The 56,365-nt window shown below is 66.0% G+C and carries 52 protein-coding genes and 1 pseudogene (1 of these 53 cut by a window edge); 35 read left to right on the top strand and 18 right to left on the bottom strand.

The features are described from left to right. Positions 1-2,691, top strand: the 3' portion of a protein-coding gene (locus JI664_RS18635; protein WP_207015285.1) for an efflux RND transporter permease subunit. The gene continues 369 nt to the left of window position 1, outside the view; only the last 2,691 of its 3,060 coding nucleotides appear in the window; its start codon lies beyond the left edge, outside the window; the stop codon is at positions 2,689-2,691. Here the strand turns inward: JI664_RS18635 and JI664_RS18630 are convergent. After that, positions 2,668-3,603, bottom strand: a complete 936-nt coding sequence (locus JI664_RS18630; protein ID WP_207015284.1) for a LysR family transcriptional regulator — start codon at positions 3,601-3,603, stop codon at positions 2,668-2,670. The two genes, JI664_RS18635 and JI664_RS18630, sit on opposite strands and share 24 nt — an antisense overlap. Before the next feature lie 91 nt (positions 3,604-3,694). On the opposite strand from JI664_RS18630, the gene JI664_RS18625 reads away from it, so the two are divergent. The 4 genes from JI664_RS18625 (at position 3,695) to JI664_RS18610 (ending at position 8,681) form a co-directional block, all read left to right on the top strand. Continuing rightward, positions 3,695-5,125, top strand: a complete 1,431-nt coding sequence (locus tag JI664_RS18625) for a form I ribulose bisphosphate carboxylase large subunit (RefSeq protein WP_207015283.1) — start codon at positions 3,695-3,697, stop codon at positions 5,123-5,125. A 73-nt stretch (positions 5,126-5,198) separates the two neighbouring features. Beyond that, the gene (locus tag JI664_RS18620) at positions 5,199-5,552 is read left to right on the top strand and encodes a ribulose bisphosphate carboxylase small subunit (protein ID WP_207015282.1); all 354 of its coding nucleotides are present in this window, start codon (positions 5,199-5,201) and stop codon (positions 5,550-5,552) included. Positions 5,553-5,632: 80 nt separating this feature from the next. Next, on the top strand, positions 5,633-6,448 hold the full coding sequence (locus tag JI664_RS18615) for a CbbQ/NirQ/NorQ/GpvN family protein (protein WP_207015281.1): 816 nt from the start codon (positions 5,633-5,635) through the stop codon (positions 6,446-6,448). Further along, the gene (locus JI664_RS18610) at positions 6,423-8,681 is read left to right on the top strand and encodes a nitric oxide reductase activation protein NorD (protein ID WP_207015280.1); all 2,259 of its coding nucleotides are present in this window, start codon (positions 6,423-6,425) and stop codon (positions 8,679-8,681) included. Before JI664_RS18615 ends, JI664_RS18610 begins: the two co-directional genes overlap by 26 nt. On the opposite strand, the gene JI664_RS18605 is transcribed toward JI664_RS18610, so the two are convergent. Next, positions 8,671-9,606: a LysR substrate-binding domain-containing protein gene (locus JI664_RS18605; protein WP_207015279.1), complete on the bottom strand. Its 936-nt coding sequence runs from the start codon at positions 9,604-9,606 to the stop codon at positions 8,671-8,673. The two genes, JI664_RS18610 and JI664_RS18605, sit on opposite strands and share 11 nt — an antisense overlap. Positions 9,607-9,732: 126 nt before the next feature. Here JI664_RS18605 and JI664_RS18600 point away from each other — a divergent pair, with 126 nt between their 5' ends. From JI664_RS18600 to JI664_RS18560, 9 genes are read left to right on the top strand one after another with little or no spacing between them, the layout of a single operon-like run. Continuing rightward, positions 9,733-10,743, top strand: a complete 1,011-nt coding sequence (locus JI664_RS18600; protein WP_207015278.1) for a class 1 fructose-bisphosphatase — start codon at positions 9,733-9,735, stop codon at positions 10,741-10,743. Next, complete coding sequence (locus JI664_RS18595) at positions 10,740-11,615, top strand: phosphoribulokinase (RefSeq protein ID WP_207015277.1); 876 nt, start codon at positions 10,740-10,742, stop codon at positions 11,613-11,615. The genes JI664_RS18600 and JI664_RS18595 overlap by 4 nt, the downstream gene beginning before the upstream one ends. Positions 11,616-11,627: 12 nt before the next feature. After that, positions 11,628-13,598, top strand: coding sequence for a transketolase (gene tkt / locus JI664_RS18590; RefSeq protein ID WP_207015276.1), 1,971 nt, complete (start codon positions 11,628-11,630; stop codon positions 13,596-13,598). A 10-nt stretch (positions 13,599-13,608) separates the two neighbouring features. Continuing rightward, on the top strand, positions 13,609-14,610 hold the full coding sequence (gene gap / locus JI664_RS18585; protein ID WP_207015275.1) for a type I glyceraldehyde-3-phosphate dehydrogenase: 1,002 nt from the start codon (positions 13,609-13,611) through the stop codon (positions 14,608-14,610). Beyond that, positions 14,607-15,791 (top strand): phosphoglycerate kinase, encoded by a 1,185-nt coding sequence (locus JI664_RS18580; RefSeq protein ID WP_207015274.1) that lies wholly within the window; start codon positions 14,607-14,609, stop codon positions 15,789-15,791. The genes gap and JI664_RS18580 overlap by 4 nt, the downstream gene beginning before the upstream one ends. 3 nt (positions 15,792-15,794) lie before the next feature. Continuing rightward, complete coding sequence (fba, locus tag JI664_RS18575; RefSeq protein ID WP_207015273.1) at positions 15,795-16,844, top strand: class II fructose-bisphosphate aldolase; 1,050 nt, start codon at positions 15,795-15,797, stop codon at positions 16,842-16,844. After that, positions 16,844-17,527, top strand: a complete 684-nt coding sequence (gene rpe, locus JI664_RS18570; protein ID WP_207015272.1) for a ribulose-phosphate 3-epimerase — start codon at positions 16,844-16,846, stop codon at positions 17,525-17,527. The genes fba and rpe overlap by 1 nt, the downstream gene beginning before the upstream one ends. Continuing rightward, entirely contained in the window at positions 17,524-18,165 is a 642-nt protein-coding gene (gene gph, locus JI664_RS18565) for a phosphoglycolate phosphatase (RefSeq protein WP_207015271.1), read from the top strand. Before rpe ends, gph begins: the two co-directional genes overlap by 4 nt. Continuing rightward, positions 18,162-18,902, top strand: coding sequence for an HAD-IA family hydrolase (locus JI664_RS18560; RefSeq protein ID WP_207015270.1), 741 nt, complete (start codon positions 18,162-18,164; stop codon positions 18,900-18,902). Before gph ends, JI664_RS18560 begins: the two co-directional genes overlap by 4 nt. Here the strand turns inward: JI664_RS18560 and JI664_RS18555 are convergent. After that, positions 18,833-19,990: a DUF1501 domain-containing protein gene (locus JI664_RS18555; protein WP_207015269.1), complete on the bottom strand. Its 1,158-nt coding sequence runs from the start codon at positions 19,988-19,990 to the stop codon at positions 18,833-18,835. The two genes, JI664_RS18560 and JI664_RS18555, sit on opposite strands and share 70 nt — an antisense overlap. Positions 19,991-19,992: 2 nt before the next feature. Then, a complete protein-coding gene (locus JI664_RS18550; RefSeq protein ID WP_207015268.1) occupies positions 19,993-21,357 on the bottom strand; it encodes a DUF1800 domain-containing protein in 1,365 nt (454 codons plus the stop codon). Positions 21,358-21,550: 193 nt separating this feature from the next. Between JI664_RS18550 and aroQ the strand changes: the two genes are divergently transcribed. From aroQ to JI664_RS18510, 8 genes are all read left to right on the top strand, one after another. After that, positions 21,551-21,988 carry a type II 3-dehydroquinate dehydratase gene (gene aroQ, locus JI664_RS18545; RefSeq protein ID WP_207015267.1) on the top strand — a complete coding sequence of 146 codons (438 nt, stop codon included), beginning with the start codon at positions 21,551-21,553 and terminating at the stop codon, positions 21,986-21,988. Positions 21,989-22,213: 225 nt separating this feature from the next. Beyond that, on the top strand, positions 22,214-23,473 hold the full coding sequence (locus tag JI664_RS18540; RefSeq protein WP_207015266.1) for an imelysin family protein: 1,260 nt from the start codon (positions 22,214-22,216) through the stop codon (positions 23,471-23,473). 12 nt (positions 23,474-23,485) lie between these two features. Continuing rightward, positions 23,486-23,740 (top strand): (2Fe-2S)-binding protein, encoded by a 255-nt coding sequence (locus JI664_RS18535; protein WP_207015265.1) that lies wholly within the window; start codon positions 23,486-23,488, stop codon positions 23,738-23,740. Further along, positions 23,727-24,212, top strand: coding sequence for a bacterioferritin (bfr, locus tag JI664_RS18530; protein WP_207015264.1), 486 nt, complete (start codon positions 23,727-23,729; stop codon positions 24,210-24,212). The genes JI664_RS18535 and bfr overlap by 14 nt, the downstream gene beginning before the upstream one ends. Continuing rightward, positions 24,172-25,746, top strand: a complete 1,575-nt coding sequence (locus JI664_RS18525; protein WP_207015263.1) for a di-heme oxidoredictase family protein — start codon at positions 24,172-24,174, stop codon at positions 25,744-25,746. Before bfr ends, JI664_RS18525 begins: the two co-directional genes overlap by 41 nt. Continuing rightward, positions 25,746-26,744, top strand: a complete 999-nt coding sequence (locus JI664_RS18520) for an imelysin family protein (protein WP_207015262.1) — start codon at positions 25,746-25,748, stop codon at positions 26,742-26,744. The genes JI664_RS18525 and JI664_RS18520 overlap by 1 nt, the downstream gene beginning before the upstream one ends. A gap of 3 nt (positions 26,745-26,747) precedes the next feature. Beyond that, positions 26,748-27,806, top strand: coding sequence for a DUF1513 domain-containing protein (locus JI664_RS18515; protein ID WP_207015261.1), 1,059 nt, complete (start codon positions 26,748-26,750; stop codon positions 27,804-27,806). Further along, positions 27,803-28,543, top strand: coding sequence for a hydroxypyruvate isomerase family protein (locus JI664_RS18510; RefSeq protein WP_207015260.1), 741 nt, complete (start codon positions 27,803-27,805; stop codon positions 28,541-28,543). The genes JI664_RS18515 and JI664_RS18510 overlap by 4 nt, the downstream gene beginning before the upstream one ends. An 88-nt stretch (positions 28,544-28,631) precedes the next feature. Here the strand turns inward: JI664_RS18510 and JI664_RS18505 are convergent, their stop codons facing one another. From JI664_RS18505 to JI664_RS18450, 12 genes and pseudogenes are all read right to left on the bottom strand, one after another. Then, entirely contained in the window at positions 28,632-29,525 is an 894-nt protein-coding gene (locus JI664_RS18505) for a methylenetetrahydrofolate reductase (protein WP_207015259.1), read from the bottom strand. Positions 29,526-29,538: 13 nt separating this feature from the next. Next, positions 29,539-29,853 (bottom strand): YciI family protein, encoded by a 315-nt coding sequence (locus JI664_RS18500; RefSeq protein ID WP_207015258.1) that lies wholly within the window; start codon positions 29,851-29,853, stop codon positions 29,539-29,541. Beyond that, the gene (locus JI664_RS18495) at positions 29,853-30,716 is read right to left on the bottom strand and encodes a class III extradiol dioxygenase family protein (protein ID WP_207015257.1); all 864 of its coding nucleotides are present in this window, start codon (positions 30,714-30,716) and stop codon (positions 29,853-29,855) included. The genes JI664_RS18500 and JI664_RS18495 overlap by 1 nt, the downstream gene beginning before the upstream one ends. Then, the gene (locus tag JI664_RS18490) at positions 30,709-31,095 is read right to left on the bottom strand and encodes an extradiol ring-cleavage dioxygenase (RefSeq protein ID WP_207015256.1); all 387 of its coding nucleotides are present in this window, start codon (positions 31,093-31,095) and stop codon (positions 30,709-30,711) included. The genes JI664_RS18495 and JI664_RS18490 overlap by 8 nt, the downstream gene beginning before the upstream one ends. 5 nt (positions 31,096-31,100) lie before the next feature. Next, positions 31,101-31,781: an alpha/beta fold hydrolase gene (locus JI664_RS18485; RefSeq protein WP_207015255.1), complete on the bottom strand. Its 681-nt coding sequence runs from the start codon at positions 31,779-31,781 to the stop codon at positions 31,101-31,103. Further along, positions 31,781-33,085, bottom strand: a complete 1,305-nt coding sequence (locus JI664_RS18480; RefSeq protein WP_207015254.1) for a TRAP transporter large permease — start codon at positions 33,083-33,085, stop codon at positions 31,781-31,783. Before JI664_RS18480 ends, JI664_RS18485 begins: the two co-directional genes overlap by 1 nt. Continuing rightward, positions 33,082-33,591 carry a TRAP transporter small permease gene (locus JI664_RS18475; protein WP_349768743.1) on the bottom strand — a complete coding sequence of 170 codons (510 nt, stop codon included), beginning with the start codon at positions 33,589-33,591 and terminating at the stop codon, positions 33,082-33,084. The genes JI664_RS18480 and JI664_RS18475 overlap by 4 nt, the downstream gene beginning before the upstream one ends. 1 nt (position 33,592) lies before the next feature. After that, positions 33,593-34,582 carry a TRAP transporter substrate-binding protein gene (locus JI664_RS18470; RefSeq protein WP_207015252.1) on the bottom strand — a complete coding sequence of 330 codons (990 nt, stop codon included), beginning with the start codon at positions 34,580-34,582 and terminating at the stop codon, positions 33,593-33,595. A gap of 206 nt (positions 34,583-34,788) precedes the next feature. Next, a complete protein-coding gene (gene ligM, locus JI664_RS18465) occupies positions 34,789-36,201 on the bottom strand; it encodes a vanillate/3-O-methylgallate O-demethylase (protein WP_207015251.1) in 1,413 nt (470 codons plus the stop codon). A gap of 127 nt (positions 36,202-36,328) precedes the next feature. Further along, complete coding sequence (locus JI664_RS18460) at positions 36,329-37,075, bottom strand: GntR family transcriptional regulator (protein ID WP_207015250.1); 747 nt, start codon at positions 37,073-37,075, stop codon at positions 36,329-36,331. A 155-nt stretch (positions 37,076-37,230) separates the two neighbouring features. Next, positions 37,231-37,977: pseudogene (locus JI664_RS18455) on the bottom strand (SDR family NAD(P)-dependent oxidoreductase); the annotation flags it as partial. Between the two features lie 3 nt (positions 37,978-37,980). Further along, a complete protein-coding gene (locus JI664_RS18450) occupies positions 37,981-39,813 on the bottom strand; it encodes a feruloyl-CoA synthase (protein ID WP_207015248.1) in 1,833 nt (610 codons plus the stop codon). Between the two features lie 144 nt (positions 39,814-39,957). Between JI664_RS18450 and JI664_RS18445 the strand changes: the two genes are divergently transcribed. The 8 genes from JI664_RS18445 (at position 39,958) to JI664_RS18410 (ending at position 47,690) form a co-directional block, all read left to right on the top strand. Beyond that, positions 39,958-40,731 (top strand): crotonase/enoyl-CoA hydratase family protein, encoded by a 774-nt coding sequence (locus JI664_RS18445; protein WP_207015247.1) that lies wholly within the window; start codon positions 39,958-39,960, stop codon positions 40,729-40,731. An 11-nt stretch (positions 40,732-40,742) separates the two neighbouring features. Further along, on the top strand, positions 40,743-41,225 hold the full coding sequence (locus JI664_RS18440) for a MarR family winged helix-turn-helix transcriptional regulator (RefSeq protein WP_207015246.1): 483 nt from the start codon (positions 40,743-40,745) through the stop codon (positions 41,223-41,225). Beyond that, positions 41,216-42,097, top strand: a complete 882-nt coding sequence (locus JI664_RS18435; RefSeq protein ID WP_211201742.1) for an amidohydrolase family protein — start codon at positions 41,216-41,218, stop codon at positions 42,095-42,097. The genes JI664_RS18440 and JI664_RS18435 overlap by 10 nt, the downstream gene beginning before the upstream one ends. A gap of 263 nt (positions 42,098-42,360) precedes the next feature. After that, positions 42,361-43,485 carry a TRAP transporter substrate-binding protein DctP gene (gene dctP / locus JI664_RS18430; RefSeq protein WP_207015245.1) on the top strand — a complete coding sequence of 375 codons (1,125 nt, stop codon included), beginning with the start codon at positions 42,361-42,363 and terminating at the stop codon, positions 43,483-43,485. 93 nt (positions 43,486-43,578) lie between these two features. Beyond that, complete coding sequence (locus tag JI664_RS18425; protein WP_207015244.1) at positions 43,579-44,088, top strand: TRAP transporter small permease; 510 nt, start codon at positions 43,579-43,581, stop codon at positions 44,086-44,088. Then, the gene (locus JI664_RS18420) at positions 44,085-45,386 is read left to right on the top strand and encodes a TRAP transporter large permease (protein WP_207015243.1); all 1,302 of its coding nucleotides are present in this window, start codon (positions 44,085-44,087) and stop codon (positions 45,384-45,386) included. The genes JI664_RS18425 and JI664_RS18420 overlap by 4 nt, the downstream gene beginning before the upstream one ends. Beyond that, positions 45,383-46,957: an acyl-CoA dehydrogenase family protein gene (locus tag JI664_RS18415; RefSeq protein ID WP_207015242.1), complete on the top strand. Its 1,575-nt coding sequence runs from the start codon at positions 45,383-45,385 to the stop codon at positions 46,955-46,957. The genes JI664_RS18420 and JI664_RS18415 overlap by 4 nt, the downstream gene beginning before the upstream one ends. Positions 46,958-47,186: 229 nt before the next feature. Further along, positions 47,187-47,690, top strand: a complete 504-nt coding sequence (locus JI664_RS18410) for an acyloxyacyl hydrolase (RefSeq protein WP_207015241.1) — start codon at positions 47,187-47,189, stop codon at positions 47,688-47,690. A 15-nt stretch (positions 47,691-47,705) separates the two neighbouring features. On the opposite strand, the gene JI664_RS18405 is transcribed toward JI664_RS18410, so the two are convergent. Further along, positions 47,706-48,881, bottom strand: a complete 1,176-nt coding sequence (locus JI664_RS18405) for a LysR family transcriptional regulator (RefSeq protein ID WP_207015240.1) — start codon at positions 48,879-48,881, stop codon at positions 47,706-47,708. Next, the gene (locus JI664_RS18400; RefSeq protein WP_207015239.1) at positions 48,878-49,747 is read right to left on the bottom strand and encodes a DUF1932 domain-containing protein; all 870 of its coding nucleotides are present in this window, start codon (positions 49,745-49,747) and stop codon (positions 48,878-48,880) included. Before JI664_RS18400 ends, JI664_RS18405 begins: the two co-directional genes overlap by 4 nt. Positions 49,748-49,867: 120 nt before the next feature. Here JI664_RS18400 and JI664_RS18395 point away from each other — a divergent pair, with 120 nt between their 5' ends. The 5 genes from JI664_RS18395 (at position 49,868) to JI664_RS18375 (ending at position 56,285) form a co-directional block, all read left to right on the top strand. Beyond that, on the top strand, positions 49,868-50,599 hold the full coding sequence (locus JI664_RS18395) for a PIG-L deacetylase family protein (protein WP_207015238.1): 732 nt from the start codon (positions 49,868-49,870) through the stop codon (positions 50,597-50,599). Between the two features lie 77 nt (positions 50,600-50,676). Then, complete coding sequence (locus JI664_RS18390) at positions 50,677-51,348, top strand: 4-carboxy-4-hydroxy-2-oxoadipate aldolase/oxaloacetate decarboxylase (RefSeq protein ID WP_207015237.1); 672 nt, start codon at positions 50,677-50,679, stop codon at positions 51,346-51,348. Positions 51,349-51,472: 124 nt separating this feature from the next. Then, the gene (locus tag JI664_RS18385; protein WP_207015236.1) at positions 51,473-52,540 is read left to right on the top strand and encodes a 4-oxalomesaconate tautomerase; all 1,068 of its coding nucleotides are present in this window, start codon (positions 51,473-51,475) and stop codon (positions 52,538-52,540) included. A 252-nt stretch (positions 52,541-52,792) separates the two neighbouring features. After that, entirely contained in the window at positions 52,793-54,472 is a 1,680-nt protein-coding gene (locus JI664_RS18380; protein ID WP_207015235.1) for a bifunctional protein tyrosine phosphatase family protein/NAD(P)/FAD-dependent oxidoreductase, read from the top strand. 64 nt (positions 54,473-54,536) lie between these two features. Continuing rightward, entirely contained in the window at positions 54,537-56,285 is a 1,749-nt protein-coding gene (locus tag JI664_RS18375; RefSeq protein ID WP_207015234.1) for a SulP family inorganic anion transporter, read from the top strand. Positions 56,286-56,365 lie beyond the last annotated feature (80 nt).

Below are 56,365 nucleotides of genomic sequence, written 5' to 3'. Positions count from 1 at the left end.
TCGGACCCGATCGTGCAGCGGCTCGATTTCACCGGCCGCCCGATCCTGACCTATGCCGTCGCCGACACGACCCGCTCGATCGAAGAGCTGTCGACCTTCGTCGATGATGTCGTCGCGCGCGAATTGCAGGGCGCCGAGGGCGTGGGCAGCGTCACCCGGCTGGGCGGCGCCGAGCGCGAGATCCGCGTCGAGCTGGATCCCGACCGTCTGCTCGCCCTGAGTCTCAGCGCCACCAGCGTCAGCCAGCAGCTGGCACAGACCAATCTGGATCAGGGCGGCGGCGAGGGCGATCTGTTCGGTTCGGAATACGTGATCCGGGCCCTTGGATCGGCGCAGACGCTCGAACAGCTCGCGCAGACCCCGATCCGCCTGCCCACGGGCCAGACGGTGCCGCTGAACCAACTGGGCACGGTGACCGATGGCGCGGCCGACGGCGATACCTTCGCGCTGTTCAATGGCCGTCCGGTCGTGGCCTTCGGCGTGTTCCGCGCCACCGGGGCCTCGGATCTGGTGGCTGCGGAAGGCGCGCGCGAACGGCTGGACGCGCTGCGCGAGATGTATCCCGATACCGAGTTCGACCTGATCGACGACGCGACGATCTATACCGAGGCCACGTTCCATTCAGCCATGGACACGCTCTACGAGGGCGCGCTTCTGGCGATCATCGTGGTGTTTCTGTTCCTGCGCAACTGGCGCGCGACGGTGGTCGCTTTCGTGGCGCTGCCCCTTTCGGCCATCCCGACCTTTATCGTCATGGATCTTCTGGGCTTTTCGCTCAACACGATCAGCCTTCTGGGGATCACGCTGGTGGTCGGCATCCTTGTCGATGACGCCATCGTCGAGATCGAGAATATCGACCGGCATATCGACATGGGCAGACCCGCGTTTCAGGCCGCTATGGAGGCCGCGACCGAGATCGGCACCACGGTGATCGCCATTTCGCTGACCATCGTCGCGGTCTTCGCGCCGGTCAGTTTCATGGGCGGCATCGCGGGCGAGTTCTTCAAGCAGTTCGGCCTGACGGTCGCGGTGGCGGTGTTGTTCTCGCTCGCCGTCGCGCGGTTGATCACGCCGATGTTCGCGGCCTATTTCATGCGCTCGAAACCGCATGGCCACACGAAAAAGGCCGAGGACGGCGCGATCATGCGCGGCTATCTGACGATGCTGCGCTGGACCCTGCGCAACCGGACGATCACGCTGCTGGTGGGTCTGGTGATCTTCGCAAGCTCGATCTATTCCGCGACGCTGCTGCCGCAGGAATTCGTGCCGCCCTCGGATGCCGGTCGTTCGGTCGTGATGGTCGATCTGCCGCCGGGCACCACCCTGCCCGAGGCGCGCCGTTCGGCCCAAGCGATCACCGAGCGGATCCTGCAAGTCCCGGAGGTGCAGCGCGCCTTCGTTGACGGGCAATCCGCGACCTCGCTGAGTATTCAGGTCAATTACGGCGACAAATCCGACCGCGAGCGGTCCTGGACCGAGATCAACGCCGAGATCGAAGCCCGGCTTGCCGATCTTCCCGACATGCGCGTCTTCGTGCTGGGGGCTGAGGGGCAGCGCGACGTGACGATCAACGTGCTCGCCGATACCCAGACCGGCGCCGCTGAAGCGGCGACCGCGCTTTTGCACCAGATGCGCGGCCTGCCAGAGCTGCGCGGTGTGGCTTCGGAAGCGGCGCTGCTGCGTCCCGAAATCCAGATCATCCCCAATCCCGAACGCGCAGCCGAGCTGGGCGTGACGGCGGGGGCGCTGGCCTCGGCCGTGCGGGTCGCGACGATCGGCGACACCGACGCCAATCTGGCGCAGTTCGACGCGGGCGAGGAACGCATCCCGATCCGCGTGCGGCTGAACGAGGAAGCGCGCAACGACATCACCCGGCTGGCGGGCTTCCGCGTGCAATCATCCTCGGGCGAGATGGTGCCGCTTTCGGCGGTGGCCGATGTGCGCATCGCCTCGGGCGTGTCGGTGATCGAACGCTATGACCGCCGCTATCTGGTCTCGATCGAGGCCGATCTGGCGCCCGGCGTCTATCTGGGCCCTGCGACCGAGGCGATCTATGCCCTGCCCGCCGCCACCGACATGCCCGAAGGGGCCGAGATCCAGCCCTCGGGCGATGTCGAGACGATGGGCGAGATCTTCAGCTCGTTCGCGCTGGCAATGGGCGCGGGGCTGATGCTGGTTTATGTGGTGCTGGTGCTGCTGTTCAACAGCTTCGTCACGCCGCTGACGATCATGCTGTCGCTGCCTCTGGCCATCGGCGGTGCGATTTTTGCGCTCTATCTCTACGGGTCGGGGATCGGCCTGTCGGTGGTGATCGGCTTCCTGATGCTGATGGGGATCGTGACGAAGAACGCGATCATGCTGGTCGAATTCGCACTCGAAGGCGTGAAGGGCGGCATGGACCGCGCCAGCGCGATGATCGATGCGGGCCACAAGCGCGCGCGTCCGATCATCATGACCACGCTGGCCATGTCGGCGGGCATGGTGCCCTCGACGCTGGCGCATTCGACGGGCGGCGAGTTCCGCGCGCCGATGGCAATCGCGGTGATCGGCGGGCTGCTTCTGTCGACGGTGCTGTCGCTGTTGTTCGTGCCGTCGGTCTTCAGCGTCATGGAAGGGCTGAAGGACCGGCTGCGCTGGCTCTTGTCGAAGGTCTTCGGCGGCGATCAGCTAGCCAGCCACCGCCGCCACTGACGCCACCACTGCCCCCGGCACTGACCCCGCCCCCGAGCGCAGGCGGTCGAGGAACGCCTCGGCCGCCAGCGACTTGCGTCGCGCACGCGGCCAGGCCACGTACCAATGGCGCATCAGCGGGAACCCCGCGACCGGCAGCTCCTGCAGATAGCCGTGGCGCAATTCCAGCGCCACGGTCCCCCGGCTGAGCACGCTCAGCCCCAGCCCCGCGATCACCCCCTGCTTCACCGCCTCGTTCGCACCCAGCTGCATCCGCACCTTGGGCGCGACCCCGCCTTGGGCAAAACAGGCTTCGACCGCGCGCCGTGTGCCGGACCCCTCTTCGCGCGTCAGGAAGGGATAGGCGGCCAGATCCTGCACCGTCAGCGCCCGCCCCCCCTGGCCCAGCGGATGTCCCTTGGGCGCGACCACCACCAGCGGGTTTTCGGCATAGATCTCGGCTTCGGCGTCGATCCCCTCGGGCGGCTGACCCAGAACATAGAGATCGTCGGCATTCTGCGCGAAGCGTGCCAGCAATTCGCGCCGGTTGCCCACCGTGAGCGCGACCTCGATCCCGGGATGCGCGGCGCTGAAGGCTCCGATCACCGCCGGCAGGTCGTATTTCGCCGTCGAGACCACCGCCAGGCTGAGCCGCCCGCGCGCCAGTCCGCGCAGCTCGGCCAGCCGCATTTCCATCGCGTCGACCTCGCCCAGAATGGTGCGCGCCGATTGCAGCACCGCCTGCCCCGCCTCGGTCAGGAACAGCCGCTTGCCCAACCGTTCGATCAGCGGCTGGCCGACCTGCTCTTCAAGCTGGCGCACCTGCGCGAAGACGGCGGGCTGCGTCAGGTTCAGCGCCTCGGCCGCGCGGGTATAGGACAGGCTGTCGGCAACCTGCTGAAAGATCTGCATTTGTCGAAGCGAATAGCGCATGAATATGGATTACTCTATTCTTAGGCTAAAAACTATTCATTTTCTTTTATTCACGGGCTCGGGCTAACTCCCCTCAGGAAGGAGCCCCCTTATGAACATTCAGACCTCGAAGACCTATGATGCGGGCGTGAAGGATTACCGCTCGACCTATTGGGAGCCGCATTACACGCCCAAGGACACCGATGTGCTGGCCGTGTTCAAGGTGATCCCGCAGGCCGGGGTCCCGCGCGAAGAAGCCGCCGCCGCCGTCGCCGCAGAAAGCTCGACCGGGACATGGACGACGGTCTGGACCGACCTTCTGACCGATCTCGATTTCTACAAGGGCCGCGCCTACCGCGTCGAAGACGTGCCGGGCCATGACGAGGCCTTCTACGCCTTCGTGGCCTATCCCGCCGACCTGTTCGAGGAAGGCTCGGTCGTCAACGTCTTCACCTCGCTGGTGGGCAATGTCTTTGGCTTCAAGGCCGTGCGGTCGCTGCGGCTCGAAGACGTGCGCTTTCCGATCTGGTTCGTGAAAACCTGTTTCGGCCCGCCCCACGGCATCCATGTCGAACGCGACAAGATGGACAAGTATGGCCGCCCGCTTCTGGGCTGCACGATCAAGCCGAAACTGGGCCTGAGCGCCAAGAATTACGGCCGCGCGGTCTATGAATGCCTGCGCGGCGGGCTCGATTTCACCAAGGACGATGAGAACGTCAATTCGCAACCCTTCATGCGCTGGCGCGACCGGTTTCTGTTCTGTCAGGAAGCGATCGACAAATCCGAGGCCGAGACCGGCGAGCGCAAGGGTCACTATATGAACGTGACCGCCCCCACGATCGAGGACATGTTCCAGCGCGCCGAATTCGCCAAGGAACTGGGCACGCCGATCATCATGTCGGATTACCTGACGCTGGGCTGGGCCGCGCATAACTCGCTGTCGAAATGGTGCCGCGACAACGGGATGCTGCTGCATGTCCACCGCGCCATGCACGCGGTGCTCGACCGCAACCCGAACCACGGCATCAATTTCCGCGTGCTGGCCAAGCTGTTGCGGTTGCTCGGCGGCGATCACCTGCATTCGGGCACCGTGGTCGGCAAGCTGGAAGGCGACCGCGAGGCGACGCTGGGCTGGATCGACCTTCTGCGCGACCGCCACGTCAAGGAAGACCGCGCGCGCGGCATCTTCTTCGATCAGGACTGGGGCGCGATGCCCGGCGTGTTCCCGGTCGCCTCGGGCGGGATCCATGTCTGGCACATGCCGGCGCTGGTGGCGATCTTCGGCAATGACAGCGTCCTGCAATTCGGCGGGGGCACGCTGGGCCACCCGTGGGGCAATGCCGCCGGCGCGGCTGCCAACCGCGTCGCGCTGGAGGCCTGCGTGCAGGCCCGCAACGAGGGGCGCGAGCTTGAACGCGAAGGCAAGGACATCCTGATGAAGGCCGCCCAGCACTCGCCCGAGCTGAAGATCGCGATGGAGACCTGGAAGGAAATCAAGTTCGAGTTCGACACTGTCGACAAGCTCGACGTGCAGCACCGCTGATCCCCCATCCTCACCTGCCCCAAATGAAGGTCCGGGGGGAACCCCGGCCCCTTTCCGCCCCAAGGAGCCGAACATGAGCGTTCAGGACTACACCTCCCGCCTTTCCGATCCCGCCAGCCGCAAGATGGGCACGTTTTCCTACCTGCCCGAAATGACCAAGGCCCAGATCCGCAAACAGGTCGAATGGATCGTGCGTCACGGCTGGAACCCCGCCATTGAGCATACCGAGCCGCAATTCGCCGGGTCCAACTACTGGTACATGTGGAAATTGCCGATGTTCGGCGAAACCGATGTCGACGCCATCATCGCCGAGCTTGACGCCTGCCATGACGCCAATCCGGGCAACCATGTGCGGCTGTTGGGCTATGACAACGTCACCCAAAGTCAGGGCGCCAACATGGTGGTCTACCGGGGCGACCCGGTCTGATCGCGCGCGCATCCTGAGCCGGGCGGGCCACGGGTTTCCCTCTCTCTGCTGCGTGGCCCGCCCCCCGAACGGGGGAAAAGATGAAAGATTCAGCCGACAACCCGCTCGATCCGCACCGGATCGCGGACGAACCCTTTTACCGGCCCGTGGGCGACGAGGTGGCGCTGTTCACCGCTGCCTGGGCCGCGCGGATGCCCGTCATGCTGAAAGGCCCGACCGGCTGCGGCAAGACCCGCTTTGTCGAGCACATGGCCTGGGCGCTCGGGCGCCCGCTGGTCACCGTGGCCTGCAACGAGGACATGACGGCCTCGGATCTCGTGGGGCGCTTCCTGCTCGATGCCGAGGGCACGCGCTGGCAGGACGGCCCGCTCACCTTCGCCGCGCGCCACGGGGCGATCTGCTATCTCGACGAGGTGGTCGAGGCCCGGCAGGACACCACCGTCGCGATCCACCCGCTGACCGACGATCGCCGTGTCCTGCCGCTTGAAAAGAAAGGGGAATTGCTGCGCGCGCATCCCGATTTCCTTTTGGTCATCAGCTATAACCCCGGCTACCAGTCGCTGATGAAGGATCTCAAGCAATCCACCAAGCAGCGCTTCGGCGCACTGGATTTCACATGGCCCGACGCCGCGACCGAGATCGCCATCGTCGCGCATGAAAGCGCGGTCGATCCCGAGATCGCGGAAAAACTCGTCGAGATCGGCGCCCGCGCGCGCAATCTCAAGGGTCACGGGCTGGACGAAGGACTGTCCACGCGGATGCTGATCCATGCGGGCCGACTGATCGCGGCCGGCGTGGCGCCGCGCGCCGCCTGTTCGATGGCGCTCAGCTGCCCCGTCACCGACGATCCGGACATGCGGGACGCGCTCGATGCTGCTGTCGCCACCTGGTTCTGAGCTGCAGGCCGCGCTCGACGCCGCGCGACCGGACGCCCGCCGCCGCCTCTCGCCGCGCGGGATCGAGCTCTGGGAACGCGGCGCACAGGCGCTGGCCGATATGGGGCGCGGCGAGGCCGTTGTCCTCGCCTGGATCGAGGCCGCGCCGCAAATCGCGCGCGAGATCGGTGAAGACGCGCTGACGGATCTGGCGCCTGCCTGCCTTGGCTTTGCCTCGCGAACCTCGGGCGCGGTCATCGAACGGATCCTTGCCACCGCGCCCGTGGCCGCCCGGCGACTGGGCGACCCGACGCTGTTTCGGGCCTATCTGCGGTTTCTCGAGCATCTGCTGGGCCGCGCGCCGCGCGCGCTCAGACCGATGCTGGACCATCTGGCCGAGTTGCTCGACGGGTTGACGCTGGGGGGCTTGCGCCGCTGGGCCGATTGGGGTGCCGAGGCGCATCGCTCCGATTATCCCGCGCTCGAGCGATACTTCACCCTCGCTTCTGCCGAGTCGCAGGGCGTCTTGAAGCGCGAGCGCAAGGGCCTCTTGCTGGTCGATATGCAGCGGCGGCTTGGGATGTACCTGCGCGCGCTCTGGGGCCGCGACTTTCTGCTGGTGCCGACGGCGGGCGATTTCGAAAGCCGCGAAGGGCTGCGCCCTTTCGTCGAGCACCACGCCCTGCATCTGCCCGATGCGCTGGACGATTGGCAGGGCCTGTCTGCGCTCGATCTCTACCGCGCGCAGGTTGCGCATCTGGCCGCGCATCTCGCCTGCCTGCGAACACCGTTTCAGGCCGAGGGGCTGAATGCCCTGCAGGCCACCTGCGTCGGCCTGATCGAGGACGCGCGTGCCGAGGCACTGGCGATCCGCCGCTTCCCTCGCCTGCGCGATCTCTGGGCACCGTTCCATTCGCCCGATCGCGCCGGTATCGGCGGAATTCTGGACCGGATCGCGCTGGCACTTCTGGATGAGAACATCGACAAAAGCGATGATTTAACGCTCTGGATAAAAACAGAATTAATAAAGTCTGACTTTCAATTGCCTGACATCTCGACCCAGCTTGGACTGGCGCTGGCCAAACGGTTGGCGGGGCAGCCGTTTTCGCCCCATGCCGATCAGCCCTCCTGCCCCTATCGCTGCGACAACAGGGTGCTGTGGGACTTCGAAGAGCTCGACTTTGACACCGCGCCGGCGCAAGCGCCGCAGATCCGCAAATACGTCTCGGTCACCGAGATGGTCAACGAGGTCGAAGTTGAAACAGCGGGTGAGGATGCGCAGGAAATCTGGGTGCAGTCGCAGGAATTCTTCGACGATGACGGCACCAGTTTCAACGCGCGCGAGGGCAAGGAGCCGGTCGCGCCGCCGATGCCCTATGACGAGTTCGACCACAAACTGCAATTGATGCGCCCGGCCTGGGCCACGGTCCTGGAACAGCGCCCGAAGCTGGGCGACCCGGCGCGCGCGGTTGCGATCCTCGACACCCATCGTAAGGTGATGGAGCGTCTGCGCCACCGGCTCGACGCGATGCGCCCGCAAGGCACGCAGCGCATCCGCAAGCTCGAAGACGGCGACGAGCTGGATCTGAACGCCGCCATCGCCGCCACCATCGACCTGCGGCAGTGCCGTCAACCCGACCCCCGGGTGATGATGCGGCTCGAGCGCAAGACGCGCGACACGGCGGTGATGGTGCTTCTGGACCTGAGCGAGTCCACCAACGATCCAACCGAGGGCGGCGAGACGGTGCTGGCCCTGACGCAATCGGCCTGCGTGCTGCTGGCCGAGGCAATCCACCGCGTCGGCGACAGTTTCGCGATCCATGGTTTCCATTCGGACGGGCGCAGCAAGGTGTATTACGGCCGCTTCAAGGATTTCACCGCGCCGTGGGACGATACCGCCAAGGCGCGGCTGATGGGGGCGACGGGACGGCTGAGCACGCGGATGGGCGCGGCGATCCGCCATGCGACGCATCACCTGTCGCGGGTGAAAGCCACCCGCAAGCTGATGCTGGTCCTCACCGACGGCGCACCCGCCGATATCGACGTCAAAGACCCGCTCTATTTGCGCGCCGATGCCCGACGTGCCGTTGAAGAAGCCGCGCGTGCGGGCGTGACGCCTTTCTGCCTGTCGCTCGATCCGGGCGCGGATGCCTATGTCCAGTGCATTTTCGGCGCGCGCAACGCGCTGGTGCTCGACCGGGTCGAGCGTCTGCCCGAACGGCTGCCCCAGCTTTACGCTGCGCTCACCCGTTGACGCCCAGATCGGGGAAATAGGCCCCGTTCAGCCCGGTGATCTGCGCCGCGATCCGCTGCGCGGCCGCCGAAGGCGCGCCCCCCGGCACGATCAGGTACCAATGCCGCATCACCGGCAGCCCCTGCCCCCTGAGCAGCACCAACCGTCCGGCGCGCAGTTCCTCGACCACCGTGTGCAGGCTCAGGAACGCGACGCCCAGCCCGGCGATCACCGCCTGCTTGATCGTCTCGTTGGAATCCATCTCGATCAGTTTCGGCGGGACACTCTCGCCCATCCGGTCAAGGAACCGCTCCATCAACAGCCGCGTGCCCGATCCCGGCTCGCGCGACAGGAACCGCTCATCCAGAAGCCGCGCGGGGTCAAAGCCATCCTGCCCTGCCAAAGCGTGGCCCGGCGGCACGATGACGCCATGCGGATGCGGCCCCAGAGGCATCGCGTTTTGCAGGAAGTCACGCGGCGGGCGGCCCATGATCGCCAGATCGTATTCCCCGCGCGCCAGATCCGCCAGCGTGTCGGAGCGGTTGGCAACCCTCAGCGCGATCTCGATATCCGGGCAGGCGCGGTTGAGCATCGCCACCAGATGCGGCGCGAAATATTTCGCGGTCGAGACCGTGCCGATGGTCACATGCCCTGCCATCCCGGCCCCCAGCGCGCGGATCTGATCGCCTGCCTGCGACAAAAGGGCTGTCATGCGGCGCGCGATCTCCAGCAGGACGGCGCCTTCAGGCGTGGGCAGGAAAGCCGCGCCTTCGGACGGGCGGGTCAACAGGGGGCGCCCCACCGCCTGCTCCAAGCCCTTGATCTGGCTGTGAATTGCAGGCGTGGACAGGCGCTGTTCGGCGGCGGCATCGGTCAGCGAGCGATGATCCGCCACGGCGATCAGCGCGCGCAATTGCTTGAGAGTCACGGCGTCCAGACGGGGCATTCAAAATTCCTGAACAAGATTTCCTAATTTTTAAATTTCCCTAAATCTTGCTGCGAGGCATGGTCCTGTCAAGCCTTCTCGCCCCGGCCCTGCCCGGCGCAAGGGCCGATCTGGGAGGATCATGTCATGCTGACCACACTCGACGCGGTGCCCGCGGGCACCCGGCCCGATCTTGCATCCGTCGTCGACCGCCTCGCCGGTCTCGCCGCCGCCCTCGCCCGCCGCATCCAGCGCGGCGGTCTGGATGAGGCGCTAGGGGCCAGTGCGGGGACCAACAGCGACGGCGACGCGCAGAAAGCGCTCGACGTCATCGCGGACGAGGCCTTTTTGTCCGCCCTTCGCGACAGCGACGTACGTTATTACGCGTCCGAGGAACAGGACAGCGTGGTCGAGGCCAATCCCGCAGGCCATCTAGCGCTGGTGATCGACCCGCTGGACGGGTCGTCGAACATCGACACCAACGTGTCGATCGGCACGATCTTCGGCCTTCACAAGGCCGCCGATACGGGCGAGGCCAGCGTGCTGCGCCCCGGTTCCGAGCTGCTGGCGGCGGGCTACGCGATTTTCGGGCCGCAATGCGCGCTGGTGGTCAGTTTTGGCGACGTGCCGGTGAAATACGTCCTCGACCCCGACACGCAGCGCTTCCGGCTGACCGGCCCCCTGCCCGCGATCGTGCCCGAATCCACCGAATACGCGATCAACGCCTCGAATTACCGCCACTGGGACGCGCCGATCCGCGCCTATATCGACGACCGCGTCGCGGGCACTGAAGGCCCGGCGGGACGCAATTTCAACATGCGCTGGATCGCCTCGCTGGTGGCCGAAACGCACCGCATCCTGACGCGGGGCGGGATCTTCCTCTATCCCGGCGACGCGCGTCCGGGCTATCAGGCGGGCCGGCTGCGGCTGGTCTATGAATGCGCGCCCATCGGCTTTCTGATCGAAAAGGCGGGCGGACGCGCGACCGATGGCGTCGATCCGGTTCTGTCGCTCCGTCCCCAACAGCTTCACGCCCGCACGCCCTTCGTCTTCGGCTCGGCCAACAAGGTCGCGCGCGTGGCCACCTATCACGACCTGCCGCGCTCCGAGACCTCGGCGCTGTTTGCCACGCGCGGCCTTTTCCGGAGCGGCACATGAGCAAGAAACACCCGATCATCAGCGTCACCGGCTCGTCGGGCGCGGGCACCTCGACGGTCAAGGCGACCTTCGACCAGATCTTCCGGCGCGAGGGCATCAACGCGGTCTCCATCGAAGGCGACGCCTTTCACCGCTACAACCGCGCCGAAATGCGCGAGGAACTGGCGCGGCGCTATGCCGAGGGCGATCAGACCTTTTCGCATTTCAGCTATGAGGCCAACGAGCTGGGCGAGCTTGAGCGGGTGTTTCGCGAATACGGCGAGACCGGCAGCGGGCGCACCCGCCACTATATCCACGATGCGACCGAGGCTGAGCGCCACGGCGTGCCGGCGGGCGAATTCACCGCCTGGGCACCCTTTGCCAACGGATCGGACCTGCTGTTCTACGAAGGGCTGCACGGTGCGGTCGCCAATGAAAGCGTGAACCTTGTCACCCATGCGGATCTGAAGATCGGGGTGGTGCCGGTCATCAACCTTGAATGGACCCAGAAGATCCACCGCGACCGTGCCGCGCGGGGCTATTCGACCGAGGCCGTGACCGATGTCATCCTGCGCCGGATGCATGCCTATGTGCATTGCATCGTGCCGCAATTCTCGGAAACCGACATCAATTTCCAGCGCGTGCCGGTGGTCGATACCTCGAACCCGTTCATCGCCCGCTGGATCCCGACGCCCGATGAAAGCCTCGTGGTGATCCGGTTCAAGAACCCGCGCGGAATCGATTTTCCCTATCTCACCTCGATGATCAACGGCTCGTGGATGACGCGCGCCAATTCCATCGTGATCCCCGGCAACAAGCAGGATCTGGCGATGCAGCTGATCCTCACCCCGCTGATCGAGCGTCTGGTCTCGACCGCGCGCAAGATCCGGTAAGGAGGTTTTTCCATGACCGCACAGATCCCCCCCGCCGGTGAGCGTATGATGGCCAACGCCATCCGGGCGCTGGCCATGGACGCGGTCGAGGCCGCGAAATCGGGCCATCCCGGGATGCCGATGGGCATGGCCGACGTGGCCAGCGTGTTGTTCAACCGCTTCGTCACGCTCGACCCGTCCATGCCCGACTGGCCCAACCGCGACCGTTTCGTGCTGTCGGCGGGCCACGGCTCGATGCTGCTTTACGCGATTCATCACCTGCTGGGCTATGAAGACATGGGCATGGACCAGCTTAGCGCCTTCCGTCAGCTCGGCAGCCGCACCGCTGGGCACCCCGAATACGGCCATGCCAAAGGGATCGAGATGACCACCGGCCCGCTGGGTCAGGGCATCGCCACCGCCGTCGGCATGGCGCTGTCCGAGAGGCTGGCTAACGCGCGCTTCCCAGATCTGATCGAGCATTACACCTATGTCATCGCCGGCGACGGCTGCCTGATGGAGGGCGTCAGTCAGGAGGCAATCGATCTGGCCGGGCATCTGGGGCTCGGGCAACTTATCGTCCTGTGGGACGATAACGGGATCACCATCGACGGGGATACGGACCTGTCCACCTCGACCGATCAGCGCGCACGCTTCGCGGCGTCGGGCTGGCATGTGCTGGCCTGCGACGGGCATACTCCGACGGAGATCGCCGATGCGATCGAGGCCGCGCGCAAGGACACCCGCCCCTCGCTCATCGCTTGCCGCACGGTGATCGGCTTCGGCGCCCCCGGCAAGCAGGGCAGCCACGACGTGCACGGTGCGCCGCTTGGCATCGACGAAATCGCCGCCACCCGCAAGGCGCTGGAATGGGATCACGCGCCGTTCGAGATCCCCGATTCCGTCTATGCCGCCTGGTCTCGGATCGCACGGCGGGGCCGCGAGGCGCGCGAGGCTTGGGAAGCCCGGCGCACTGCGTCCCCCCGGCGCGCGGAATTCGACCGGCTGTGCCAGCACGATACCACGCCGCTGACGCAGGCCATGGCGACCTACAAGGCCGCCCTATTGTCTGACAAACCCAAAGTCGCGACCCGCAAGGCCAGCGAAATGGCATTGCAGGTGGTGAATACCGCTTTGCCCTACACGATTGGCGGATCGGCGGATCTGACCGGATCGAACCTGACGCGAACCAAAGGTCAGACATCCGTCAAGCCCGGCGATTTCAGTGGCGACTACCTGCATTACGGCATCCGCGAGCACGGCATGGCGGCGGCGATGAACGGAATCGCGCTGGCCGGGCTGTTCCGGCCTTATGGCGGCACGTTCCTCGCCTTCGCCGACTATGCCCGTCCTGCGATCCGGCTGGCCGCGCTGATGGGCGTGCCGACGATCTTCGTGATGACGCATGACAGTATCGGTCTGGGCGAAGACGGCCCGACGCACCAGCCGGTTGAGATCCTCGCCTCGTTGCGCGCCATTCCCAACCTGACGGTCCTGCGCCCCGCCGATGCGGTCGAAACCGCCGAAGCCTGGGAAATCGCCTTGGCCGCGACGGACGGCCCGGTACTGCTGGCGCTGAGCCGACAGAACCTGCCCACGCTGCGCGTCGAAGCCGATGAGAACCTGACCGTGCGCGGCGCCTACCTTTTGCGCGATCCGGGCGAACGGCAGGTCACGCTGATCGCCACCGGGTCCGAGGTCGAGATCGCCGTCACCGCCGCCGATCTTCTGGCCGAAGCGGGTATCCGCGCCGCCGTGGTCTCGGCCCCGTCCTTCGAGCGCTTTGCCCGCCAATCCGACACCTACCGCGCGGCCACGCTGGGCGACGCGCCCCGGATCGGGATCGAAGCCGCGATCCGCATGGGCTGGGACGCGGTCCTGCGGCCCGACGACGCCTTTGTCGGGATGAACGGTTTCGGCGCCTCGGCCCCGGCACCCGACCTGTACGAACACTTCAACATCACCCCCCAAGCAGTTGTCAAAGCTGCAAATTCTCTGATCTGAGAGGATCCGCATGACAATCAAAGTAGCGATTAACGGCTTTGGCCGAATAGGACGGAACGTTCTGCGCGCCGTCGTGGAATCGGGCCGCACGGATATCGAGATCGTCGCGATCAACGATCTCGGCCCGGTGGAAACCAACGCGCATCTGCTGCAATTCGACTCTGTCCACGGACGCTTTCCCGGCAGCGTAACCAGCGGTGCGGACTGGCTGGATGCCGGGCGCGGCAAGATCCGCGTCACCGCCCTGCGCAACCCCGACGACCTGCCCTGGGCCGATATTGATGTCGCGCTCGAATGCACCGGGATTTTCACCGCCCGTGACAAGGCCGCGCTGCATCTGAAGAACGGCGCGCGCCGCGTGCTGGTCTCGGCCCCCGCCGCGGGCGCCGACAAGACCGTGGTTTTCGGCGTGAATCATCAGAGTTTGACCGCCGAAGACCGGATCGTGTCGAACGCGTCCTGCACGACGAATTGCCTCAGCCCCGTGGCCAAGGTGCTCAACGACGCGATCGGCATCACCAAGGGCTTCATGACGACGATCCACAGCTATACGGGCGATCAGCCGACGCTGGATACGATGCATCCCGACCTCTACCGTGCCCGCGCCGCCGCGCTCAGCATGATCCCCACCTCGACCGGCGCAGCCAAGGCCGTTGGGCTGGTTCTGCCTGAACTCGACGGCAAGCTGGATGGTGTTGCAATCCGGGTGCCGACGCCCAATGTCTCGGTAGTGGATCTGGTGTTCGAGGCCGCGCGCGACACCAGTGTCGAGGCGGTCAATCAGGCGATCCGCGCCGCCGCCGACGGCCCCCTTAAGGGCATCTTGGGATACACAGATAAACCCAACGTTTCCAGTGACTTCAACCACGACCCTCATTCGTCGGTTTTCCACATGGACCAGACCAAGGTGATGGAGGGCCGGATGGTCCGCATCCTGTCGTGGTACGACAACGAATGGGGCTTTTCGAACCGGATGGCGGATACCGCCGTGGCGATGGGGCGCCTGCAATGATCCGCGCCATCACCGATCAGAACGTCGCCGGAAAGCGCCTTGTCGTGCGCGCCGATCTCAACGTGCCCATGGCCGATCGCCGGGTCACCGATGCCACGCGCATCACCCGGTTCGCCGAGGGGATGAAACCGCTTCTGACGCAAGGGGCGTCAATGGTCGTGCTGTCGCATTTCGGGCGCCCCAGCGGCCCCGATCCCGATCTCAGCCTGCGGCTGATCCGCGACGATCTGAGCCGCGCGCTGGCCCGCCCCGTGCGTTTCGCCACGCTGGATCAGGCACGCGAGGCCGATCTGCAGCCGGGCGGCGTGCTGCTGGTCGAGAACCTGCGCTTCGAGCCGGGGGAAGAGGCAAATGACCCCGCGCTTGCCGACACACTGGCGTCTTTGGGCGATTATTATGTCAACGACGCCTTCTCCTGCGCGCACCGGGCGCATGCCTCGACCCACGCACTGGCACAGCGGCTCCCGGCCTTTGCCGGGCCTTTGATGGCCGGTGAACTCAGCGCGTTGCAAAAAGCGCTGGAAGCCCCCCTGCGCCCCTCGGTGGCGATTGTCGGCGGCGCCAAGGTCTCGACCAAGATCGCGGTGCTGCGAAACCTCGTGGCCAAGGTCGATCATCTGATCGTGGGCGGCGGGATGGCGAATACGTTCCTTTTTGCACGGGGCGCGCCGATGGGCCGCTCGCTGCACGAGGCCGACCAGAGCGCCACGGTGACTGAGATCCTGACGCTGGCGAAAGCCGCCGGATGCACGATCCACCTGCCCCGCGACGTGGTGGTCGCGCGGGAATTCCGGGCTGGCGCAACGTCTGACATTCAGCCGTCCAACAATTGCCCGAACGACGCGATGATCCTTGACGCAGGCCCCGGCGCGCTGGCCGATTTCACCCGCGTTCTGGAAGGCGCGAGGACGATCCTGTGGAACGGACCGCTCGGCGCCTTCGAGATCCCGCCCTTCGACGCGGCGACGACGGGCCTCGCCCGCGTTGCCGCCGAGCTGACACGCGGTGGCACGGCCATCAGCGTGGCTGGCGGCGGCGACACGGTGGCCGCGCTCAACGCGGCGGGCGTGAGCGACAGCTTCACCTATGTCTCCACCGCCGGTGGGGCATTTCTGGAATGGCTGGAGGGGCGCAGCCTCCCCGGTGTGGCCGCGCTGATGCGCGAGAATGAAGAGGTTTGAGAGATGGCCCTGATCACCCTGCGACAGCTTCTGGACCACGCGGCCGAGCACCAATACGGCGTGCCCGCCTTCAACATCAACAACATGGAACAGGGGCTGGCGATCATGGAAGCCGCCCGCACCACCGACGCGCCGGTCATCTTGCAGGCCAGTCGCGGTGCGCGCTCTTACGCCAACGACATCATGCTGGCCAAGATGATCGAGGCTCTGGCGGCGATCTATCCCGAGATCCCGATCTGCATGCATCAGGACCACGGCAATGACGAGGCCACCTGCATGACCGCGATCCGCCACGGCTTCACCAGCGTGATGATGGACGGCTCGCTGGAAGCCGACGCCCAGACCCCCGCCGATTACGCCTATAACGTCGCCATCACCGAGCGGGTGAGCCGGATGGCGCATTGGGTCGGCGCCTCGGTCGAGGGCGAGTTGGGCGTGCTGGGATCCTTGGAGACCGGCGAAGGTGAGGCCGAGGACGGGCACGGCGCGGTGGGCGTTCTGGACCACAGCCAGCTTCTGACCGACCCCGCGCAGGCGGTTGATTTCGTGTCGAAAACCAAGGTCGATGCGCTGGCCATCGCCTGCGGCACCTCGCATGGCGCCTACAAGTTCAGCCGCAAACCCGATGGCGACATTCTGGCGATGGGGGTGATCGAAGAGATCCACAAGCGCCTGCCCGACACGCATCTGGTGATGCATGGCTCGTCCAGCGTGCCGCAGGATCTGCAGGATATCATCAACGAAAACGGCGGCGGGATGCCGCAGACCTTTGGCGTGCCGGTGGAAGAGATCGTGCGCGGCATCCGGCACGGGGTGCGCAAGGTGAATATCGACACTGACTGCCGCATGGCGATGACCGGGCAGTTCCGCCGTATCGCCGCGCAGAACCCCAAGGAATTCGACCCTCGCAAGTTTCTCAAACCCGCGATGGACGCGATGGAAAAGCTCTGCCGCGAGCGGTTCGAGGCGTTCGGCACCGCAGGCCGCGCGAGCCGGATCTCGGTCATCCCGATGGACGACATGGCGAAACGCTACAAGGCGGGGACGCTGTGATGACGCATGCGATCAAGATCGCGCCCTCGATCCTTTCCGCCGATTTCGCCGATTTCGGCCGCGAGATCCAGGCCATCGAAGCGCAGGGCGCCGATTGGGTTCATGTCGACGTGATGGACGGCCATTTCGTCCCCAACCTGACCTTTGGCCCGCCCGCCGTCGCTGCCTTCCGCAAGCATGTGAAGACGGTGATGGACGTGCATCTGATGATCGCCCCCGTCGATCCATATATCGAGGCCTTCGCCGAGGCTGGCGCCGACATCATCACCGCCCATGTCGAGGCCGGGCCGCACATTCACCGCACCCTGCAAGCCATTCGCGCGACGGGGAAAAAGGCGGGCGTGGCGCTCAATCCCGGCACCCCGGCCGAGGCGGTGGCGCATGTGCTCGACCTGACCGACCTGATTTGCGTGATGACGGTGAACCCCGGTTTCGGCGGGCAGAAATTCATCGATATGAGCGCCGAGATCCACACCCTGCGCCGCATGATCGGCGACCGCCCGATCCATATCGAGATCGACGGCGGCGTCACGCCCGAGACCGCGCCCAAGGTCGTGGCGGCCGGCGCGGATGTGCTGGTCGCGGGGTCTGCGGTGTTCAAGGGCGGCTCGGTCGAGAACCCAGAGCCCTACGGCGCCAACATGCGGGCGATCCGCGCCTCGGTGCAAAGGATGGCGGCATGAGGATCGTCTTCGATCTGGACGGCACGCTGATCGACAGCGCGCCCGACCTGCACGCAGCGATCAACCGGGTGCTGGCGGAATGGGGCAAGGCGCCCTTCGACCTGCCCACCGTCAAGCGCTTCATCGGCAACGGCATCCCCGCGCTGGTGACGCTGGCGCGGCAGTCGCGCGGGCTGGATGAGGCCGAACAGCCGTTGATGGTGGCGCGCATGTTCGCGCATTACACCGCCGCCCCCGCCACGCTGACCCGGCCCTTCCCCCATGTGATCCCGGCCTTGCAGCGGCTGGTGGCGGGCGGGGCGCGGCTGGGCCTGTGCACCAACAAGGCGGAATCGCCGACGCTGAGCATCCTCACCGCGCTGAAGATGGAGCGCTATTTCGACACGGTGATCGGCGGCGACAGCCTGCCCACGCAGAAACCCGACCCGGCGCCGTTGCTGGCGGCGTTCGACGGGCTGGGGGGCAGCGGGCTCTATATCGGCGACAGCGAGGTCGATGCCGAATGCGCCCGGCGCGCCGGCGTACCTTTCGCGCTGTTTACCCGGGGCTATCGCAAGACGCCGGTCGATCAGCTGCCGCATGTGCTGGCCTTCGACGATTTCGCGGGCCTGACCGAGCGTCTGACGGCGCTGGCATGACATTGCGCGCGCTGATCTTTGACGTGGACGGCACGCTGGCCGAGACTGAAGAGCTGCACCGCGCGGCCTTCAACGCAGCCTTCCGCGCCGCCGGGCTGCGCTGGCACTGGTCGCGCGACGCCTATGGCGCGCTGTTGACCACCACCGGCGGGAAAGAGCGGATCCGCCGCTACATAACCGAGACCGGCGCCGGTGAGGTTGATGTGGCCGCGCTGCATGCCGAAAAGACCGCGCATTACACCGCTCTGGTGGCCAAGGGCGCGCTGGAATTGCGGCCGGGCATCCGCGCGCTGATGGCGATGGGGCGCGCGGCGGGCGTGAGGCTGGCCGTGGCGACGACCACCAGCCGCTTGAATGTCGAGGCGCTGTGCCACGCCTGTTTCAACGCGCCCGCCGAGGCCATCTTTGACGTGCTGGCCTGCGGCGACGAGGTGGCGGCGAAAAAGCCCGCGCCCGATATCTACTTGCTGGCGCTCGACCGGCTGGGTCTGCCCGCAGACGCGGCGCTTGCATTCGAGGATACGCCGATGGGCGTGGCCTCGGCGCAGGGGGCGGGAATGCGGGTCGTGGCCTCGCCCGGGGTCTATTCGCAGGATGCCGACCTGTCGCGGGCCGAGCGCCGCGTCGAGTGTTTCAGTGACCTGATCGACGGGGGGCTTGCGGCACTTCAGGCGCGCAGGAGCCCTGTGAACGGTTCGAGCGCCCGGCTTTCGGGGAATACCACGCGCTCGGCATAGGCCGGGTCGAGCCCCATATGTCCGATGAGCAGCGCCTTGAAGATCGCCTCATAGGCATTGATCGCCAGCACGTCGCGCTCTTCGAACAGCGCGCGGCGCGACAGGCCCGGCCAGTCGCCCGCGATCTGTCCGCCGCGCACCGCACCACCCGCCAGCATCGCCAGCCCGCCGGTGCCGTGATCGGTGCCCCGGTTGCCGTTCTCGGCCGCCGTGCGCCCGAATTCCGACGCCACCATCACCACCGTGTTCGACCAGACCGGCCCCAGCCCCTCGCGCAGGGCCAGAAGCCCTTCTGACAGCCGCTCGAACAGGCGGCGCAGGCGGTAAGGTTGGCCGTTATGCGTGTCCCAGCCGCCCAGTTCCAAGACACCGATGCGCGGCCCCTGCGGCGCGCGCAGGATGTCGGCGGCTGCGCGCGACGAGATCAGGAAATTGTCGTTGGTGGGCGCATCGCCCGACATGTCGGGTTCGGTCATGCCCGTGGCGCCGGTCAGAGCTGCGTGAAACAGCGGGTCGTCGCGATAGACGATCGCCAGCCGTTCAAGGAAATCGTCGTTCAGGTCGGGCAATTGCTCGTTCGACCACGCCTGAACCGGGGCCGCGCCCTGCAAGATCAGCGGCACGGCGGGGCCCAGCGACAGCGCCAGTCGCTCGTCCCCGGCATTGAGCCCGAGGATCGCACGGTTGAGCCAGCCGTCGCGCGCACCGCGCGGGCGGGCGGTGCCGTTTTCCAGAAGGTTCTGACCGTCGAAATGCGAGCGGCTGCGATAGCGTGTGGTGGCGGCGGGAACGAAGGACAGCTCGCCCGCCTGCCAGAGAGGCATCAGCGGGCTCAGCGCGCTGTGCAGGCCGAAATACCCGTCGAGATCCAGCACCGCGTCGCGTTCCAGTCCCAGCGAGGGGCGCAGGCGGCGGTAATCGGCATCGGCATAGGGCGCAAGCGCGTGCAACCCGTCGAGCCCGCCGCGCAGGAACACGAAGATGAAACGGTTCTCGGTCGGCGCCGCCGCGAAGGCCACGCGCGACGAGGCCAGCGCCGAGGCGAGGCTCGCGCCCCCCAGCTTGAGAAACAGGCGGCGGTCCAGCATCGTCATCTCCTCTGGAATTCGGGGCTGGCAAGGATCATCGCAAGCGCCGCATCGCCCGATGGCGCGCGCTCGACCCAGGTTGTCGTCACCTCGCGCGCGGCGGCGCCGATCGAGCGGTCGAGCACCTCGGCCGGAACCAGCGTTCCGGGCTGGCGCGCGGCAAAGCCCCGCGCCCATTCAAGCCGGATCATCAACGCCTCGGGCCCCAGCCAGTCAGCGGCACGGTCGCTCCAGCCTGCGGGCGACGGCGCGGAATGCGGCAGCATCGCCAACAGGCGCATCGGCTGGAAGTAATCGGGCTGGCGTTCCGGCAGCGAGCCGGTGGCACGGAAACAGGCGACGACGAATTCATGCGGCGTCTTCACCTTGGCCAACGGATCGGCCCAAGCGGCATCAAGCATGACAAGCGCCCGCGTCACCTGCGCCAGATCGCCATCGGTATCGCGGAACACGCGTTCGATCTGCGCAATGGCGTCGGGGGGCGGGATATCGGCCACGAAATGGCGCACCAGCTTGGTCGCAATGTGCCGCGCGGTCGATGGATGACGCGCCAGATCGTCGAGCAGGCGCAGGCCCTCTTCCTCGCCCGCCTCTTCATAGACGCGGCCCAGTACGGTCTTGGGTCCGGGCTGATGCTGACGACGGACGAACTGGAAATTCCCGTGAACGGGCTCGTCCCCGCCGCGCCGATAGCCGCCATGCCCCCAGCCGGTAAAGATCTTCGCCGCTTCGATGATATCGTCCTGCGTATAGCCGCCATCGACGCCCAGCGTGTGCAGTTCGAGCAATTCGCGGGCGAAATTCTCGTTGAGCGTGGTGGCGGTGGGCCGCCGGCGCTGACGGTTCTGCCCGGCGGGCGAGTCGGGGCCGACTGAAAAGACGTTGTCGAGATAGGTCAGCAGCGTCGGGTTGCGCGCCGCCGCGTGTAGCATGTCGCGGAAACGACCGAAGATATGCGGGCGGATCGCCTCGCGCTCGTAGGCCGGGATCGTCACCCCGTCGCGCGCACCGCGCGTCAGCGAGGCGGTGAAATGATTGGCCCAGAAACGCACCATCCGCTCGGGCAGCACGTCGGGCGTGCGGATCTCGTAGCGCAGGCGCGCCATGACCTCAGGCCGGAAATCGCGGTTCATCGCGCGGCGGACGGTACGGGTGCGGGCCTCGTTGCTTTCCAGCCCGGCCTGCGCAATCTCGGCACGGATCTGGGCGGCGCTGCGAAACCGGCGCAGGCCGGGTGGCAGGGCCTGACCCGGGCGGATCTGTTCCAGAAGCCATCCGCGCGGATCATCGCCCACCCGCGCATCATCGCCCGGTCCGGCGCCGAGGCCGAAACGGTTCAGGGCGGTGAAAGTGTCGAGGCTGCGCATGGGCGGTCCGGTCTGTCTGCAAACGACTGGGTCGCAGACTACGCGGCCCGGGGCGCGCGGCCAAGCGGGGGCGGGAAACAATCCCGTGTGGCAGCAGCCTTTCGGCGCGATACCGCCCGCACCGCGCGCCACTGGAAACGCGGCAAAGGGCGGCGTAAGCTCGGATCAGATCCACCGACCCGCAAGTGAGCCCATGACCCCGACGATCCATATCCTCAACGGCCCGAACCTGAACCTTCTGGGCAAGCGTCAGCCCGACATCTACGGCCATGACACGCTTGAGGACGTCGCCGCGCAATGCGCCGAGATCGGACAGGCGGCGGGTCTGGGCACGCTGCTGCGGCAATCCAACTGGGAAGGGCAGATCGTCGACTGGATCCACGAGGCACGCGAAACGGCGGCGGGGATCATCATTAACCCGGCCGCGCTGACGCATACCTCGGTGGCGGTGCTCGACGCGCTCAACACCTTCGAGGGCCCGGTGATCGAGGTGCATATCAGTCAGGTTCACAAGCGCGAAGCCTTCCGCCACCACTCGTTCGTCAGCCACCGGGCCGATGCGGTGATGGCGGGGTTCGGCATCCACGGCTATGCGCTGGCGATGCGCCACATGGCGCATTTGCTGGACTGAGGCCGCACGCGGGGGCGCAGTTCGGGGGTGATTCCGGGGGCGAGGAATACCCTAGCAAACAAATCAGGATTGACTTTATCGGCGGCCTTCTCCTAGGGTGCGCCTGCCTAGCCAAGGTCGCCCGTGTCGCGTGTTTTGCGTTTCACGCGCTTCGAGTGGTCGAGCCCGGCGCGATATTCCCGCGCGGCACGCATCGCCGCGCAGACCGTATAGTCAGAGGACCTCATGCGCCGCATTACCCCCATCACGCTCGCCGCCGCGATCGCGCTGCCGTCGGCGGCCTTCGCCGTCACCCAGACCGAAGTGCTGACCACCTATGCCGATATTGCCGAAGCCGGATATTCCGACAGCGTGACCACCGCGCAGGCGCTGCAATCGGCGATCGACGATTTCCTCGCCGCTCCCTCGGCCGAGGGTCTTGCCGCCGCGCGCGAAGCATGGATTGCCGCGCGGGTCCCCTACCAGCAGACCGAGGCGTTCCGCTTCGGCAACCCGATCGTCGATGAATGGGAAGGCCGCGTGAATGCCTGGCCGCTCGATGAGGGGCTGATCGACTATACCAGCCGCAGCTATATGGGCGGCGACGACAACCCGGCGGCCAACCTCAACGTGATCGCCACGCCGAACTTCACGCTGGGCGGCACCGAGATCGACGCCTCGACCATCGATCCGGCGCTGCTGCAGGACGTCCTGCACGAGGCCGACACCGTCGAAGCCAACGTCGCCACCGGCTATCACGCGATCGAATTCCTGCTCTGGGGTCAGGACCTGCACGGCACCGATGCCGGAGCGGGCGAGCGTCCGTGGACCGATTACGCGCAGGGCGACGATTGCACCAACGGCAATTGCGACCGCCGCGCGCAATACCTGACCGCCGCGACCGAGCTGCTGATCGCCGATCTGCAGGAAATGGCCGATGCATGGTCCGAGGACGGCGAAGCGCGCGACGCTGTGATGGCCGACGAGGCTGCCGGCATTTCGGCGATCCTGACCGGCATGGGCAGCCTGTCCTATGGCGAGCTCGCGGGCGAGCGGATCCGTCTGGGCCTGATGCTGAACGATCCCGAGGAAGAGCATGACTGCTTCTCGGACAACACCCATTACAGCCACTACTACGATGCGGTCGGCATCCGGAACGTCTATGTCGGCGCATATACCCGCGTCGACGGCACGGTCGTCACCGGCCCCAGCCTGTCGGATTACGTGGCCGAGAACCACGCCGATCTCGACGAGGCCCTGCGCGCCAAGCTGGACGCCTCTGTCGCGGCGCTGCAAACCATGGTCGACACCGCCGAGGGCGGCATGTCTTATGACATGATGCTCGCCCCCGGCAATGACGAGGGCGAGACGGTCATCATGGGCGCCGTCGACGCGCTGGTCGATCAGACCCGCGACATCGAGCGTGTGGTCGCAGCCCTTGACCTGTCGGGCGTCGAACTGGAAGGTTCTGACAGCCTCGACGACCCCTCGGCCGTGTTCCAGTAACGGAGCTTTGTGATGATCGTCTGCTCGTGCGAAAACATCTCGGATCGCGACATTCATGCCGCGGTCGACTGGATGCGGCAGTCCGATCCGTGGACGATCATCACCCCCGGCAAGGTCTATCGCGCGCTTGGCAAGTCGGCCGATTGCGGCGGCTGCATGAAGCTTTTTCTCTCGACCATGCGGACCAATCCGAATACTCAGGTCCCTATGGAACTGCGCAACCTCCGCGCGCAGTCAATAAGGAGACCGGACGATGAAGGGCGATGAGAAAGTCATTGAATACCTGAACAAAGCCTTGCGCTCGGAACTGACCGCGGTCAGCCAGTACTGGCTTCATTACCGCCTGCAAGCCGATTGGGGCCTGGCGAAAATGGCCAAGAAAAGCCGCGAGGAAAGCATCGAAGAGATGCACCATGCGGACAAGCTGATCGACCGGATCATCTTTCTCGGCGGCCACCCGAACCTGCAGAAACTCGACCCGCTGCGGATCGGCGAGACCCCCAAGGAAACGCTGGAATCCGACCTTGCCGCCGAACAGGAAGCCGCCGCTCTCTACCGCGAGGCCCGCGCCTATTGCCAGACGGTGAACGACTTCGTGTCGATGGAGCTGTTTCAAGAGCTTCTGACCGACGAGGAAGGTCATATCGACTTCCTCGAAACCCAGCTCGATCTCTATGCCCGTCTGGGAGACGAACGCTATGCGCTGCTCAACGCCGCGCCGATGGACGAAGCCGAATAAGATTCTGTGTCGGGCGGGGCTGTTTCTGGCCCTGCCCTTCGCAGCCTTGCCCGGCCACGCGCAGGATCTCGAAGACCTGCACCTGAACGCCCTTCCGCGTACCGAACAGGAAAGCGCCCGCGCGGCGCTGGTTCTGGGACCACCCGATGATCCCACACGCCCGCAACGCTTCGAATTGCGCTCGGGCGGGGCGGGGACGGTGCGTGCCCGCAGCACCGTCGATGCCTTGGCGCAACCCGCCGCGAACCTGACGCTCGATCAGGGCATGACCTTCGAGCTGGGCGAGGCTTTGTTCTCGCGGCCATGGGCCTCGGCCCCGGCCTCGACCACAGCGTCGGACGGGCTGGGCCCGCTGTTCAACGCCCGCGCCTGTGCCGATTGCCATCCCAATAGCGGCCGCGCCAGCGCCCCGGATCCCGATCCCGAAGCGCCCTCGCATCCCGGCATGTTCCTGCGCGTGGCGATTCCCGCGCCCGAGGGAACGCCCACGCCCGACGGTATCGCCGATTACATCGCCACCCTGCCCGACCCGGTCTATGGCGACCAGATGCAGGACGACGCGATTCAGGGTCAACTGACCGAGTACCGCCTCGCCGTGACGTGGGAAGACATCCCCGTCACTCTGGAAGGCGGCGAAACGGTCACGCTGCGCCGTCCCGACTGGCAGGCCGCCGATCTGGGCTTCGGCCCGCTGCACGACGCGGCGATGCTCAGCCCGCGCGTGGCGCCGCCGCTAATCGGGCTGGGCCTGCTGGAAGCGATCGCCAGCGACGACATTCTTGCCCTTGCCGATCCTGACGACGCCGATGGCGACGGGATTTCGGGGCGCGCCAATATCGTCTGGTCGCGCGAATTCGAGGCGCCGATGCTGGGCCGCTTCGGGCTCAAGGCCGGGATGCCCACCGTGCGCGAACAATCCGCGAGCGCCTTCTTTCACGATGTCGGGCTGTCTTCGTCACTGTTCCCGCAGGGCTGGGGCGACTGCACCGAACCGCAGGCCGCCTGCCGCCAAGCCCCCGATGGCGGCGATCCGCAACATGACGGGCACGAAATCAGCGACACCGCGCTGGGGCTGGTGAATTTCTACGTCACCAATCTGGGCGTTCCCGCCCGGCGCGACGTGGGCGATCCCGAAGTCCTGCGCGGGCGCGCGATCTTCCGCGAGGCCGGCTGCGCCTCGTGTCACCGCCCCTCTTTCGTGACGCGCACGCTGGCCGAAGACCGCACGCAGCATTCCTTCCAGCTGATCTGGCCCTATACCGATCTTTTGCTGCACGATATGGGCGACGGTCTGGCCGACGGCTTTCCCGAAGCGCGCGCGACGGGCCGCGAATGGCGCACGCCGCCGCTCTGGGGCCTTGGCCTGACCGAACAGGTCAGTGGTCAGGAAAGCTATCTGCATGACGGCCGCGCGCGCAGCCTGCTCGAGGCGATCCTCTGGCATGGCGGCGAGGCCCAATCCGCCCGCGACACCGTGGTCGGGCTTGCCCCCGACGACCGCGCCGCCCTTTTGCGCTTCCTGAGGAGCCTGTGATGCGCCTGTCCCTTGCCTTCGGCCTGTTCATGGCCGCCACGCCCGTCCTGACCGCCCCCGCCTTTGCCGGAGTCGACGCGGTGCTCGACAGCCATATCCTGCCCGGCACTGCCGCCTTTGCCGAGGCCGCGCAGGCGCTCGATGCCAGCGCCGCCGCCGATTGCCAGCCCACCGCCCTTCAGCCCGCGTGGAACGCGGCGATGGATGCGTGGATGGGGATCGGCCATCTGCGCCTCGGGCCGCAGGAACAGGCGACGCTCACCATCGCCTTCTGGCCCGACAGCCGCAATTCCGGGCGCCGGACGCTGGCCCGGATGATCGAAAGCGAAGACCCGATGGGTCTCGAGACCGAGGACTTCGCGCAGGTCTCGGCCGCCGCGCGCGGGCTCTATGCGCTGGAAACCATGCTCTACGACCCGCAATTCAACGCCTATGACAGCGGCAGCTACGAATGCAGCCTCGTCCAGGTCATGGTTGCGGATCTGGCCGAGCAGGCCACCGATCTCAACGCCGCGTGGTTGCAGAAATTCGCCCCCGAACTGCGCAATGCCGGTGCGCCCGACAACGCCCTCTTCCTGTCCGAGGCCGAGGCCGAAGCCGCGCTCTTCACCCAGCTTCACGGTGGCGTCGAGTTCAACGCCGATCAGCGGCTCGGTCAGGTCATGGGCACGCCCGAACGCCCTGCGCCGACGCGTGCGGAAACGTGGCGCTCGGGGCGCAGCCTGCGCAACCTGACGCTGTCGATGGACGCGCTGCACCGCATGGCCACCGCGCTTGCCGAAACGCCCATCCCGGCGGTGGACGAGGCCTTCGCCTCGGTCGCCTATTTCGCGGGCGCCGTCGAAGACCCGGCCTTTCAGGACGTGGCCGACCCGATGGCCCGCCTGCGGCTGGAATCGCTGCAGGGACGGATCCGCGCAGTGGGCGATGCGCTGAGCCTCGATATCGGCGAAGCGATGGGCATTGCGCCCGGCTTCAACTCGCTCGACGGAGACTGAGCCATGACATCGCGCCGAGCCTTTCTCGCCGCCCTGATGGCCGTCGCCGCACCGAAACCGTCCTGGGCCGATGCGGGCAGCCCGCGCTGGCTCGCTTGCGCACGCGAAGCCGACGGCGGCTTTGCGCTGTTCGGGATCGCCGGGGACGGCGCCGATACGTTCCGCCTGCCCCTGCCCGCGCGTGGCCATGCCGGTGCCGCGCATCCCACGCGCCCCGAAGCCGTGGCCTTCGCGCGCCGCCCCGGCACCTTCGCGCTGGTGCTCGATTGTGCCACCGGCGCGCTGATCCGCCAGCTGACGCCCCCTGAAGGGATGCAGTTCAACGGACACGGCGCCTATACGTCGGACGGAGAGATCCTTTACACCGTCGAGCAGCGCGCCACCGACAGCCGGGGCTTTCTGGGCCTGTGGGACGCCGCCTATCGCCGTATCGGGCAGATCGAGACCGGCGGCATCGGCCCGCACGAGATGCTGCGCCTGCCGGGCGGCGCGTCGGGCGATGTCTTTGCCGTGGCCAATGGCGGTATCGCCACCGATCCCAGCGACCGCACCAAGCTGAACCTGCCCGACATGGCCCCCTCGCTGGTCTATGTCGAAGGCGACGCCATCGCCGAGCAGGTCGCGCTGGACCCCGCGTTGCATTTCGCCTCGATCCGCCATCTCGCGCAGGAAGACGGCACGCTGGCCTTCGCGATGCAATGGGAAGGCCCCGCCGACCGGATCGTGCCGCTGCTGGGCCTGCACCGGCGCGGGGCGGCACCGATCCTCGCCTCGGCGCCGGGGCCTGAACAGGCGCTGATGCAGGGCTATGCGGGCTCGGTCGCCTTTTCGCAGGGCGAAGTCGCGATCACCTCGCCGCGCGGGGGGCGGATGCACCGCTTCGACGCGCAGGGCGGCTTTCTCGGCGCCACGACCCGTGCCGATATCTGCGGCCTCGCCCCCTGCCCCGGCGGCTTCCTGACCACCGATGGCGGCGGCGGCGTGCTGCGCGTCACCGAAGGCCATGCCCGCCCGCTGGGCCTGCGCCCGCGCGCCTGGGACAATCACATCGTGACGCTGTGAGGGCGTTTTCGGCCAATCTCGGCTTTTTGTGGACCGAGCTGCCGCTGCCCGACGCGATCCGCGCCGCCGCCGATGCGGGGTTTCGGGCGGTCGAATGCCACTGGCCCTATGAAACGCCGCCCGACGCCGTGGCCCGCGCGCTGGCCGAGACAGGCCTGCCGATGCTCTCGCTCAACACCCGCCCCGGCGCGGCCGGTGACTTCGGCCTCGCCGCGCTCAAGGGCCGCGAAGACGAGGCCCGTGCTGCCATCGACGATGCCATCGCCTATGCCCGCGCCACCGGTACCCGAAGCGTGCACGTGATGGCGGGCAAGGCGGGCGATGACGCCACTTTCCGCGCCAATCTCACCCATGCCTGCGAAGCCGCGCCGGATCTCACGATCCTGATCGAGGCACTCAACCCCCATGACGTGCAGGGCTACCATCTGGGAACACAGGAAAAGGCGGCGCAAACCTGCGCCGCCCTCGGCTTTCCCAACCTGAAACTGATGGTCGATTGCTACCATATAGGCCGCACCGAGGGCGACGTGCTGACAACCTATCAACGCCACCGCGCCCTGATCGGCCATGTCCAGCTCGCCGCCGTTCCCGATCGCGGGCCGCCCGACCATGGCACGGTCGATTATGCGGCGCTCTTGCCGAAACTCGACTGGCCCGGCCCGTTTGGCGCGGAATACCGCCCGAACGGCCCCACGGATGCCAGCCTGTCGTGGCTCCCCGCTCTTTCACGCTGCTGAAAATACTCACGAGAGATCAAACGGGGATCCCAAGGGGGAGCGTGCTCCCCCTTGGCGGGGGGTGCGGGGGGCTGGCCCCCCGCGTCCCTCAGTTATGCTCGTTCAGCCAGGTGGCCGAGGTCTTGATCCCGCCCAGCGGGAAGATGTGGATCTTGTCGATCAGGCTGTCGGGATGCCCCGCCTTGTAGGCCGCGATCTCGCCCAGCATCTCGGTCGGCGTGAAGGGCAGCAGCAGTTTCGACAGATCCATCGCGCGCTTCTGCAGCACGCCCAGCGACGGGCCGACGCCGCAGGCGATGGCGAATTTGATCAGCGTCTGCAGCTTGGTGGGACCGGCGACGCCCAGATGGATCGGCATCGTCACGCCCATTGCCTGCAGCCGCTCGGCCCAGGCGATGATCGGACCGGCCTCGAAGGCGAATTGCGTGGCGATGGCCATCTCGGCATCGGTCTGCTCGGAGAAGCCCTGCTTCCACATCACCGCCTCGTCGACCAGCTTGGTGCCGCCCTTGGCGTCGATGTCCTTGTTGCCCTCGGGGTGGCCGGCGACATGCAGGCGCTTGTAGCCCAGCTCGTCGAACAGCCCGGTTTTCAGCAGGTCAATGGCCGAGGTGAACTCGCCCGCGACGGTCGAGACGCCGCCCGCCAGAACCAGCGCCTGCTCGGCGCCCGCTTCCTCGCGGTAGCGCTTGAGCCATGTTTCCAGCGTGGCGCGGCTGTCGATGATGCGCGCGGGCAGGTGCGGCATCGCCGGATAGCCCTCGTCGCTGATACGCTTGACGGTGGCGACCATCTCGTCGATGGGCGTGCCCTCGATATGCGCGACATAGACGCGCGTCCCCTCGGGCAGAATTTCCTTGAAGCTTTCGACCTTGGCCGCGGTGCGCGGCATCACTTCGATCGACGCGCCCTGCAGCAGCGCCGCCAGATTTTCGGGCTTCGCCTCGGTGCTCGCGCCTTTGCGCAGATTGAAAAGGGCCATGGTGTCTCCTCCCTTAGCCGGTAATGCGGGGATTGATACGGTCGGCGGCGAAACCGTCGGCCATCCGCGTGAGTTCGATATCGGTCACGATGCCGGAACGGGTGAAGGGATCGCCGTCGATATAGGCGCGCGCCTTCGCAAGATCGTCGGCTTCCAGAATACCCCAATGGCCGATTGCCGTGCCATCCTCGGACCACAGCGCCGAACCGGTGACGACTGAAACCAGCCCCTCGCCGCCCGACTTGTTCCAGTCGCGATGCGTGGGGCGGAGCGCGTCGCGCTCGGCATCGGCCCCGGGTTTGTGCAGGCAGCGCATCAGAACGAACATCAGGCGGCCTCCTCGGTCGCGAGGGCCTCGTTTTCCAGAACCACCATGCCCGCGCCGGTCATCGAGGCCGGGGCGTAATAATGCGACATGACGGTGCGCACATCGGCATCCATCGCCGCGCGCATCACCAGCCACATGATCAGCTCGGCGCCTTCGGACCCGAAGGTCTCGACGAACTGCTCGCGCGTCCAGTCGCGGTATTTCTCGGGGTTCGGGCCGATCTCGGCCAGCCATGCCTTGTCGGCCTCGCGGTTCATGAAGCCCGCGCGCGCGCCTTGCAGCTGGTGGGTCAGACCGCCGGTGCCGAACACCACGATCCGCTCTTCGCCCGCCCAGCTTTCAATCGCCTTGCGCAGAAGCTGGCCCAGTTCCCACATGCGCTGCGGCGTGGGGATCGGGTATTGCACGGTGTTGACGAAGATCGGCACGATCTTCACGGGCCATTCCTCGGGCCGACCGAAGAACAGCTCCATCGGCACCTGAATGCCGTGATCGAGTTCAATCTCGCGGCAGATCAGCGGGTCGAAATGCCCCTCGACCATCGCGTCGGCAAGGTGCCAGCTGAAATCCGCCGCACCCTTGAAGGACGGGATGTCGCGCTTGCCCCAGCCTTCGTCGATGATCTGGTATTCCTCGGCCACGCCAAGCGCCAGCGTCGGCACCCGGTCGAGGAAAAAGGCATTGCCGTGATCGTTGAAGATGACGATGGCAATGTCGGGTTTCTGCTCGGCGATCCACTGCTTGGCGGGGATATAGCCGTCGAAGAAGGGTTTCCAGTCGGGCGTGTCCTGCAGGCCCCGGTCCAGCGCGATGCCGATCGAGGGGACGTGCGAGGTGCCGCAGCCACCGATAAGTTCAGCCATTCTTGCGTTCCTTTCCAAGGCGTTCGACGAGGAAATCCTCGTGTTCCATGCCCACCTGCGCCGCGCCGATGGCGGTCACGGGCATCGGGTCCAGCGCCGAGATCTTGAGAATGTAGAAAATGTTGCCGCCCAGCCGGACCATTTCCTGCCAGTCGCGTGCCAGCACCGCCGCGCGCTGCTCTGGGCTCAGCTTGTAGCGGTCGAGATAGGCCTCTTCATCCGCCGCGAAAGCCTCGCGGTTGGCGGCCGAAACAAGCGACATGGCCATCTTGTTCATCTCGTAGCCGCGATGCGAACCGGCGCGGTCGAAAAGCGGGGTGTCGGGGATCGGCGTCTTGGCCCCGTCAGAGGCAAGGGTGTCGGGCTTGGAAGCAGACATGAGGATCAATCCTTCAGAAACGGCACCAGCGCGTCGGCAACCGCTTCGGGCTGCTCGACCGGCGCGAAATGACCGGCATTCTCGATGATTTCGAGCTGCGCGCCGGGCACCAACGCGACGATGTCTTCGTGTTGCGAGACGGGCGACCACTGGTCCTGCCGCCCCACCATCACCAGCAGCGGACACCGGACCTTGGACAGGACCGAGGCCGCGTCGGGCCGGTTGACCAGCGCCTTGATCTGGCGCGCGTGCAGATCGGGATCCATGCGCAGCACCATGGCCGTCAGATCGGCCATCAGGCGTTCGTTCTTCTGGTTCTCTTCCCAGACCATCGGCGGCAGCCAGCGTTCGGCCAGCGCCTGCATCCCGTGGTCATAGGCGAATTGCACGATCTCGGCGCGTTTCTCGGGCTCGCCGGGCTTGAGCGGGTGGATTCCGGTATCCAGAAGCGCTGCCTTTTCGATCCGCTCGGGCGCAAGGCGCAGCATCTCGATCGTCACCCGTGCGCCCATCGAATGGCCGGCCACCCGCAGGGGGCCGGGATAGCGCGCGAGCAGATCCTCGGCCATCCGGGTCAGGTCGTCCTGCGTGGACAGGTCGGCCACCTCGGCATCGAGCCGCTCGCTAACCGCCGTCCAGCAATAGCCGTCGCACAGAAGGCCGGGGATCAGAAGTGTCGTGGTCATCAGTTAATCATCGTATTGGGCAGAATGAGCGAGATCTGCGGGAAGGCGACCAGCAGGATCAGCGTGGCGATCATCGCCAGCCAGAACGGCATCACGCCTCGGAAGATCGTCCCCAGCGGCACGTGCTGGGCCACCGATTTCACGATGAACACGTTCACGCCGACGGGCGGCGAGATCAGGCCCATCTCCAGCGTCAGCACCACCAGCACGCCGAACCAGATCGGATCGAAGCCCAGCTGCTGGATCACCGGGAAGAAGATCGGCATCGTCAGCACCAGCATGGCGAAGCCTTCAAGGAAGCAGCCCAGAACCAGATAGCAGGCCAGGATCATCGCCAGGATGACCAGCGGATGCACGCTCAGACCTTCTAGGAACGATCCCACTTCCTGCGGGATATGGCTGAGCGCAAGGAACGGGATCAGCATATGCGCGCCGATCAGGATGAACATCACCGTGGCGGTGGTCACGACCGAGGATTTCGCCGCCGCCCAGAACGCGGGCATCGTCAGCTTGCGCGAAATGAGCCCGATGATGATGATCAGGCCCGCACCGACGGCCGAGGCCTCGGTGGGCGAGAAGATCCCGGTATAGATGCCGCCGATGGTCAGCAGGATCACCGACAGGATCGGCAGCGCGCCGACCATGGCACGGGCCTTTTCCCCCGCCGTGGTGCGCGGACCGGCCGGCCCCATCTCGGGCTTGAGCCAGCATTGCACGGTCACGGTCAGCACGAACATGAACAGCAGCAGAAGACCCGGCAGCACGCCCGCAAGAAACAGACGCCCGATCGATTCCTGCGTCAGGATCGCGTAGATCACGAAGCCGGTCGAAGGCGGGATCAGGATGCCCAGCGTGCCCCCTGCCGCGACCGCGCCGGTCGAAAGGCGGTGGTCGTAGTTGAAGCGCTCCATCTCGCCCAGCGAGACCTTGCCCATCGTCAGCGCCGAGGCCACGGACGACCCCGACAGCGCCGCGAAACCGCCGCAGCCGATGATCGTGGCCGAGGCCAGGCCGCCGCGGATCGAGCCGATCATCGCGTAGGCCGCGTCATAGAGCTTGCGCGACATGCCGGTCTCGGTGGCGACGTTGCCCATCAGGATGAACAGCGGCACCACGACCAGCTCGGCCGAGGATGCGATGGTGAAACTTTCCGAGGCGAGATAGTTCATCGCCGCGTTCAGACTGTGCAGGTTCCAGATTCCAAGGAAGCCCACCACGAACATGGCGAAAGCCACGGGGATACGGAAGGCGAGCAGCACGAAAAGCGCGCCCATCCCGATCAAGCCGACGTCGAAACTGCTCATGATGTGTGGCCTTCAGCCTGCCGCAGCGGTCCGCCGAGCAGCAGCGAGATCAACCGCAGCAGCATGCCCGCCGCGGTAATCACGCAGCAGGCGACGACGAAGTACTGGAACCAGTCCTTGGGAAGATTGATGATATTGGTGGAGAGATTCAGCATCTGCGAGATCGCGGCCGATTTCCACATGTTCCAGGCGATGCCCAGAAAGATCGCCACGCCCGAGGCGGCGGCGAGAATGTCGGTCAGGCGGATAAGCCAGGTCGGGAACGAGCGCTCGAACAGGTCGACCGCGATATGCCCGTTCAGACGGTCGCACAGCGCCATGCCGCCGAAAACAAGCACGACCATGCCCATCTGGGTGATGTCCTGCGCGCCCCGCAAAGGCGTGCCGAAATAGCGTCCGATCACGTCGATCAGGATCACGACGACCTCGCCGATCAGCCCGATCGTGCCGACCATCGCGGCCAGGGCAATAACCCCGGCCGCAACTTTATCAAGCGTGCGCAGCACGTTATTCGCCCTGCATCGTGGCGAGAACGTCTTCGCCGCCATCGATGCCCGAAATCACCTGGTCACGGACCGGGAAAGTGATCTCGTCGAACGCCGCCGCTTCTTCATCGGTCAGGAAGATAACAGTGTTGTCGCCGGTGGCCTGAATCGCCTCGGTGACGCTTTCGGCGCGCGCCAGCCAGCCTTCTTCGGCCGAACGCGACAGTTCCCGCCCCGCGATCGCGTCGAGCGCAGCACGCTCTTCGTCCGACAGACCGTCATAGGCACCCTGGTTCATCACCACGTAGAACGAGATGTGACCCAGATCCGCGCCGTAGGTATAGCTATTGGCCACTTCGTCCAGACGGAAATCGCCGATCGCCGAAGCGCCGGTGACGACGCCGTCGATCAGGCCGGTCTGCAGCGCGTTGTAGATCTCGCCTGCGGGCATCTGCACCGGGGTCGCACCCAGCGCTTCGATGGTCGCGCCAGCGGCCGAACCCGACACGCGGATCTTCAGCCCGGCCAGATCGGCGGGCGTGCGGATGTCGTGGTCGCGCATGATGAACACGTTGGGTTCGGACAGCCACAGCGCCAGCGGCACGGTGCCCGGGAACTCGTCGGCCAGCAGGCCCGCGTCATAGGCGTTCCAGATCATGTCGTAGCCCGACATGCCCTCGGGTTGTGCGCCCGGCAGTTCCGAGATCATGGTGCGCGGGAACTGGGTCGAGGTATAGCCCTGCAGCCCCCAGACGATATCGGCGGTGCCGGTCACGGCGCGGACATATTGCTCAAGCGGACCAGCGCCCAGCTCGCCACCCGGATAGACAAGGATCTCGACGCCCGCATCGGCAACGGCGGCCTGAAGCGGCTCGATGGTCGAGGCCGTCAGCGTGTGCTGCGGCGGCACCCAGTGGGCAAAGCGAAGCTCGGTCGCACCGACCGGCGCGGCCAGCACGGCAGCCGTCGCAGCAAGCGCGCCCGCGGCCCGGATAGTGGAGAAATCAAACATGTAGTACCTCCCAAGTTAAGGGCGTTTTGCGCCCCTGTTGACATCGCTTGCGGCTTGCGTCGCAAGAAACAACCCCGCCAGTATGACGGGTTTCGGCGCCGCGCACAGCCGCTTTCGCAACCGGCCGCCGCGCCGTAGCCCTTTTCGGGTCGGTGGTGAATGGCGGCCTCCTCCGGCCGCCATTCCCAGATCGTCGTGTCAGCCGATCAGCTGCGGGTACGCCAGCTGTCGGCGTAGTTGGTACGGGCTTCCGCCGAGTACGGCGTCGGCGAGACGCGCACGCGGATATCGGCCTGCTTGTGCGGCTCGGTCGAGGTTTTGCCAGTGGTTTCCGGCTCGCCCCATTTCAGCGTCAGCACGTCGCCGATCTGCACGTCGGTCGAGACGACGCCGAGGCTCAGCAGGCAGCGCTCGTTGAACGAGTAGCCGTTGAACATCGACATACCGACCATCGAGCCGTCTTCCTTGCAGACCATGTCGGCCGAGGACGAGGCGTAGTTCGGCTGCGGGAAGTCGATCCACTTGTAGGGCGTGCCCTGCTCGAAGGACGAAGCGATGACTTTCAGCACGTCGTCACGGTTCCATTCGAACGTGACTTTCTTGCGCTTCGGACCCTCGGCCTTGATTTTCTCAAGCGCCGCCTTGCCGACGAAGTCGTCTTTCTTCCAGCCGATGTAGAAGTCGTAGCCCAGCTCGAACGGGTTGACGTAATAGTCTTCGATGTTGTTCGAAACATACGAACCGCCGATGGCGCCCGCCGCTTCGTACATATCGGTGCCCAGCCATTCGCGGTAGGCCTTGGTCATGCCGTCGCCGGTATAGATGCCCGGAAGCGGCGACGGGATCCAGCCCGATTCCAGCGTGTTGGTCGAGTAGGCACGCGAGCCGCACTGAACCAGATTGACGCCGGCGTCGCGGGCAGCCTGCAGGATGGTCGAGTGGATGTAATCCTTGTCCTTGTACGGACCCCAGATTTCCAGACCCGGCGCGCCCGACATGCCGTGACGCAGCGCCTGCACCTTTTTCGAGCCGACATTGATCCAGTCAACATGGAAGAACTTGATGTCCGGGATCGGGCCGCCGTTCATCTTCTCGAAGATGGCGTTGGCTTCAGGACCCTGGATCTGGAAGCGATAATGCTCGCGCAGGACGCGCTCACCTTCGGGGCGGCTGGGGCTGCGCGGGTCATAGCGCAGACGGACGTTCCATTTGCCGTACGAGGCGGCGAACATCAGCCAGTTCGAGGTCGGCGCGCGGCCCACCAGGATGTACTTGTCTTCACGCTCACGGAAGATGATGTGGTCACCGATTACGTGGCCGGCGGGGGTCACGGGCACGTAGTGCTTGGCGCGGTTCAGGCTGAAATTACCGAACGCGTTGATGCCGTGATAGGCGAGGAACTCGGTGGCCTGCGGGCCTTCGACGATAACCTCGTCCATGTGGTGCGACTGGTCGAACAGCACCGCCGAATCGCGCCATGCGTTCTGCTCGGTACGCCAGTTCGAGAATTCCGGCGCGACGACCGGATAGACATACATGCCGATTTTCGAATTCCGCAGGATATCGACGGGGTTACCGCCATTCTCTGCGATCAGGGCTTCAAGACTGGTAGCAGCCATTTCGATTCTCCTCCCAAGGGCAACAAGTCAGAATGTATACACATATGGTCAGATCGGCGCCGCGATGCAAGCTAAATCGACTGTTTCGGCTAAACTCCGCCAGAAGATGTATGCACGCCCGATGTTCTCACCGGACGATCAGCGCCATTCCCGGCATCGCCTCCGACGCATCGGGATCCGCGACCAACGCCGCTTCCAGATTTCCCCGTGCGATCCGCGCATGTTCGCGCGCAATCGCCTCGGCCCGCGCGCCCTCGCGCCGCCGGATCGCCTGCATCAGGGCCCGATGCTGCGCCTGCGCCACGATCAGCGAGCGCAGCGCCCGGTCCGCCCCGCCCTCGCTGCCCGAGCCCATGACGAAAGCCGAGGGCGAGGCGAACGGCAGCGATTTGACCCGTTCCAGCTCCCGCAACACCACTGCGCTGCAGCATAGATCGGCCAGCCTTTCGTGAAACTGGCCGTTGAGCTCGGCGTAGCGGTCGAAATCCACCTGATCCAGCGACACGCCGGAAAAGCACGCATCGAGACGATCAAGGATCACCCCGATCTCGTCCAGCGTAGCCGCATCGGCGCCCCGCTCGGCCGCCAGCCGCGCAGCCATTCCTTCGAGCACACCGCGCAGCTCGATGGAATCGGTGACATCGCTCAGCGTGAAACTGCGCACCTGGAACCCGCCGCCGGGGGCGCGCTCCAGCAGCCCCTCCTCGGCCAGTCGCGACATGGCCTCGCGGACCGGCGTGCGCGAAATCTGCAGATCCTCGGACAGCGCAACCTCGTAAAGCCGCGTGCCGCCGGGAAATCCGCCGTGAATGATACGTTGACGCAACTCGTAGGTCGCGCGCTTCGTCAGGTTGACGCTCTTGGATTCGCTCATGGCCTCCCCCATGTATACAAATAGATGTATACATATTCGCGCGGCACGCAAACCCTGCGCGACGCGCACCGCATCTTTGTTCGGGAAATATCCACGGGGAGGTTTTCAGGAGGGGGGCGTGCCTCCCTCCTGAAGCGGGTGCGGGCAGAAGCCCGCCGGGCCGCCCCGTCAAGCCGCACGCATTCGGCATTGATATAGCGGTTCGCGGCCATGTAGCAGACGGTATCCGCGAATTCCGCCGGATCGCCCAGCCGCTGCGGGAAGGGAATGCCCGCCGCCAGCGCCTTCTGAGCCTCGTCGGGCAGCGTATAAAGCAAGGGCGTCAGAAAGATCCCCGGCGCGATCACGTTGACCCGCACGCCCACCCGCGCGAGTTCACGCGCGACCGGCAGCGACATCGCGACGATCCCGCCTTTCGAGGCCGAATAGGCCGCCTGCCCGATCTGCCCGTCGAACGCCGCGACCGAGGCGGTGTTGATCACCACCCCGCGTTCGCCATCCTCCAGCGGTTCGGCCGCGGCCATACGCGCGGCCGACAGGCGCATCACGTTAAAGGTGCCGATCAGGTTGATGTTGATCGTGCGCTGGAAGTCCTCGAGCGGCAGAGGCCCCTCGCGACCCAGCACCCGCCCGGCGGTACCGATGCCCGCGCAGTTCACCACAATGCGGGGCACGCCATGCGCGTCCGTCGCCGTGTCGAGCGCCGCGTTCACATCGGCTTCCGAGGTCACGTCGCCCGCGGCAGAGGCGCCGCCGATCGCGGCCGCGACCGCCGCGCCCTTCTCGGCGTCGCGGTCAAGGATCGTGACCTTCGCGCCGCGCGCGGCCAGCATGCGCGCCGTGGCCTCGCCCAGCCCCGAGCCGCCGCCGGTCACCAGTGCCGAATTGCCGTCGATCTGCATGCCTCACTCCTTCGTGCTGTCGATGACCCGCGGGTCGCCTTCATAGATCGCCTCGACCAGATCCTGACGATGCGCGCGCACCGCGCGCTGATTGACCGAGCCTTTATCCGTCACCTCGCCCTTCTCGATGCTCAGCGGCTCGAGCATCATCATCGCCCGCGGCACCCGTAGCGACGAGCCGGTCGCGGTCTTGTTATAGGCCTTGAGCCGCGCCGCCAGCTCGGCGCGCAGCACCTCGTGGCCGAAGAGCAGGTCGTCGCGCAGCTCTTCGCCGCCCGGCACCAGCTTTTCGATCGCCGGGCGGAACGGCACCAGCAGCGCGCCGAGGTAATCCTCGCCCTCGCCCACGATGACCGCGTCGCGCACATAGCCACCCAACGCATCGGTCAGCTTGGCGCGCAGCGCGCCGACACCGACCCAGGTGCCCGTCGACAGCTTGAAGTTCTCGGCCACCCGCCCGTCGAAGAAGAACCCTTTCGACGGATCCTCGGGATCGGCGAATTTCAGCGCGTCGCCCAGACAATAGAAGCCTTCGTCGTCGAAAGCGTCGGCGGTCAGCTGCGGCTGGCGCCAATAACCCGGCGTGACGTTCGGCCCCTTCACGCGGGCCTCCCACTTGCCCTCGGTCGGCACCAGCTTCAGAATCACTTCCTTGGCCGGAACGCCCAGATTGCCGGGGGCCGCGTCGGGATCGGTGTTGAAGATCGCGAAGGGCGCGGTTTCGGTCGCGCCAAGCCCGGTGCCCAGCTGCACCCGCTCGCCCGTGGTTTTCAGCGCCAGCCGTTCCAGCGCTTCCCAGGTATGCGTCGCCATGGCGGCACCAGCATAATATTTCAGCTTCAGATTGCCGAAGAAGGCCTGCGCCAGTTCATCGTCCTCTTCCATTGCCTCGACCAGCATCTCGTAGCCGAAGGGCACGTTGAAATACCAGTTGGTGCCGACCTCGCGCAGGTTGCGGATGGTTTCGGGCATCATCTGCGGCGTCGGGCGACCGCCATCGATATAGAAGGTGCCCCCGTTCCAGATCGCCGCGTTGAACACGAGGTTACCGGCCGCGACGTGGTTCCACGGCGCCCAGTCAAGAATGATCGGCGGCTCGTCGCGCAGGAAGGCATAGCAATCGGTCACCTGCTCCATGTTCGCGCACATCATGCGCTGGGTCTGGATGACCGCCTTGGGGCTGCCCGTGGTGCCCGAGGTGAACAGGAACTTGGCGATGGTATCGAGCCCGACGCGCGCATTGGCCTTGTCGACGGCATCGGTCACCGGCGTGGCCAGCAGTGCCTCCCAGTCCATCGCGCGCCCTTCGCCCGCCTTGCCCAGCACCGGGAGGTCGGAAAAGACCTCGGCAATGGCGGGCGCGAAGGGGGTCGTGTCTTCGGTGAAGACGGCGCCCGGCGTGATCTGATCGCGGACCGAAACCAGCTTGCCGTATTCACCCGAGGCCAGCGCATAGGCGGGCGCGATGGCGGCGGACGGCACGCCCACATACTGCGCGCCAAGCGCCATCAGCGCATGGGCGACCGAATTGGCCGACAGGATGACCAGCGGACGCTCGACCGACAGGCCCATATCCAGAAGGGCCTGACCGATCGCCCGGATATGGCCCAGCATCTGCGCGTAGCTCACGCGCTGCCAGTCGCCATCGGGGCCGCGTTCAGCCATCCACGTCGTTTCGGGCGTCTTCTTCGCCCATTCATGGATCTTGACCGAAAGGTTTTCGGGGTAATCATTGAGGGCGCCGTTCTGCCACACCAGGATCGAGCCGTCATTGCGGCGCTCCCAGTCGATATCCGGCTGCCACAACTTGACTTTGCGCAACGGTGATTCTGTCATGAGATCCTCCTCCCGGGATTATTTACATAGATACTTTTTCCTCGGATAGAGAATTATTGTTTACATGGATACTTTTTCTATAGATACTTCCCAGTGAATCGACCGGGAGGGGCGGTTCGCTCTCTTTCAGCGGCAGGGTTATCTATGGACTACCTTACACTCGAGTTTACTGGCGATGTTGGCATTGTCGGTCTGAATCGTCCGTCAAAGCGTAACGCGATCTCGGACGCGTTCATCGAAGAACTCGACGACGTCATCACGCAGGTCGAAGCCAAGGCGAAAGCCGGCGTGATCCACGGGCACGGCCCGCATTTCTGCGCCGGTCTCGATCTGGCCGAGCATGTCAAGAAATCGCCCTTCGAAGGCGTTCAGGGCTCGCGCCGCTGGCATCAGGTGTTTGCCCGCCTTCAGCGCGGCAAGCTGCCGTGGTTCGCGGCGCTGCACGGCGCTGTCGTCGGCGGCGGTCTTGAGCTGGCCTCGTCGGTGCATGTACGCGTGGCCGACAAGACCGCGTTCTTCGCCCTGCCCGAAGGTCAGCGCGGCATTTTCGTGGGCGGCGGCGCCTCGGCGCGCACGGCGCGTCTGATGGGCGTGTCGCGGATGATGGACCTGATGATGACGGGCCGCTCGATCGACGCCGACACCGCCGAGCGCTGGGGTACCGTCAATTACGTCGTCGATGAAGGCGCTGCGCTGGACGAGGCCGTGAAAATGGCCGCTAAAGCCGCGACGAATGCCGAATTGTCGAATTACGCGATCATCCACGCCCTGCCGCGCATCAACGACATGGCGACCGATGACGGCCTGTGGGTCGAAAGCCTGATCGCCTCGTTCACGCAGACCAGCCCCGAAGCCGAGGCGCGCCTGAACGCGTTCCTCGAAAAGCGGGTGGGCAAGGTCAGCAACCCCAACGCGTGAGGAAGCACAGCGTGAACGCCCCCTTCCCCACCGGCCCAAGCACGGATGAGCCTGTCGCCCTTGGTGCGCTCACCAGCTCGGTGGGGTTCATGCTGCGGATGTGCCAGACCCGGGCCTACGATCAGTTCTTCCGGGAATTTCAGGACACCGAAGTCCGCCCCGGCGAGTTGACGCTGCTTTGGGTGCTGGACCTCAATCCGGGGTTGAAACAGGGATCGGTGGGGCGCACGCTGAACATCAAGCCCGCCCATATGACCAAACTGATCCAAAGGCTGGTGCGCGAGGAGTTCGTCGAACGCCGCGTGCCCCCCGAGGATCGCCGCTCGATCCAGCTCTACCTGACCGAGACCGGGCGCGACTATCTGAACCGTTACCGCGAACGCTTTCTTGCGGTACACAGGGCCGAACGCGTTGGCCTGAACGACGCCGAAATGGCCACGCTGCTGGCCCTTCTCAGCAAACTCAATTTTCAAGAGGCTCCCGAATGCCCGTGAACATGGACGAAATCGTCGCCATCGACATCCACACCCATGCCGAGGAACCCTGCGACACCTGCCGCGACGACGGTTATAACGAGTTCCAGGCGGGCATGGCGCGGTATTTCAAGAATCCCGCCGGGGTCGAAGGGATGCTGCCGACCATCGAGGAAACGGCGCAGTATTACCGCGAGCGCAAGATAGCGGCGGTGATCTTCCCCGTCGATGCCGAGCGCGAAACCGGCTTCCGGCGCTACCATAACGAGGAAGTCGCCGAGATCGCGGCGGCCAATGACGACATCCTGATCCCCTTCGCCTCGATCGACCCGCACAAGGGCAAGATGGGCGTGCGCGAAGTGCGCCGCATGGTCCGCGATTTCGGCATCCGGGGCTTCAAGTTTCACCCGACCTTCCAAGGCTTCTATCCCAACGACCGCATGGCCTACGAAATGTACGAGGCCATTCAGGACGAAGGCGCCATCGCGCTGTTCCATACCGGCCAGACGGGCGTCGGCTCTGGGATGCGCGGCGGCATGGGTATGCGGCTGAAATACTCGAACCCGATGTATCTCGACGATGTCGCGGTCGATTTCCCCGATCTGAAGATCATCGCCGCCCACCCTTCGTTCCCGTGGCAGGAAGAGGCGCTGTCGGTCGCGATGCACAAGCCCAACGTCTATATCGACCTGTCGGGCTGGGCGCCGAAATACTTCCCGAAGATCCTTGTGCAATACGCCAATTCGATGCTGCGCAAGAAGATGCTCTTCGGGTCGGACTGGCCCGCCATCACGCCCGATCGCTGGCTGTCGGATTTCGACAAGGCCGATTTCAAGGAAGAGGTCAAGCCGCTGATCCTGAAGGAAAACGCACGCCGGCTGCTGGATATGTAACGAGCTTGCCGTTTGCCTCCGGGAAGGAGTGACAGGCCTGACGCGCCCCGCTGCGTGTTGCCGTTACCGGAGGCGCGGCAATTGAGGACGAGGAACATGCCGCGGATCCGGCGGCAATGAGACGCCGGATCCCCCGCACCGGGTCAGCCCCCGCGCGGCGCGGCACCAGAACGGACAGGCTGCACCCGCTTGTCCTGAAACGCACGGACCGGGGCCCCAAGATCCCGAAACCGGCACCAAGGGTGTTCAGAGGAGGAAGACACATGAAACTGACCCGAATCGCTGGCCTGACGCTCGCCGCGTCCGTCATCGCGTTCAGCGCCGCCGCGCAGGACCGTGTCCTGCGTATCGCGCCCGCCGCTCCGCCCGCCCACCCGGCGAACGGCGTGCTCTACACCAACTTCGCCGAATACCTGCCCGAGGAATCGGATGGCCGTCTCGGCACCCAGATGCTGGGCCCGGAAGTCGTGAATCTCGGCCAGATGAAGGACGCCCTGCTCAGCCAGGTCGCCGAAGTCGGCAACTTCCTTCCGCTCTATTTCCCCGCCGAACTGCCCTACATGTCGCTCGCCGGTGAGCTGTCGCTCACCTCGGGCAACAGCCAGGCGGCGGCGGCTGCGATGACCCAGTTCATGGTCGAATGCGAGCCCTGCCAGCAAGAGATGACCGATTTCGGCTTCGTCTATCTGGGGTCGGGCGCCTCGGACGTCTACGAGATCCTCTCGACCCGTCCGGTGCTCTCGGTCGAGGACCTGAACGGCCTGCGTCTGCGGTCGGGTGGTGCGCCCTGGGCCCGTTTCGCCGAGCATTTCGGCGCTGTGCCCGCTCAGATCTCGGTCAACGACACGTTCGAAGCCGTGAGCCAGGGCGTCGTCGACGGCTCGATGGCCTCGATCGCCGACCTGATCTCGTTCCGTCTGGTCGACGTCATCACCGACGTGACCTTCCTGCCGCTGGGCCTGTATCAGGCGACCTCGAACTTCCACACTTCGGGCGTCACCTGGGCCAGCCTGTCGCTGGAAGACCGTGAAGCCATGGCGCGTGCGGCCAACCGCGCGAATGCCGACTTCACCGACCGCTGGGGCCGCTCGATGCCGGAAGAGGCCGAAGCCGCAGCGCGCGAAGCGGGCATCAACTTGCACGAAGCCAGCCCGGAATTCGTGGCGGCGGTTCAGGACTTCGTGGCGACCGAAGCCGAAACCGCGGCCGAGGTCTCGGTCGAGCGCTATGGCATCGAAGACGCCGCCGACCGCGTCGCCCGCTTCCAAGAGCTGTACAGCTACTGGGAAGGCGTCGCCAACGAGGTGAACAACGAGCCCGAAGCGATGGCGCAGCGCGTCTATGACGAAGTCTGGGCGAACGTCGATTTCTCGACCTACGGCCAGTAAGCTCACCGTGGCCGCCGGGCGCCCCGCGCGCCCGGCGGCCGCTTTCTGCCATCATCCGTGCAGAGCCCTTTATCCGTTCTGCGGAGATCCCCGATGAACCGTCTGGAACAAATCCAAGACTCGGCGCTGGCGTTGCTGGCGTTTCTTGGTGCGGTCGCGACGCTGGCCTTGATGGCGCATGTCGCCTTGGACATCACGCTGCGCAACATCTTTAACCGCCCGATCCCCGCCACTTTCGAGGTGGTCACGCATTACTACATGGTCTCGCTCGCCTTCATCCCCCTCGCCTGGGTCGAGAAATCGGGCGGCATGATCTCGGTCGAGTTCATTGACGGCTTTCTCAGCCCACGCACCCGCCGCATCTCGGACCGGATCGTCGCGCTGATCACCACGCTGGTCTATGCCGTCCTTGCCTGGGTCACGCTGCAGACCGCGCTGACGAACATGGCGCGGGGCAGCTTCCTGATGGCCAACCAGACGCGCGTGCTGACATGGCCCGCCTACTGGATCCCGCCGCTTGGCTTCGGGCTTGCCGCGCTGGTCGTCTTTATCCGGTTGATTTCCCCGATCCGCGATCCGCGCGTCAAGGATTCTGAAGCATGAGTATCACCGTCGGTTTTGTCGGCGTCGCCGCCCTTTTCGTCTTGCTGGCGCTTCGCGTGCCGGTGGCCATCGCGCTGATCGGCGTGTCCTTTGGCGGCGTCGCCTGGATGCTGGGCCTGACCCCCGCCATCGGCATCGTCGCCAACACGCCCTTCAGCTTCATCGCCAACTGGACCCTGTCGGCCGTGCCGATGTTCCTGCTGATGGGCTTCATCAGTTATCATGCCGGTCTCACGGCGGGGCTGTTCGAAGCGGCCAAGGCCGTCTTGCGCCGGGTGCCCGGCGCGCTGGCGATCAGTTCGATCTTCGCCTGTTCGGGCTTTGCCGCGGTCTGCGGCTCATCGCTGGCAACCGCCGCCGCCATGGGTCGCATCGCGATCCCGGAAATGGTGCGTTCGGGCTATTCGCCCAGCTTTGCCTCGGGCGCGATTGCCGCGGGCGGTACGATCGGCGCGCTGATCCCGCCTTCGATCCTGATGATCGTCTACGGCGTCTTCGCGGAGACCTCGATCACAAAGGTCTTCGTCGGCGGCATCACCATCGGCGTCATCACGGCGATCAGCTATTCGATCATCGTGCTGCTGACCTGCTGGCTGCGCCCGGACATCGCGCCGCCGCGTCCGCTGGATGCTGACGATATTGACACCCGCAAGGCCGTGCTGAAGATCTGGCCCGTGCTGCTGCTGATGCTGGTCGTGTTCGGCGGGCTGTTCTCGGGTTTCTTCACCGCGACCGAAGCGGGCGCCGTGGGCGCGCTGGGGGCGCTGGTCATCGGCCTTGCCACGAAGCGCCTGACCTTCCCGATCTTCCGAACCTCGATGATCGAGACGCTGCAGACCTCGGCCTCGCTGTTCATCATCGGCATTGGCGCGGCCATGTTCACCCGTTTTCTGGGCATGACCGGCCTGTCGGGCTTCCTGTCGAACTTCGTCGCCGGGGCCGAGCTGGAATACTGGCAGCTCATGCTGATCGTGGTGGCGATCTATCTGGTCCTCGGCATGTTCATGGAGCCGTTCGGCGCAATGATGGTCACGCTGCCGGTGCTGCTGCCGATCTTCCGTCAGGAAGGCATCGACCTCGTCTGGTTCGGCGTGCTGCTGGTCAAGCTGCTCGAGGTGGGGATGATCACGCCGCCCGTTGGCATGAACGTCTTTGTCATCCGAAACGTCGCCGCGAAATACGCGACCGTGGCGCAAATCTTCCGCGGCGTGGTGCCGTTCCTGGCTGCCGATCTGGTTGTCGTGTTCTTGACCATCGCCTTCCCTGCTATCGTTCTTTACCTGCCGAGCCTGATGTGACTTACCAATCCGATGCCGATGCGATGATCGATGCCCTCAACCGCACGCCCAACTGGGCGCGCGTACGCGGCGCGATCGACGACGAGACCCTGAGCTCGATCATGTCCGAAGCGGCCAAGGTCGCCGAAAGCGTGGTGGCCCCCGTGGACATCCCCGCCGACCGTATCGGCGCGGTGCACGAGGGCGGCAAGGTCCGCGTGCCCGAGGTCTATCACGCGGCCTTCGACGCCGTGGCCGAGGGCGGCTGGATGGGGCTGGAACAGGCCGAGGAATTCGGCGGCATGGGAATGCCGCTGAGCCTGTTCGCAGCCGCCAACCCGCTCTTCGAACGCGCAGCACCGGCTTTCATGATGGCGGTGGGCGGCACCCGCTCGGCGGCGCTGTTGCTGACCGAATGGGCCGCGCCCGAGATCCGCGACGACTGGGTCCCGGCGATGATCGCGGGCGAGCGCTGCGCGACGATCTGCATTTCCGAACCCGGCGCGGGCTCGGATGTGGGGCGCATCCGCACGCGGGCCGAAAAGGACGGCGAGACGTGGCGGATCAGCGGGCAAAAGATCTGGATCAGCTTCGGCGACCATGACCTGCGCGAGCGCATTGGCCATTGCCTGCTGGCGCGCACCGGCACCGAGCCGGGCACGCGCGGCCTGTCGCTGTTTCTGGTCGAGCGCGGCCCCGGTGTCACCTGCGAGCGGATCGAGGAAAAGATGGGTCTGCACGGCTCGCCCACCTGCGCGCTGCAATTCGACAGGGCCGAGGGCAAGCTCATCGGCGAGGAAGGGCGTGGTCTGGCCCAGCTTTTCACGATGATCCGCCACATGCGCCTGACGGTCGCCTGTCAGGGGCTGGGCACGGCGCTGAAATGCTACGATGTCGCCGCCACCCATGCGCAGGATCGGATGCAGGGCGGTAATCCCAAAGAGCCGCCGGTCGCGATCATCAACCATCCCGATGTGCGCCGTCAGCTTATCGACCTGAAATCTGCCATCGACCTCTACCGGCTGGCGATGCTGGAGGCCGCGACCTCGGCCGATCTGTCAGCCGAAGACGACGACCTGCGCCGCCTCAATGCGTGGATGCTGCCGCTGATCAAGAATTTCGGCGCCGAGCTGGGCTTCGATACGGCGGGCAAGGCGATCATGGTGCTCGGCGGTTCGGGCTTCACCAAGGATTACCCGCTGGAACAATCCCTGCGCGACAGCCGCGTCTTCGCGATCTACGAAGGCACGACCGGCATGCAGGGGCAGGATTTCTTCCTGCGCCAGACGCTGGGCGATGGCGGCAAGGGGCTTGGCGTGTTCCTCGACCGCGCGCGCGCCGAATGCGCCGATCACCCCGCTCAGGCGCAGGTGATCGAGGATTTCGCGGCCTTCATGACCCGCGCCATGGCCGAAACCGACCGTACCCGGCAGGCAGGCATGGCCGACGCGGTGATGCGCGCGGGCTGGGTCGCGCTGCAGGCATGGATGTCGGTGCGCATCGCCGACACGCCCGAGGCCGCCTATTTCATCGCGCAGGCGCCCGCGCAGCTTGCGCTCTGTATCGCCCGCGCCGACGCGCCGCTGGGCTGATCGGCCTTCCGACAGGGCGATGGCGGGGTCTTCGACAGGCCCCGCCTTGTCGTTTTCACGCCGTTGCAAATTGGACGCGCGCGGGCTTGGGCTTGGCGCCTTGACGGGCTCGTGTCTTGACCCCCGGCGGACAGAGCGGCACAGAAGTCGGGACCGTCCGGCGTGTCGTCGGGCTTTTCCATTGCCGGCGTCGCCCCGCGCGACGATCCGGCCAGCCGTGAGACCCGCCATGCCGATGCCCCTTTCCCCCCGGACCGCCCGCCGCTTTGCCGCCGCTACCGCGCTTGCCAGCCTGTTTGCCGCCCCCGCTGTGGCGCAGAGCCTCGATTTCTCGGTCGGCAGCAGCATGCGCGGCCCGTCCGAAGGCACGATCTTCGCCACGCTGGAATACCACGCGCCCGACAGCTTCGCCTCGGGCAACTGGTCCGGCGGCTGGGCCGGGGCGCTGCGGGTGTCGGATGACGGCGACGGCTGGATCGGTGCGGGCTACGCGCTGGAATATGATCTGGGCGCCAACTGGTACGCGCAGGGCAGCTTCATGCCGGGGTATTACTCGGCCGGCGGCACCGCTCTGGGCCACAGCATCGAGTTCCGCACGCTGATCGGGATCGGCTATCGCTTCGACGCGATGTCGAGCATCGACCTGACGCTCGACCATATGAGCAACGCGGGCCTCGGCAGCAGCAATCCGGGCATCGAGATCCTCGCCATCGGCTATAACCGCCGATTCTGAGCGTCGGGGCAGCAGTCAACGCGCCATACCCAGCCGCCTGAGGCTGTCCATGAACTGCGCCTGCGCGGCGGTCGGCAGCCAGTCGGCGCGCGTGGTGACACCGATGGCCCGCGTGGTATCAGGCAGCGCCACGTCGAGCGGCGCCAGCGCGCCCAAGGCGATCTCGGCGCTCGCCTGAAGGCGGCTGATACAGCCGATATGATCGCTCAGCGCCAGCAATTCGCGCATCAGCACCGCCGAGCCGCACTCGATCATCGCCGGGCGCGGGACATCCGCGCCGCCCAGCTGGACCAGCGCATGGTCGAATTGCGCGCGCGCGGGCGTGTCGGCGCGGGGCACGATCCACGGATAGCGCGCGATGGCCGCCACGTCGGGCCGCCCGGCCACAAGCGGATGACCGGGCCGCACCACAAGAACCAGATCATCGGTGAAAAGCCTCTCTTCGACCACTTCGGGCACCGGCGCGGGCTGGCGCAGCGCCCCGATCAAAAGGTCAATCTCGCCCCGCCGGAGCCCCGACAACAGGTCGTCATAGGGGCCGTCCATGATGCGCAGCGGGATGCGCGGGCGCTTGGCGCGAAAATCGGCGATCACGCGCGGCAGCACGCTTGAGCGCGACAGCGGCATCGCCCCGATGACGATCTGCCCCGCCTCGCGCCCGGCCAGATCGCCCAGTTCGGCGGCGGCCTGTTCCAGCTCGGAAAAACACAGCCGCGCCGCGTCGGCCAGAAGCTGCGCCGCGCGGGTGGGTTCCATCCGCTTGCCGCTGCGCAGAAAAAGCGGGCGCGCGGCTTCGGATTCCAGCTGCGATACGGCCCGGTGCACCGTGGGCTGCGCCAACCCCAGACGCTGCGCGGCCAGCGTGAAGTTCTGCGCGTCGCGCACCGCGATCAGCGCCTGAAGCTGCGCCCGCGTCGCGGTCAGCACCAGCCGGGGCGCCACCCCCGCCAGCGACAGATCGAGCCGCCCCAGCGCCCGCCGCACCCGGCGCCCGAACAGCGCGCCCGCCTCGGTCGGGCCCGAGCCGTCGCGTCCGTGATGGATCAGCGCCATGCCCGCCTCGGCCTCAAGCCGCGCCATCGCCTGCGAGGCGGCGGGCTGCGAGACATTGCAGGCCCGCGCCGCCGCCGTGATCGAACGCCGGTCCAGCACTGCCAGAAACACCCGCAGATGGCGCAGGCTGGGTGTCACCTGTCGGACGCTTTGTTGAGCGCCGCCAGCAGCGCGTCGGCGCGCGGTCCGAAGCCCTCATCCACCGCAACGCCCATCGCAACGCCCAGTGCGCCGATCTGCGCCTGCCAGTCGGCCGTGGCGCTGGCCATGCGGTCGGGCAGGCCCAGCTCGGCCAGCGTTTTCGCGACCTCGCGCATCTCGGCGCTGCGGCGATTGCCATGCACCGCCATTCGCTCGAAGTTATAGGCCGAGCGCTCGGTCCAGTCGAAACCCGGATCGCTTTTCTGCAGCGACGCAAGCACGCGCTCATCGACACCGGCAAGCCGCGCGCCCAGCAGGCATTCGGCGGTCAGCGCCTCGATCCCCTTGATCATCACCGAGCGCATCATCTTGATGGTCGAAGCCTGCCCGACCCTGTCGCCCACCACGCCGGGCTGCATCCCCAGCGCGCGCAAGGCGGTGTCGGCGTCTTCGGCATGCGGCCCGGCCACCAGAAGCGGCACGCGGGCCTGCAACGGATGCACCGGCGCCATGATCGCCACGTCGACATAGCGCCCGCCCGCCGCCTCGATCACTGCGGCTGAGCGCGCCTTCGCACCGGGCGAGCAGGAATTGCCGTCGAACCAGAACGCGCCTTCGGGCAGATCCGCCGCGCAGTCGCGCGCGGCCTCCTCGGCCCGGTCGGCGGTGACGAGGCACCACACGGCCCCGGCCCCCGCCAAGGCCCCGGCCCGCGTATCGGCGTGACGGACATCGAGCGCCGACATCTCCTGAGCAAGGGGGCGCAGATCGAAGCCCGAGACGCTGTCGAGACTGCCCCGCGCGATGCTGCCCGCAAAAGCGCGCCCGGCCTCGCCGAAGCCGATGAATGCCAGCTTGTCCATGATGATTCCCTTCTTGCCTGCGAGGGGCGTTATAGCACACCCTTATGCGACGGCACGGCTTTCGGATTGGACATTTCCGCGCCGGATCCGCACATTCCGCGCAGTTCTGGAGGAACCGATATGACCGAGAAGAAAACCGCGCTCATCGTCAGCGCCCATGCCGCCGACTTCGTCTGGCGCTGCGGCGGCGCCATCGCCCTGCATGCCGAGATGGGCTACAACGTGACCGTCGCCTGCCTGTCCTACGGCGAACGCGGCGAAAGCGCCCGGCTGTGGAAAGAGGGCAAGACCCTCGACGAGGTGAAGTCGATCCGCAAGGCCGAGGCCGAAGCAGCCGCCAAGGCGCTGGGGGTCCATGACCTCGTCGAATTCGATCTGGGCGATTACCCGATGGACTTCACCCGCGACGACCGCATGAAGCTGGTGCAGGTCATGCGCGACGTGCAGCCGTCCTTCATGATGTCGCATTCGCGCTGGGACCCGTACAATTCGGACCACATGAACACCACGCAGATCGTGCTGGAATGCCGCGCCACGGCGCAGGCCTGGGGTCACAATCCGGGCGAGAAAGTGCTGGGCGCGCCGCAGGTCTACCTGTTCGAGCCGCACCAGACTGAACAGATGGGCTGGAAGCCCTCTGTGTTCCTCGATATCACGCCGGTCTGGGAAAAGAAGAAAGCCGCGATGGAGGCCATGAACGGCCAGGTCCACCTGTGGGAATATTATACCCGCGTGGCCCAGCAGCGCGCCAACCACTTCAAGCGCAATTCGGGCGGCATGTCGGGCGGTCGCGACTGCAAATACGCCGAGGGCTTCGAGTCGATCTTCCCGCGCACGGTCGACGAACTCTGAGCCACTGACACCGGAGGCTGCGGGGGCTGAAACCGGCGCCCGCAGCCTGTTCGATTCATACGAAAGGGGATCTGGATATGGCAGTCGTCGTCCAGAATATCGACCGCGCCGACAAGGCGGTCATCGAGGCCTTGGGCAAGGCGGGCGTCGCCACCGTGCACGAGGCACAGGGCCGCACCGGCCTGATGCAGGCGCAGATGCGCCCGATCCAGCAGGACCTGACGATCGCCGGCTCGGCCGTGACGATCTCGGCCGCGCCCGGCGACAACTGGATGATCCATGTCGCCATCGAACAGCTGCAAGAGGGCGACGTGATGGTGCTGGCGCCGACCTCGCCCTGCGACATGGGCTATTTCGGCGACCTGCTGGCGACCAGCGCCATGGCGCGCGGCTGCAAGGCGCTGATCATCGATGCGGGCGTGCGCGATACGCGTGACCTGCGGCAGATGGGCTTCGGCGTCTGGTCGACGCATGTCTCGGCGCAGGGCACGGTCAAAGAGACGCTGGGCTCGGTCAACATCCCGATCGTCTGCGCGGGCGCGATGGTGAACCCGGGCGACGTGGTGATCGCCGATGACGACGGCGTGGTCGTGGTGCCGCGCGCGAAGGCCGCCGAGGTGCAAGCCGCGGCGCAAAAGCGGCTCGATGCCGAGGAAGCCAAGCGCGTGAAGCTGGCGGCGGGCGAGCTGGGGCTCGATATCTACAACATGCGTCCCCGGCTGGAAGAAAAAGGCCTGAAATACATTTGAGGCGGTTGGGGGCTAACGCCCCCGGCTTCCGGGACCAGCGGGGGCTGCCGCCCCCGCACCCCCGCTTCAAGGGGGGCTGTCTGCCCCCCTTGAAAATCCCCCCGAGGATATTTGAGGAACAAAGATGAGCGATCCGGTTGTCGACGGCCTTCCCTGTCTCTGGATGCGGGGTGGCACCTCGAAAGGGGCGTATTTTCTGGCCACGGACATGCCTTCGGACGTAGCCGCGCGTGACGCCCTGTTGCTCGCGATCATGGGCTCGCCCGATGCGCGCCAGATTGACGGGATCGGCGGGGCGGATCCGCTGACCTCGAAAGTGGCGATCCTGGGCCCCTCGACGCGCGAGGACGCGGATGTGGATTACCTGTTCCTGCAGGTCTTCGTCGATCAGGCGCTGGTGTCCGACGCGCAAGCCTGCGGCAATATCCTGGCGGGCGTCGGCCCGGCAGCCGTCGAACGCGGGCTGGTCGCGGTCGCGGGCGAAGAAACGCCGGTGCGCATCCATATGCTCAATACCGGCGAGGTCGCGAAAGCCGTGGTGCAGACGCCGGGCGGGCGCGTGACCTATGCGGGCGAGGCCAGTATCGATGGGGTGCCGGGTCAGCATGCGCCGGTGCCGCTGATGTTCCAGAATATCGCGGGCTCGATGTGCGGCGCGTTGCTGCCGTCGGGCAATGTGGTGGACGTGGTGGACGGCGTCGATTGCACGCTGATCGATAACGGGATGCCGTGCGTGATCATGGCCGCCGAAGCGTTTGGAAAGACCGGTCAGGAGAGCCGCGAAGAGCTGGAGGGCGACGCCGAGCTCAAGAAGCGGATCGAGGCGATCCGGCTCAAGGTCGGGCCGATGATGAATCTGGGCGATGTCACGGAGAAATCCGTGCCGAAGATGACGCTGGTTTCCGCTCCGCAATCCGGTGGCGCGCTCAACACCCGCTCGTTCATCCCGCATCGCGCGCATGCCTCGATCGGGGTTTTCGCGGCGGTGAGCGTGGCGACGGCCTGTACGCTGGACGGGTCTCCGGCGGCGAAACTGGCGGCGATCCCCGAAGACGGGCGCTACCTGATCGAGCATCCGACGGGCGCCGCCGAGGTGTTGATCGAAACCGGCGAGGACGGGCAGGTCACCGGGGCCGGGACGTTGCGGACGGCGCGGAAACTGTTCGACGGGCGCGTCTTTCCGCACGCGTGACGCCGGCGCCCCCTGACAAGGCGCCCTAACGCATTATCGAAAAAACAAAGGGTTGCGCGAAAGCGGCAACCCTTTTTTCATGCGCCGGCAATGCCGGATCGGCGATGTGTCTTTCCGGCTTGCATCCGCTGCCGTCATAATGTATTCAAAAGTTCGAATTTGTTGTTTCGTTCGAGACTCAGCCCGAACCGCGCAACAGCGCCCGCACCCCGCCCTTCCGGCCCGCGCCGGAGACCGGCCAAGGAGGACATCATGGATCCGAAACCCCTTACCGAGGCCCTGTCGGTCTCGCCCCAGATCAGCGTGGCCGATGTGGCCGAGGCGAAGGCACAGGGCTTTCGCGCGATCATTTGCAACCGCCCCGATGGCGAAGGCGCCGACCAGCCCAGCTTTGACGAGATCGAGGCCGCTGCGCGCGCGCAGGGGATGGAGGCGCGCTATGTCCCCGTCACCCCCGGTCTTGTGCGCGACGCGGATGCCGAAGCCATGGCACAGGCGCTGCGCGAAATGCCCGGCCCGGTGCTGGGCTATTGCCGGACCGGCACGCGGTCGGCCACGCTCTGGGCGCTGAGCGAAGCGAAAAGCCGGCCCCTGCCCGAGATCCTCGCGGCGACGAAAGCGGCGGGCTATGACATGAACGGCGTGGCGCGGCGCATCGCCAATGGCGGCAAGACGCCCACCGATACCGGCGACGCGCAGTATGACGTGGTGATCGTGGGCGCCGGTGCGGGTGGGATCTCGGTCGCGGCCTCGCTCAAGGCGCGCAAACCGGATCTGGAGATCGCGCTGATCGATCCTGCCGATATCCACTATTACCAGCCCGGCTGGACCATGGTCGGCGGCGGCATTTTCGAGCCGCAGGACACCGCGCGGGTGATGGGCAGCCTGATCCCGCACGGCGTGCATTGGCTGAAATCCGCAGTCGCCGCCTTCGAGCCTGCGAATAACGCCGTGATCCTCGATGGCTGCCGGGTGGTGAAATACACCCGTTTGATCGTCACCCCGGGCCTGAAGCTGGACTGGGCCAAGATCGACGGGCTGGTCGAGACGCTGGGCCGCAATGGCGTGACCTCGAATTACCGCTATGATCTGGCGCCTTATACGTGGGAGCTGGTGCAAGGGATGCGCGGCGGACGGGCGATCTTCACCCAGCCGCCGATGCCGATCAAATGCGCGGGCGCGCCGCAAAAGGCGATGTACCTGTCGGCCGATGCGTGGCTGAAGCGCGGCGTTCTCAAGGACATGGATATCCACTTCAACAATGCGGGTGGTGTGCTGTTCGGCGTGAAGGATTACGTTCCGGCGCTGGAAAAATACGTCGAGAAATACGGCATCAACCTGAATTTCTTCCATAACCTCGTGGCCATCGACGGGCCGGGCAAGACCGCGACCTTCAAGGTCTCGAAGCCCGAGACCGAGCCCACCGAAGTGACGATGGCGTTCGATATGATCCATGTCGTCCCGCCGCAGGTGGCACCCGATTTCATTCGCGTCTCGCCCTTGGCGGATGCGGCGGGATGGGTCGATGTCGATCAGGCGACGCTGCGCCACAAGAGCTATGACAACATCTGGTCGCTGGGCGACGTGATGAACGCCCCCAACGCCAAGACGGCGGCGGCGGCACGGATGCAGGCTCCCGTGGTGGCACAAAACGTGGCCGACGATATCGACGGGCGCTCGCCCTCGGCCCTGTACAATGGCTATGGCTCTTGCCCGCTGACGGTCGAACGCGGCAAGATCGTGCTGGCGGAATTCGGCTATGGCGGGGCGCTGTTGCCGAGCTTCCCGAAGCTGCTGCTCGATGGCACCAAGCCCAGCCGCGCGGCGTGGCTGCTGAAGGAAAAGCTGCTGCCGCCGATTTACTGGAAAGGCATGCTGCGCGGCAAGGAATGGATGGCCACACCCGAGAAGGTGACCGCCAAGACCTCGTGATCCCGAAGGCGCCGGGTTATCCCCCCTGCCCGGTGCCACCCTGACCTGTTGAAAGACGCCTGAGATGTCCGTGAAACTGTCGAAATACCTGCCCGTTCTGGACTGGGGCCGCCGCTATAACCGCGAGGCCTTTTCCAACGACATGATCGCTGCGGTGATCGTGACGATCATGCTGATCCCGCAATCGCTGGCCTATGCACTGCTCGCGGGCCTGCCGCCCGAAGCCGGGATCTATGCCTCGATCGCGCCGATCCTGCTTTACGCGATCTTCGGCACCTCGCGCGCCTTGGCCGTGGGGCCGGTCGCGGTCGTGTCGCTGATGACAGCCGCCGCCGTGGGCAACATCGCCGAAACCGGCACGATGGGCTACGCGCTGGCAGCGCTGACGCTGGCCTTCCTGTCGGGTGCGATGCTTTTGGTCATGGGGGTGTTCAAGCTTGGATTTCTGGCGAATTTCCTGTCGCATCCGGTGATTGCGGGCTTCATCACGGCCTCGGGCATCCTGATCGCGGCGAGCCAGCTCAAGCACATCCTCGGCGTGCAGGCGAGCGGGCACACGCTGGTCGAAGTGATCGAGACCCTGATCGCGCATCTGGGCGATACGAATGTCATCACGCTGGTGATCGGCGTGTCAGCCACGGCGTTCCTGTTCTGGGTGCGCAAGGGGCTCAAGCCGCGCCTGCGGGCGCTGGGGCTGGGTCCGAAAATGGCCGATGTGCTGACCAAGGCGGGCCCGGTCGCGGCGGTCTTCGTGACCACCTTGGCGACCTGGGCGCTGGGGCTGTCGGGGCGCGGCGTGGCCGTCGTGGGCGAGGTCCCGCAATCGCTGCCGCCGCTGACCATGCCGTCCTTCTCGACCGATCTGCTGGGCCAGCTCTTCGTGCCCGCGCTACTGATCTCGGTGATCGGCTTCGTCGAGTCGATTTCGGTCGCGCAGACACTGGCCGCGAAGAAGCGCCAACGCATCAACCCCGATCAGGAACTGATCGGCCTTGGCGCGGCGAATATCGGCGCGGCCTTCACCGGCGGCTATCCGGTAACCGGCGGCTTCGCCCGCTCGGTGGTGAATTTCGACGCGGGCGCCGAAACGCCGGCGGCGGGGGCATACACCGCCGTGGGTCTGGCCATCGCGGCGGTGGCGCTGACGCCCTTGGTGTTCTTCCTGCCCAAGGCCACGCTGGCGGCGACGATCATCGTCGCGGTGCTGTCGCTGGTGGATTTCTCGATCCTGAAAAAAACCTGGGGCTATTCGAAAGCGGATTTCTTCGCGGTCGCGGCAACGATCCTGCTGACGCTGGGTTTCGGCGTCGAGACCGGCGTTTCGGCGGGCGTGATCCTGTCGGTGGGCCTGCATCTCTACAAGACGTCGAAGCCGCATGTGGCCGAGGTCGGTCTGGTCCCCGGCACCCAGCATTTCCGCAATATCAACCGCCACAAGGTCGAAACGCATGAGGACCTTCTGACGCTGCGCGTGGATGAAAGCCTGTATTTCGTGAATGCCCGCTTCCTCGAAGACCTGATCCAGGACCGGCTGGCAACCGGACAGCCCATCCGCAATGTGGTGCTGATGTGCTCGGCCGTGAACGAGATCGACTATTCGGCGCTCGAAAGCCTTGAGGCGATCAACACAAGGCTCAAGGATCTGGGCATTGGCCTGCACCTTTCCGAGGTGAAGGGGCCGGTCACCGACAAGCTGGGCAAGACGCATTTCCTCGACGACCTCAACGGCCGCGTCTTCCAGTCGCAATACGACGCCTGGCGCAGCCTGACCGGTGCGCCGCGCCCGATCCCCGCCTCGGAAAGCGCCGCCTGAGGCGCGCCCCTTGGCAACCGGTACGCGACAAAGGGGGGCTGTCTGCCCCCCTCTTTGGCTTCGCCAAATTCACACCCCGA

The sequence above is a fragment of the Rhodobacter sp. NTK016B genome (assembly GCF_017303295.1).
In the GTDB taxonomy this organism is placed as follows: Bacteria; Pseudomonadota; Alphaproteobacteria; order Rhodobacterales; family Rhodobacteraceae; genus Pararhodobacter.
Note: the sequence above shows the minus strand (reverse complement) of the source record. Positions and strands in the feature narration are given on the sequence as shown.

Excerpts from the sequence above, each read along its gene's own strand:
- JI664_RS18555 (WP_207015269.1), bottom strand. The coding sequence starts at position 19,990 with ATGCTGGACCGCCGCCTGTTTCTCAAGCTGGGGGGCGCGAGCCTCGCC.
- JI664_RS18550 (WP_207015268.1), bottom strand. The coding sequence starts at position 21,357 with ATGCGCAGCCTCGACACTTTCACCGCCCTGAACCGTTTCGGCCTCGGC.
- JI664_RS18605 (WP_207015279.1), bottom strand. The coding sequence starts at position 9,606 with ATGCCCCGTCTGGACGCCGTGACTCTCAAGCAATTGCGCGCGCTGATC.
- JI664_RS18600 (WP_207015278.1), top strand. The coding sequence starts at position 9,733 with ATGCTGACCACACTCGACGCGGTGCCCGCGGGCACCCGGCCCGATCTT.
- JI664_RS18610 (WP_207015280.1), top strand. The coding sequence starts at position 6,423 with ATGCTGCTGTCGCCACCTGGTTCTGAGCTGCAGGCCGCGCTCGACGCC.
- JI664_RS18560 (WP_207015270.1), top strand. The coding sequence starts at position 18,162 with ATGACATTGCGCGCGCTGATCTTTGACGTGGACGGCACGCTGGCCGAG.
- gph (WP_207015271.1), top strand. The coding sequence starts at position 17,524 with ATGAGGATCGTCTTCGATCTGGACGGCACGCTGATCGACAGCGCGCCC.
- fba (WP_207015273.1), top strand. The coding sequence starts at position 15,795 with ATGGCCCTGATCACCCTGCGACAGCTTCTGGACCACGCGGCCGAGCAC.
- JI664_RS18395 (WP_207015238.1), top strand. The coding sequence starts at position 49,868 with ATGACCGAGAAGAAAACCGCGCTCATCGTCAGCGCCCATGCCGCCGAC.
- JI664_RS18625 (WP_207015283.1), top strand. The coding sequence starts at position 3,695 with ATGAACATTCAGACCTCGAAGACCTATGATGCGGGCGTGAAGGATTAC.
- JI664_RS18620 (WP_207015282.1), top strand. The coding sequence starts at position 5,199 with ATGAGCGTTCAGGACTACACCTCCCGCCTTTCCGATCCCGCCAGCCGC.
- JI664_RS18615 (WP_207015281.1), top strand. The coding sequence starts at position 5,633 with ATGAAAGATTCAGCCGACAACCCGCTCGATCCGCACCGGATCGCGGAC.
- ligM (WP_207015251.1), bottom strand. The coding sequence starts at position 36,201 with ATGGCTGCTACCAGTCTTGAAGCCCTGATCGCAGAGAATGGCGGTAAC.
- rpe (WP_207015272.1), top strand. The coding sequence starts at position 16,844 with ATGACGCATGCGATCAAGATCGCGCCCTCGATCCTTTCCGCCGATTTC.
- JI664_RS18595 (WP_207015277.1), top strand. The coding sequence starts at position 10,740 with ATGAGCAAGAAACACCCGATCATCAGCGTCACCGGCTCGTCGGGCGCG.
- JI664_RS18390 (WP_207015237.1), top strand. The coding sequence starts at position 50,677 with ATGGCAGTCGTCGTCCAGAATATCGACCGCGCCGACAAGGCGGTCATC.
- JI664_RS18480 (WP_207015254.1), bottom strand. The coding sequence starts at position 33,085 with ATGAGCAGTTTCGACGTCGGCTTGATCGGGATGGGCGCGCTTTTCGTG.
- JI664_RS18525 (WP_207015263.1), top strand. The coding sequence starts at position 24,172 with ATGCGCTGCTCAACGCCGCGCCGATGGACGAAGCCGAATAAGATTCTG.
- JI664_RS18490 (WP_207015256.1), bottom strand. The coding sequence starts at position 31,095 with ATGTCTGCTTCCAAGCCCGACACCCTTGCCTCTGACGGGGCCAAGACG.
- JI664_RS18435 (WP_211201742.1), top strand. The coding sequence starts at position 41,216 with ATGCCCGTGAACATGGACGAAATCGTCGCCATCGACATCCACACCCAT.
- aroQ (WP_207015267.1), top strand. The coding sequence starts at position 21,551 with ATGACCCCGACGATCCATATCCTCAACGGCCCGAACCTGAACCTTCTG.
- JI664_RS18535 (WP_207015265.1), top strand. The coding sequence starts at position 23,486 with ATGATCGTCTGCTCGTGCGAAAACATCTCGGATCGCGACATTCATGCC.
- dctP (WP_207015245.1), top strand. The coding sequence starts at position 42,361 with ATGAAACTGACCCGAATCGCTGGCCTGACGCTCGCCGCGTCCGTCATC.
- gap (WP_207015275.1), top strand. The coding sequence starts at position 13,609 with ATGACAATCAAAGTAGCGATTAACGGCTTTGGCCGAATAGGACGGAAC.
- JI664_RS18500 (WP_207015258.1), bottom strand. The coding sequence starts at position 29,853 with ATGTTCGTTCTGATGCGCTGCCTGCACAAACCCGGGGCCGATGCCGAG.
- JI664_RS18630 (WP_207015284.1), bottom strand. The coding sequence starts at position 3,603 with ATGCGCTATTCGCTTCGACAAATGCAGATCTTTCAGCAGGTTGCCGAC.
- JI664_RS18385 (WP_207015236.1), top strand. The coding sequence starts at position 51,473 with ATGAGCGATCCGGTTGTCGACGGCCTTCCCTGTCTCTGGATGCGGGGT.
- JI664_RS18425 (WP_207015244.1), top strand. The coding sequence starts at position 43,579 with ATGAACCGTCTGGAACAAATCCAAGACTCGGCGCTGGCGTTGCTGGCG.
- bfr (WP_207015264.1), top strand. The coding sequence starts at position 23,727 with ATGAAGGGCGATGAGAAAGTCATTGAATACCTGAACAAAGCCTTGCGC.
- tkt (WP_207015276.1), top strand. The coding sequence starts at position 11,628 with ATGACCGCACAGATCCCCCCCGCCGGTGAGCGTATGATGGCCAACGCC.
- JI664_RS18375 (WP_207015234.1), top strand. The coding sequence starts at position 54,537 with ATGTCCGTGAAACTGTCGAAATACCTGCCCGTTCTGGACTGGGGCCGC.
- JI664_RS18515 (WP_207015261.1), top strand. The coding sequence starts at position 26,748 with ATGACATCGCGCCGAGCCTTTCTCGCCGCCCTGATGGCCGTCGCCGCA.
- JI664_RS18420 (WP_207015243.1), top strand. The coding sequence starts at position 44,085 with ATGAGTATCACCGTCGGTTTTGTCGGCGTCGCCGCCCTTTTCGTCTTG.
- JI664_RS18520 (WP_207015262.1), top strand. The coding sequence starts at position 25,746 with ATGCGCCTGTCCCTTGCCTTCGGCCTGTTCATGGCCGCCACGCCCGTC.
- JI664_RS18380 (WP_207015235.1), top strand. The coding sequence starts at position 52,793 with ATGGATCCGAAACCCCTTACCGAGGCCCTGTCGGTCTCGCCCCAGATC.
- JI664_RS18450 (WP_207015248.1), bottom strand. The coding sequence starts at position 39,813 with ATGACAGAATCACCGTTGCGCAAAGTCAAGTTGTGGCAGCCGGATATC.
- JI664_RS18460 (WP_207015250.1), bottom strand. The coding sequence starts at position 37,075 with ATGAGCGAATCCAAGAGCGTCAACCTGACGAAGCGCGCGACCTACGAG.
- JI664_RS18410 (WP_207015241.1), top strand. The coding sequence starts at position 47,187 with ATGCCGATGCCCCTTTCCCCCCGGACCGCCCGCCGCTTTGCCGCCGCT.
- JI664_RS18505 (WP_207015259.1), bottom strand. The coding sequence starts at position 29,525 with ATGGCCCTTTTCAATCTGCGCAAAGGCGCGAGCACCGAGGCGAAGCCC.
- JI664_RS18540 (WP_207015266.1), top strand. The coding sequence starts at position 22,214 with ATGCGCCGCATTACCCCCATCACGCTCGCCGCCGCGATCGCGCTGCCG.
- JI664_RS18580 (WP_207015274.1), top strand. The coding sequence starts at position 14,607 with ATGATCCGCGCCATCACCGATCAGAACGTCGCCGGAAAGCGCCTTGTC.
- JI664_RS18470 (WP_207015252.1), bottom strand. The coding sequence starts at position 34,582 with ATGTTTGATTTCTCCACTATCCGGGCCGCGGGCGCGCTTGCTGCGACG.
- JI664_RS18400 (WP_207015239.1), bottom strand. The coding sequence starts at position 49,747 with ATGGACAAGCTGGCATTCATCGGCTTCGGCGAGGCCGGGCGCGCTTTT.
- JI664_RS18485 (WP_207015255.1), bottom strand. The coding sequence starts at position 31,781 with ATGACCACGACACTTCTGATCCCCGGCCTTCTGTGCGACGGCTATTGC.
- JI664_RS18445 (WP_207015247.1), top strand. The coding sequence starts at position 39,958 with ATGGACTACCTTACACTCGAGTTTACTGGCGATGTTGGCATTGTCGGT.
- JI664_RS18495 (WP_207015257.1), bottom strand. The coding sequence starts at position 30,716 with ATGGCTGAACTTATCGGTGGCTGCGGCACCTCGCACGTCCCCTCGATC.